At 70.7% G+C, this 50,843-nt stretch carries 45 protein-coding genes and 1 pseudogene; 15 read left to right on the top strand and 31 right to left on the bottom strand.

Going from position 1 to position 50,843, the window contains the following annotated elements; translation table 11 throughout:
* Positions 1 to 95: 95 nt before the first annotated feature.
* On the bottom strand, positions 96 to 2,342 hold the full coding sequence (locus tag ABT300_RS15310; protein ID WP_351675249.1) for a fibronectin type III domain-containing protein: 2,247 nt from the start codon (positions 2,340 to 2,342) through the stop codon (positions 96 to 98).
* Positions 2,343 to 2,759: 417 nt separating this feature from the next.
* On the opposite strand from ABT300_RS15310, the gene ABT300_RS15305 reads away from it, so the two are divergent.
* Entirely contained in the window at positions 2,760 to 3,347 is a 588-nt protein-coding gene (locus ABT300_RS15305; RefSeq protein WP_351675247.1) for a DinB family protein, read from the top strand.
* Between the two features lie 10 nt (positions 3,348 to 3,357).
* On the opposite strand, the gene ABT300_RS15300 is transcribed toward ABT300_RS15305, so the two are convergent.
* Positions 3,358 to 3,600, bottom strand: coding sequence for a hypothetical protein (locus ABT300_RS15300; protein WP_351675252.1), 243 nt, complete (start codon positions 3,598 to 3,600; stop codon positions 3,358 to 3,360).
* A gap of 87 nt (positions 3,601 to 3,687) precedes the next feature.
* On the opposite strand from ABT300_RS15300, the gene ABT300_RS44490 reads away from it, so the two are divergent.
* From ABT300_RS44490 to ABT300_RS15280, 4 genes are all read left to right on the top strand, one after another.
* Positions 3,688 to 3,852: a VOC family protein gene (locus ABT300_RS44490; protein ID WP_502977945.1), complete on the top strand. Its 165-nt coding sequence runs from the start codon at positions 3,688 to 3,690 to the stop codon at positions 3,850 to 3,852.
* 108 nt (positions 3,853 to 3,960) lie between these two features.
* Positions 3,961 to 4,392, top strand: a complete 432-nt coding sequence (locus ABT300_RS15290) for a cupin domain-containing protein (RefSeq protein ID WP_351675244.1) — start codon at positions 3,961 to 3,963, stop codon at positions 4,390 to 4,392.
* Positions 4,393 to 4,663: 271 nt separating this feature from the next.
* The gene (locus ABT300_RS15285) at positions 4,664 to 5,005 is read left to right on the top strand and encodes a sensor histidine kinase (RefSeq protein ID WP_351675242.1); all 342 of its coding nucleotides are present in this window, start codon (positions 4,664 to 4,666) and stop codon (positions 5,003 to 5,005) included.
* A 283-nt stretch (positions 5,006 to 5,288) separates the two neighbouring features.
* On the top strand, positions 5,289 to 6,113 hold the full coding sequence (locus ABT300_RS15280; RefSeq protein ID WP_351675240.1) for a maleylpyruvate isomerase family mycothiol-dependent enzyme: 825 nt from the start codon (positions 5,289 to 5,291) through the stop codon (positions 6,111 to 6,113).
* Between the two features lie 90 nt (positions 6,114 to 6,203).
* On the opposite strand, the gene ABT300_RS15275 is transcribed toward ABT300_RS15280, so the two are convergent.
* The 5 genes from ABT300_RS15275 to ABT300_RS15255 form a co-directional block, all read right to left on the bottom strand.
* Positions 6,204 to 7,649: an amidase gene (locus ABT300_RS15275; RefSeq protein WP_351675237.1), complete on the bottom strand. Its 1,446-nt coding sequence runs from the start codon at positions 7,647 to 7,649 to the stop codon at positions 6,204 to 6,206.
* On the bottom strand, positions 7,646 to 7,870 hold the full coding sequence (locus ABT300_RS15270; protein WP_351675234.1) for a hypothetical protein: 225 nt from the start codon (positions 7,868 to 7,870) through the stop codon (positions 7,646 to 7,648). Before ABT300_RS15270 ends, ABT300_RS15275 begins: the two co-directional genes overlap by 4 nt.
* A gap of 258 nt (positions 7,871 to 8,128) precedes the next feature.
* Positions 8,129 to 9,979 (bottom strand): asparagine synthase (glutamine-hydrolyzing), encoded by a 1,851-nt coding sequence (gene asnB, locus ABT300_RS15265; protein WP_351675231.1) that lies wholly within the window; start codon positions 9,977 to 9,979, stop codon positions 8,129 to 8,131.
* A gap of 116 nt (positions 9,980 to 10,095) precedes the next feature.
* Positions 10,096 to 11,322 (bottom strand): MFS transporter, encoded by a 1,227-nt coding sequence (locus ABT300_RS15260; RefSeq protein WP_351675228.1) that lies wholly within the window; start codon positions 11,320 to 11,322, stop codon positions 10,096 to 10,098.
* A 35-nt stretch (positions 11,323 to 11,357) separates the two neighbouring features.
* Complete coding sequence (locus ABT300_RS15255) at positions 11,358 to 11,651, bottom strand: hypothetical protein (RefSeq protein ID WP_351675225.1); 294 nt, start codon at positions 11,649 to 11,651, stop codon at positions 11,358 to 11,360.
* On the opposite strand from ABT300_RS15255, the gene ABT300_RS15250 reads away from it, so the two are divergent.
* On the top strand, positions 11,650 to 12,630 hold the full coding sequence (locus ABT300_RS15250) for a GlxA family transcriptional regulator (protein ID WP_351675222.1): 981 nt from the start codon (positions 11,650 to 11,652) through the stop codon (positions 12,628 to 12,630). The two genes, ABT300_RS15255 and ABT300_RS15250, sit on opposite strands and share 2 nt — an antisense overlap.
* 78 nt (positions 12,631 to 12,708) lie before the next feature.
* A complete protein-coding gene (locus tag ABT300_RS15245; RefSeq protein ID WP_351675219.1) occupies positions 12,709 to 13,518 on the top strand; it encodes a thioesterase family protein in 810 nt (269 codons plus the stop codon).
* Between the two features lie 103 nt (positions 13,519 to 13,621).
* On the opposite strand, the gene ABT300_RS15240 is transcribed toward ABT300_RS15245, so the two are convergent.
* Positions 13,622 to 14,686 carry a cytochrome P450 gene (locus ABT300_RS15240; protein ID WP_351675216.1) on the bottom strand — a complete coding sequence of 355 codons (1,065 nt, stop codon included), beginning with the start codon at positions 14,684 to 14,686 and terminating at the stop codon, positions 13,622 to 13,624.
* A 266-nt stretch (positions 14,687 to 14,952) separates the two neighbouring features.
* On the opposite strand from ABT300_RS15240, the gene ABT300_RS15235 reads away from it, so the two are divergent.
* Positions 14,953 to 15,960: a LysR family transcriptional regulator gene (locus ABT300_RS15235; protein ID WP_351675214.1), complete on the top strand. Its 1,008-nt coding sequence runs from the start codon at positions 14,953 to 14,955 to the stop codon at positions 15,958 to 15,960.
* On the top strand, positions 15,953 to 17,485 hold the full coding sequence (locus ABT300_RS15230) for an AlkA N-terminal domain-containing protein (protein WP_351675212.1): 1,533 nt from the start codon (positions 15,953 to 15,955) through the stop codon (positions 17,483 to 17,485). The genes ABT300_RS15235 and ABT300_RS15230 overlap by 8 nt, the downstream gene beginning before the upstream one ends.
* A gap of 165 nt (positions 17,486 to 17,650) precedes the next feature.
* Here the strand turns inward: ABT300_RS15230 and serA are convergent, their stop codons facing one another.
* The 12 genes and pseudogenes from serA to ABT300_RS15170 form a co-directional block, all read right to left on the bottom strand.
* Positions 17,651 to 19,249 (bottom strand): phosphoglycerate dehydrogenase, encoded by a 1,599-nt coding sequence (gene serA / locus ABT300_RS15225; RefSeq protein WP_351675210.1) that lies wholly within the window; start codon positions 19,247 to 19,249, stop codon positions 17,651 to 17,653.
* A gap of 36 nt (positions 19,250 to 19,285) precedes the next feature.
* Positions 19,286 to 19,612 carry a ferredoxin gene (gene fdxA, locus ABT300_RS15220; RefSeq protein ID WP_351675208.1) on the bottom strand — a complete coding sequence of 109 codons (327 nt, stop codon included), beginning with the start codon at positions 19,610 to 19,612 and terminating at the stop codon, positions 19,286 to 19,288.
* Positions 19,613 to 19,616: 4 nt separating this feature from the next.
* Positions 19,617 to 19,817: pseudogene (locus tag ABT300_RS15215) on the bottom strand (2-oxoacid:ferredoxin oxidoreductase subunit beta); the annotation flags it as partial.
* Between the two features lie 22 nt (positions 19,818 to 19,839).
* Entirely contained in the window at positions 19,840 to 20,712 is an 873-nt protein-coding gene (locus ABT300_RS15210; RefSeq protein ID WP_351675206.1) for a VOC family protein, read from the bottom strand.
* Between the two features lie 3 nt (positions 20,713 to 20,715).
* Positions 20,716 to 22,044, bottom strand: a complete 1,329-nt coding sequence (locus ABT300_RS15205) for a hypothetical protein (RefSeq protein ID WP_351675204.1) — start codon at positions 22,042 to 22,044, stop codon at positions 20,716 to 20,718.
* Complete coding sequence (locus ABT300_RS15200; protein WP_351675202.1) at positions 22,041 to 23,111, bottom strand: NAD(P)/FAD-dependent oxidoreductase; 1,071 nt, start codon at positions 23,109 to 23,111, stop codon at positions 22,041 to 22,043. The genes ABT300_RS15205 and ABT300_RS15200 overlap by 4 nt, the downstream gene beginning before the upstream one ends.
* On the bottom strand, positions 23,108 to 24,439 hold the full coding sequence (locus tag ABT300_RS15195) for a SidA/IucD/PvdA family monooxygenase (protein WP_351675200.1): 1,332 nt from the start codon (positions 24,437 to 24,439) through the stop codon (positions 23,108 to 23,110). The genes ABT300_RS15200 and ABT300_RS15195 overlap by 4 nt, the downstream gene beginning before the upstream one ends.
* A 215-nt stretch (positions 24,440 to 24,654) precedes the next feature.
* On the bottom strand, positions 24,655 to 25,032 hold the full coding sequence (gene panD, locus ABT300_RS15190; RefSeq protein WP_351675198.1) for an aspartate 1-decarboxylase: 378 nt from the start codon (positions 25,030 to 25,032) through the stop codon (positions 24,655 to 24,657).
* A 97-nt stretch (positions 25,033 to 25,129) separates the two neighbouring features.
* Complete coding sequence (locus tag ABT300_RS15185) at positions 25,130 to 26,701, bottom strand: class I tRNA ligase family protein (protein ID WP_351675196.1); 1,572 nt, start codon at positions 26,699 to 26,701, stop codon at positions 25,130 to 25,132.
* Positions 26,698 to 27,054 (bottom strand): cupin domain-containing protein, encoded by a 357-nt coding sequence (locus ABT300_RS15180; RefSeq protein ID WP_351675194.1) that lies wholly within the window; start codon positions 27,052 to 27,054, stop codon positions 26,698 to 26,700. Before ABT300_RS15180 ends, ABT300_RS15185 begins: the two co-directional genes overlap by 4 nt.
* Before the next feature lie 44 nt (positions 27,055 to 27,098).
* Positions 27,099 to 28,343, bottom strand: a complete 1,245-nt coding sequence (locus ABT300_RS15175) for an FAD-dependent oxidoreductase (RefSeq protein ID WP_351675192.1) — start codon at positions 28,341 to 28,343, stop codon at positions 27,099 to 27,101.
* A 356-nt stretch (positions 28,344 to 28,699) separates the two neighbouring features.
* Entirely contained in the window at positions 28,700 to 29,278 is a 579-nt protein-coding gene (locus ABT300_RS15170; RefSeq protein WP_351675190.1) for a TetR family transcriptional regulator, read from the bottom strand.
* 350 nt (positions 29,279 to 29,628) lie between these two features.
* On the opposite strand from ABT300_RS15170, the gene ABT300_RS15165 reads away from it, so the two are divergent.
* Positions 29,629 to 30,813 (top strand): IS701 family transposase, encoded by a 1,185-nt coding sequence (locus ABT300_RS15165; RefSeq protein ID WP_351675188.1) that lies wholly within the window; start codon positions 29,629 to 29,631, stop codon positions 30,811 to 30,813.
* A gap of 80 nt (positions 30,814 to 30,893) precedes the next feature.
* Here ABT300_RS15165 and ABT300_RS15160 read toward each other — a convergent pair whose 3' ends face one another.
* On the bottom strand, positions 30,894 to 31,643 hold the full coding sequence (locus ABT300_RS15160; RefSeq protein WP_351675186.1) for an SDR family NAD(P)-dependent oxidoreductase: 750 nt from the start codon (positions 31,641 to 31,643) through the stop codon (positions 30,894 to 30,896).
* Positions 31,644 to 31,827: 184 nt separating this feature from the next.
* On the bottom strand, positions 31,828 to 32,472 hold the full coding sequence (locus ABT300_RS15155) for a ScbR family autoregulator-binding transcription factor (protein WP_351675184.1): 645 nt from the start codon (positions 32,470 to 32,472) through the stop codon (positions 31,828 to 31,830).
* Positions 32,473 to 32,588: 116 nt separating this feature from the next.
* Between ABT300_RS15155 and ABT300_RS15150 the strand changes: the two genes are divergently transcribed.
* Both ABT300_RS15150 and ABT300_RS15145 read left to right on the top strand, forming a co-directional pair.
* The gene (locus ABT300_RS15150; RefSeq protein ID WP_351675182.1) at positions 32,589 to 33,542 is read left to right on the top strand and encodes a ScbA/BarX family gamma-butyrolactone biosynthesis protein; all 954 of its coding nucleotides are present in this window, start codon (positions 32,589 to 32,591) and stop codon (positions 33,540 to 33,542) included.
* An 88-nt stretch (positions 33,543 to 33,630) separates the two neighbouring features.
* Positions 33,631 to 34,248, top strand: coding sequence for a dihydrofolate reductase family protein (locus ABT300_RS15145; protein WP_351675180.1), 618 nt, complete (start codon positions 33,631 to 33,633; stop codon positions 34,246 to 34,248).
* Between the two features lie 90 nt (positions 34,249 to 34,338).
* Here the strand turns inward: ABT300_RS15145 and ABT300_RS15140 are convergent, their stop codons facing one another.
* Both ABT300_RS15140 and ABT300_RS15135 read right to left on the bottom strand, forming a co-directional pair.
* The gene (locus tag ABT300_RS15140) at positions 34,339 to 34,710 is read right to left on the bottom strand and encodes a S24/S26 family peptidase (RefSeq protein WP_351675178.1); all 372 of its coding nucleotides are present in this window, start codon (positions 34,708 to 34,710) and stop codon (positions 34,339 to 34,341) included.
* Positions 34,711 to 34,771: 61 nt separating this feature from the next.
* Positions 34,772 to 35,917, bottom strand: a complete 1,146-nt coding sequence (locus ABT300_RS15135) for a PucR family transcriptional regulator (protein ID WP_351675176.1) — start codon at positions 35,915 to 35,917, stop codon at positions 34,772 to 34,774.
* An 86-nt stretch (positions 35,918 to 36,003) separates the two neighbouring features.
* Here ABT300_RS15135 and ABT300_RS15130 point away from each other — a divergent pair, with 86 nt between their 5' ends.
* On the top strand, positions 36,004 to 37,065 hold the full coding sequence (locus ABT300_RS15130) for a ferredoxin reductase (protein ID WP_351675174.1): 1,062 nt from the start codon (positions 36,004 to 36,006) through the stop codon (positions 37,063 to 37,065).
* A 7-nt stretch (positions 37,066 to 37,072) separates the two neighbouring features.
* Complete coding sequence (locus tag ABT300_RS15125; RefSeq protein WP_351675172.1) at positions 37,073 to 38,194, top strand: fatty acid desaturase family protein; 1,122 nt, start codon at positions 37,073 to 37,075, stop codon at positions 38,192 to 38,194.
* A 356-nt stretch (positions 38,195 to 38,550) separates the two neighbouring features.
* Here the strand turns inward: ABT300_RS15125 and ABT300_RS15120 are convergent, their stop codons facing one another.
* From ABT300_RS15120 to ABT300_RS15110, 3 genes are all read right to left on the bottom strand, one after another.
* The gene (locus tag ABT300_RS15120) at positions 38,551 to 38,844 is read right to left on the bottom strand and encodes a hypothetical protein (protein ID WP_351675170.1); all 294 of its coding nucleotides are present in this window, start codon (positions 38,842 to 38,844) and stop codon (positions 38,551 to 38,553) included.
* 530 nt (positions 38,845 to 39,374) lie between these two features.
* Positions 39,375 to 41,606 carry a hypothetical protein gene (locus ABT300_RS15115; protein ID WP_351675168.1) on the bottom strand — a complete coding sequence of 744 codons (2,232 nt, stop codon included), beginning with the start codon at positions 41,604 to 41,606 and terminating at the stop codon, positions 39,375 to 39,377.
* A 183-nt stretch (positions 41,607 to 41,789) separates the two neighbouring features.
* Entirely contained in the window at positions 41,790 to 43,037 is a 1,248-nt protein-coding gene (locus ABT300_RS15110; protein WP_351675166.1) for an MFS transporter, read from the bottom strand.
* A 549-nt stretch (positions 43,038 to 43,586) separates the two neighbouring features.
* On the opposite strand from ABT300_RS15110, the gene ABT300_RS15105 reads away from it, so the two are divergent.
* Positions 43,587 to 46,115, top strand: coding sequence for a GH32 C-terminal domain-containing protein (locus tag ABT300_RS15105; RefSeq protein ID WP_351675164.1), 2,529 nt, complete (start codon positions 43,587 to 43,589; stop codon positions 46,113 to 46,115).
* A gap of 104 nt (positions 46,116 to 46,219) precedes the next feature.
* Here the strand turns inward: ABT300_RS15105 and ABT300_RS15100 are convergent, their stop codons facing one another.
* The 4 genes from ABT300_RS15100 to ABT300_RS15085 all read right to left on the bottom strand — a co-directional run bounded on the left by ABT300_RS15100 (position 46,220) and on the right by ABT300_RS15085 (position 50,582).
* Positions 46,220 to 46,990 (bottom strand): class I SAM-dependent methyltransferase, encoded by a 771-nt coding sequence (locus ABT300_RS15100; protein WP_351675162.1) that lies wholly within the window; start codon positions 46,988 to 46,990, stop codon positions 46,220 to 46,222.
* Positions 46,991 to 47,049: 59 nt separating this feature from the next.
* Positions 47,050 to 48,012 carry an SCO6745 family protein gene (locus ABT300_RS15095; RefSeq protein WP_351675160.1) on the bottom strand — a complete coding sequence of 321 codons (963 nt, stop codon included), beginning with the start codon at positions 48,010 to 48,012 and terminating at the stop codon, positions 47,050 to 47,052.
* A 183-nt stretch (positions 48,013 to 48,195) separates the two neighbouring features.
* Positions 48,196 to 48,987, bottom strand: a complete 792-nt coding sequence (locus tag ABT300_RS15090) for a maleylpyruvate isomerase family mycothiol-dependent enzyme (RefSeq protein WP_351675158.1) — start codon at positions 48,985 to 48,987, stop codon at positions 48,196 to 48,198.
* 320 nt (positions 48,988 to 49,307) lie between these two features.
* Positions 49,308 to 50,582, bottom strand: a complete 1,275-nt coding sequence (locus ABT300_RS15085) for a PAS domain-containing protein (protein WP_351675156.1) — start codon at positions 50,580 to 50,582, stop codon at positions 49,308 to 49,310.
* Positions 50,583 to 50,843 lie beyond the last annotated feature (261 nt).

The following is a 50,843-nucleotide window of genomic DNA, read 5'->3' as shown; positions in this document are numbered from 1 at the left end:
TCGATCCTGTTGAGCGCCCTCCGAAGGGAGGCCCCCCGCCGTCCGGAGGTGTGAAGGCTTCCGGGCGGCGGGGGCCTGCGGGTGGGAGCGGGGAGTCAGGGCGCTTGGGTCGAGATCTCGAACGGCTTGGACTGCGGGGGCGATTCGGCGCCGTCGGCGGCCACGGCGGTGACGACGTAGTAGTAATACGCCGGAGCCAGGCCGGTGTCCGTGTACGTCAGTGCCGTCACGCCCGAAACGATGCGGTGCTCAGGGGTGAAGACGTCCGAGGCGGACGTGGACCGGTAGACGTTGTACGCGACGGTGGCATCCTGGTCGCACGAGCCGACCTCCCAGTTGAGCTGGACGAAGTCCGCTCCCCTGCCGCCCCCGGTGATCCGGGGAGTGGCCGGTGCGGTCATGACCTGGCAGGGCACGGTGACCTCGGCCATCGGTGAGAAGTCGGACCACAGGCTGTGCGTGCTGACGGCGCGCACCACGTAGTGCCACGTCCTGCCGGCGGGCACGTTCTCGTTCGTGAACGTCGTGCCGGTGACGAGCGGGGAGACCGAGTAGGCCGACGCGGGGTCCGAAGCGGTCGTGCGGTAGACGTAGTAGCCGGCCACATCGGTCGACGTGCTCGCGGTCCACGCCACCGTGACGTTGCCGTTCTCGGCCGTCGCGGTCACCGAGGCGGGCGCGACCGGCTTCTCGTACACCGGCAGGCGCTTGCCGTAGACGGCGCCATAGCCGGGCTGGGGCATGGGCGAGGTGTTGCCGGCGGCGTCGACGGCGCGGACGGTGTAGCCGAACTGCACGTCGACCGGGACGTCGGCGTCGAGGTACTTGACGTCCCGCACCACGGCGATCTGCTCCCACGCACCGAACATCGACTTGCGCATGACGAGGTAGTGATCCGTGTCGTCGGTGTTGGCCGTCCAGACGAGGTGCACGCCGTCGGCGCCGTTCCACGAGCTCAGGCCGTACGGCATGTGCGGCGGGGTGACGTCTCCGCTGCGGGTGGCCGAGGCCGTCGTCGACGCGTTCGACTCCGTGCCGTGTGTCGTGACCGTCCTGACCTGGTAGTAACGCACCTGGCGGACGGGCGCCGTGAAGTCGTCGTAGGCGGAGCCACTGACCGGCGTTCCGGTCAGTCTGGTCCACGGGCCGGCAGCCGACTCGGCGGCGTAGACGTGGAACCGGTGGGACGCGTCACCGTCGTATCGCCAGCCGACGGTGTTGCGGTCGACCCAGCCGTTGGCGGAGACCTGCGTCGGCGGCAGAGGCTTGAGCTCGGTCGCGTCGAGCTGGATGGGGGCAGAGTACGGGGAGTTGTTGCCTGCGCTGTCTGCGGCTCGCACGCGGTAGTAGTAGGTCGTGCCCAGGGCGGCGTTGAGGTCGGTCAAAGCGGTGCTCTGCGTGGGCGTGGAGACGGAGGAGAACGGCCCCTCCGGTGCGAGGGACCGCTGCACCTCATAGGAGGTCGCCCCGCTCACCGCGGACCAGGAGAGCCGGGTGCCGAAGTCGTCGTGCGTGGCCGTGAGTCCGGTGGGGGCGGCTGGGGCTGTTCTGTCGGCGCTGACGATGCGCGTCAGGGAGGACAGCGGGGAGAGGTTGCCCGAGCGGTCGCCGGCACGGAGGGCGTACTCGTGGGTGGCGCCGGTGGCGGGCGGTGTGTCGGTGAAGGCGCTGCCGGTGATGGGGGTGCTGTTGAGCGGGCTCCAGACGCCGGTGCTCCCGGTGCGGCGGTAGAGGCGGTAACCGGCCAGGTCCAGCTCGTAGTTACGGGACCAGACCAGGGTCGTCTTCAGGGTGGCCGCCGAGTAGGCGGCCTTCAGGCCGACCGGGGCCAGGGGGGCGATCCTGTCGTAGGCGGCGCCGATGACGGGCTTGTAGGCGAAGGCGACGTTGGCAGTGCCGGTGAAGGCGGCGAAGTCCACGCGCAGGGTGTGTGTCCCGCGCGGGACGGTGAGGCGGAGGGTCTTCTTCTGAGTGGTGTTGACGTTGCGCCACAGATCGATCTTGCGGTTGCCGTCGAGGTAGACGCGGGCGCCGTCCTGGACGGCGACGGTGAGGTCGAAGGGGCCGCCGGAGCCGAAGTTGCGAGTGGTGCTCCAGCGGACGCCGAAGTCGTCCCGCGGCAGGGTGACGCCGACAGGGTCGCCGAGGCCGTAGTTCTCGGCGATGGAGGCATCGCAGACGGTGGCCTTCGGGGTGCCGGTGAGTGTGGTGTTGGCGTAGTACTGAGCCTTCCACACACCTGCCGAGCAGGTCACGGCCGCCTGCGCGGTTGTGGGGAAGGCGAGTCCGGTCAGGGTGGTCGCCAGAGAGAGCACGGCTGCGCTGGCCGTACGGCGCGTCACGTGTAGGGATGTGCGCATCTGCTGACGGCCACACTTTCGATCGGAAACAGGGAGAAGGCGCGTGCGCCGCCTCGATCGTGTCATTCGAAAGATCGCTCACGTAAGGGGGTTTGTGCGGAATCACGTCAACCACTTCCCGCTGCCGCGTGCCAGGCGGCAGACGGCGTGTCATGGAAGCTCAGGCATGACCGGACAACAGCCGGCAAGCCGGATGCGGCTCACTTCCAAAGGGTCGACGACCTGTTGCGCCCGCTCGCGCTGCTGGTCGTCGGCGTGCTCACCCGCCGCCACCGGGACTTCGCCCCGCCGAGTACGCCGTCCAGGAGGCGGCCTTGGCCATGTCTCGGCTCTGACGGTCGTTGTGGACCGCCTGTGGGATCTTGAGACCACGGGCAGCCCGTGGCAGGCTCATGCTGCATGATCGATGAATTCGCGAAGAACGACCTCCACGGGAGACTGCGGCGGGATCGCAAGGCGCTGCTCTGGAAACTTGACGGCCTGTCGGAATACGACGCCCGCCGACCTCTGACAGTGACCGGGACGAATCTCCTCGGCCTGGTCAAGCACGTGGCCAACGTCGAGGCCAGGTACTTCGGCGAGGTCTTCGACCGCCCTTCCCCCGAATCGCTGCCCCGGTGGCAGGACCACTCCGACGGCAGCGACATGTGGGCGACCGAGCACGAGACCCGCGAACAGATCATCGGGTTCTACTGGCGCACATGGGAACACTCGGACGCGACGATCAACGAGCTTCCCCTCGACGCCCCCGGCCACGTGCCGTGGTGGTCGGAGCCTTGTCCCAACACGAACCTGTTCGCCGTCATGGTCCACGTGCTCAGCGACTCCGTCCGGCATGCGGGGCATGCCGACATCCTGCGCGAGGGCCTCGACGGCCGGACCGGGTTGCGCGCCGAACACGAGCAGCAGATCGACGAGGAGGCCCGCGCAGCCTATTGCGCGAAGATCGAGCAGGCCGCCAGGGCAACCGCGTCGATCACTGCTTAGCCGTTGTGCGTCAGGACGTTGGTGACACCGCATAGTGGTGGGCGAGGTCGGCGGCGAGGTCGCTGAGGTGAGCCCTGGCTTCGGAGGGGCCGTGCACGGTAACGGCGCTGCCGAACGGCAGTAGTGCGCGCACGTCCTCCAGATGCAGGAAGCGGATCGTCACCTTGTGACCGGCGGCGGCTTCTTCATCGTCGTCCCGGGCGAGTCCTCGGGCGAACATGAGGCCGTCGTTCGAGACTCCGGGATACTTCACCTTCGACCTCGGGCCAGGCGCTGACCTCGCTCTGTGGTCCGGCCGGTTCGAGGACCTGTCACCGGACGTCCCGCGTACCGGTGAGGTGTGCCTGGCCATCGAGGTGGACCCGACGAGCTCAACGCGATCTTCAAGCGGTGGAAGTCCAAGGGGGTCGCGATCCTTCACGAACCTCATGATGAGGCGTTCGGGCTGACCTTCCTCGCAGCCGATCCTGACGGGAATCGTGTCCGAGTGGCGCCGCGGGACTGAAAGGCCGCAAGGCGGCGGGCGCGCACGACAGGTGTCGCGCCGGCCGCCGTCATTGGATCAGAGGGATGACGGCGCGGACACGGATCTTTGAGAGCAAAATGGCTGCACATGAATGAGATCTCCGAGCTGGTCGGTCATCTGGGGCTGGAGCCGCACGTCGAAGGCGGGTGGTTTCGGCAGACGTGGCGGACCGGGCCGAGCGCGGTTCCGGACGGGTACGCGGGGCCTCGCCCCTTCGCGACGGGCATCTACTTCCTCCTCCATCCCGGCGAGGTGTCCCGTTGGCACCGGGTGCGTTCGGACGAACTGTGGCTGTGGCACCGGGGCGGCCCGCTGACACTGCGGCTCGGGGGAGACGGAGCCGCTCCGCAGGAGGCGGCCGCCGCTTCGATGGGGCCGGACATCGAGCATGGGCAGCAGCCGCAGCTCCTTGTGCCTGCCGGCGTCTGGCAGACCGCCCAACCAGCCGGTGACGAGCCGGTCCTGATGTCCTGCATCGTCGCTCCGGGCTTCGAGTACGAGGACTTCGAGATGCTGTGAGCCGTACGAGCCCGGCTTGCCGAGAGCGGGTCCGAGAAGGGGTTGCGTCGAGCGCACATACGTTCCCTCCCGTTCACCGCGAGCGAGCCCGCACAGGAGGGAACGTGCCTGTACGGCAGGCTCCGTCACTCGATGGCGAAGGGGCGGCCGGCTTCCACCGCCGCGGGCTGCGGAGGAAGGTGCGGCTCGGGCCGGTGGGGCGCGGTGTGCAGCTGGGTGAGGCGTTCGCCTTCGACGTCCACCTCGGGCAGCAACCGCTGCAGAGCCCCGCATGCACGCCGCTCCCGACACCTTCTGCAGCGTCGAGCTCACGGCCGCTTCCAGCACGGTGACGCTCAGGGTCGAGGACCGGGGCCCCGGAATACCCGAGGAAGCGCAAGGTCGTGTCTTCGACCGCTTCTGCCGCGCGGACAAAGGCCGCAGTCGCGCGGCCGGCGGCACCGGCCTCGGGCTGTCCGTCGTCGCCGCCGTCGCCGAACTCCATCACGCCCACGTACACCTCGACAGCGCTCCCGGCCACGGCACCAGGATCGACGTCATCTTCCCGCTCGGCGAGGGAACTGCGTGGGGTGAAGGGGTTTCTGCGAGTTGGCCACCGCTGTCGAGTACGTAGCGCGACGGTCCAGGACGTGCCTTGAACTCGACGCCGGCCGCGACCTGTTGGTCACCACGAACGTGAACGGCCGGTCGTGGCGACGTCGGCTTCGACACGCTGGGAGGGCTTCCGGCCGTTGCGTCGTCGGCAGGTGGCTCGGCTCCGAGCGAACGGGGGAGGACATGGGGCGGCTCCGCGCACATGCGGGTGTCGTCCCCGCCCCTTGTCCCGGAGCGGTGGGTCTGGTTTTGTACGGCGCTACAAGTGCGTGATCGCGCAGACCCGAGGAGAAGCGAGCGGCGTGGACCGGGAGACACAGGCGAGGACCAGGGACTGCCTGCCGGAAGGGCTCGGTGAGGCGATACGGGAGACCGCCGGCGCCATCGCCGCGCTCTTGGACGGCGCGCCGGACATGACCGTGCCGGTACCGGGGTTGGAGTGGACCGTCGGCGAGACCGCCGCCCACCTGGCACTGGCCAACCGCCTGATGGCCGATCTCGCGTCCGGCCAGGAACGCGTCTACGGAGACGGCACGCCGCAGAGTCTCGCGGCGGCCAATGCACAGAGCCTCGTCGACTTCCCCGAGCGCGCGGCAGAACCGCTGGCCGCGATGATCGTGGAGCAGGCCGACGTGTTCCTGGACGGGGTGGACCGAGCCGTGGCGGACGGGACCGCGGGCCGGAAGCTCGCGACCCCGCTCGGCCCCATGGACCAGGACGTTCTCGCCTCGTACTTGCTGACCCACATGCTGGGCCACGGTTACGATCTCGCCCGCGGGCTGCGTCGGCCGCACATGATCGACGAGATGCGGGTCGGGTTGTGCCTGCCGTTCCTGAAGGCGGCGATGCCGCGCGTCGTTACCGCCTCCGCGCTGACGGCCCGTTACACCGTCCGCGTAAGGGGTGGCGCGGCATTCGGCGTCGCGTTCGCCGACGGCAGGGTCGAGGTGCTTCCTGATCCGCCGGAGCGTTCGGACTGCACCATCCTCACCGAGCCGGTCGCCTTCCTTCTCATCGCGCTGGGGCGTCTGGGCCCGTGGCAGGCCATGGCACGCGGGGCCGTGCTCGCCTGGGGCCGCAAGCCCTGGCTCGCCCCCCGCTTCCCGACCCTGTTCGACGCGCCGTGACCAGGGCGTTCCTTTGATCTTGGAATGGCGCCGGTGGCTGACCCGAGGAGGGTCAGTGGTCGTCGGCGTGCTGCCGGGCCCGGGGGCTGTTCACTCTCCCTGCGCCCGCTCCAGGGCGAACGCGCTCGACAGGGGTGACCGGCGTCGGAGGCCCGCGTCCGTGCCGTTGCCCAGGGCCTCTTCGTAGATCTCGCTCATGCGGAGCAGGTCGGGTTCGGCCAGTCGGTCGCCGATGAGCTGCATGCCGATGGGGAGGCCGGATGAGTCCTCTCCGATCGGCAGGGTCAGGGCAGGCAGTCCTGTGACGTTGGCAGGGGATGTCAGCCGCAGGAGGCCGTCGGTGACGTCCTCGGTGAATCCGTCGCTCCACCGGATTTCCGACTGGGAGCGGAGCAGTGCCGTGGTGGCGACCGTGGGTGTCGCGAGGACGTCGATCGTGGTGAACATCTCCCGCCATGCCCGGCGGATGAGGGTGCGGCAGCGCTGGGCTCTCAGGTAGTCGTCGGCGGCGATCATCCGGCCGGCCTCCAGGAGGGTCCGCAGGCCGTCGCTGAAGAGGTCGGGGCAACGGCGCAGGTGATCCTCGTGGGCCGCGGCCGCCTCGGGAGCCACGTGGCCCCACAGTGTGGGCACCAGGTACGCGGTGAGTGGGGAGGTCACCGTGATCGCGGTCGCGCCGAGTGCGACGAGTTGGTCCGTCGCCCGTCGGACTGCGTCCGTCACCTGCGGTGCCACGTGTTCGAAGAAGTAGTTGGCCGGGACGCCGATTCGCATGCCTCGCAGATCTCCGCAGCCCTGACCGGTCCGGTGCAGGTGAGGTGAGACGACGCTTGCCGGGTCCCGGGGATCTCGGCCGGCGATGACCTGGAGGACGAGGGCGGCGTCCCGGGCGCTCCGGGTGAGGGGGCCCACGTGGTCCATGGACCACGACAGGGGGGCAACTCCGTGGCGGGAGACGACGCCGTAGGTGGGCTTGAGACCCACGAGCCCGTTGAACGACGCGGGGACGCGGATGGAGCCGCCGGTGTCGGTGCCGAGGGCGAAGGCGGCCGATCCGACGGCGACGGCGGCCGCCGACCCTCCGCTCGAGCCGCCGACGACCCTGTCACTCGCCCATGGGTTGCGCGTCTGGGGCGTGATGAGCCCGTAGGCGAACTCGTGCATATGGGTCTTGCCGACCAGAACGGCGCCCGCGGCCGTGAGACGGTCCATGACCGCGCTGTCGTGGACGGGGACGCGATCGGCCCAGACCGAGGAGCTGGCTGTGGTCGGGACGCCGGACGCGTCGATGTTGTCCTTGAGCGCGAACGGAATGCCGTGCAGCGGTCCCCGGGAGCGCCCTGCCATCACCTCTCGCTCCGCCTCGATCGCTCGTGCTCGCGCCGCCTCGGGTGTGCGGGTCACGAAGGCGTTGAGGGCGCCTTCGGTCTCCGCCGCGCGTTGCAGGACGGACTCGGTCAGTTCGACCGGGGAGAGCTCTTTCGCTGCGATGGCGTCTGCCGCGGCGGCGACGGTGAGCTCGTAGGGCTGCGTCACAGCGGTCTCCCGGTCGCGCCGTGCTCGGTGAGGGTGAGGACCGGCGCCGGCGCGACGCCGGTGAGGTCGAGCTCCTCGAGGATGCGGATGGTCCGGGTGATGCGGTCCGCGAGTTCCACGGCCTCGCGGTGCCGTGAACTGCGGGCCGCTTCCTCGGGTCGGGCGTCCCCCGGCGTTTCGGCGGGCCTGTCGGAGTCGTGGTGTGAGGGCGGCGGCGGCATACTCGTGTCCTCTCAGGATCTTCGGCGCGAAGGATCGACGCCGGCGGGCGGTCGGCTGCCACAGGGCCGACGGACGCCCGACGGCCCTGCTGCCGGCGGACGCTCGACATCACTGCGGACGGCGGACGCCCGGCGTCTTCTGCGGCCAGGGGACGCCCGACGTCTCTGCTGCCGGGGGATGAACGCACAGAGACGCCGGGCGGTCTTGGGGGCTCGCCGAGCCGGGTTCGGCGCGGCTGCGGGGCCGTTCGTGAAGGGCTACAGGTCGAGGGTGACGTCGTACGACTCGAGCCAGGCGTTGAGCGACAGGGGCACTTCCAGGTCGATCCGGGTGATCTGCGTGCTCTCGGCGCTGACCGGCCGGGTCAGACGGTCCTGGACCCGGCTCAGATCGAGCAGCGGAAGGATGGGTGCGGTTCCGCTGGAGAGCACTTCGGCGAACCTGTCGCGCAGCTTCTTCTCGTAGCCGGAGTCCTGGGTGCTGGGGTAGGGCGCCTTGACGCGTTCCGCGATGGACTTCGGCAGGACGTCGCGGGCGGCGGCGCGCAACAGGCTCTTCTCCCGTCCGTCGAACTTCTTCATCGCCCAGGGGGCGTTGAAGACGTACTCCACGAGCCGGTGGTCGCAGAAGGGGACGCGCACCTCCAGGCCCACGGCCATGCTCATGCGGTCCTTGCGGTCCAGGAGGGTGTTCACGAAGCGAGTGAGGTTGAGGTAGCTGAGCTCCCTCATCCGCTTCTCCAGTCCGCTTTCGCCTGGGAGCACGGGGGTCTCGGCGATCGCGTCGTGGTAGCTGTCGCTGCGTCGGCCCGGCAGGTCGAGTCGGGTGAGCAGGTCACCGTCGAAGAGGGGGGTGCCGTCGTAGAACGGTCCGGGTGTGCTGGTGAGCCAGGGGAAGGTCTCGGCGGTGAGCACTTCGGGGTCGTGGAACCAGCTGTAGCCACCGAAGAGTTCGTCCGCCGACTCTCCCGAGAGGGCGACGGTCGAGCGCCGGCGTACGGCCTGGAAGAGGAGATAGAGGGACGGCCACAGGTCCCCGTACCAGACGGGCGGCAGGTCGGTGGCGGCCAGGACGGCGGCGCGCACGGCGGGGTCGCTGAGATCGTCGCTGTCGAGGAGGATTTCCTTGTGGTCCGCATCGACCAGTTCGGCCAGGTCCCGGACGAAGGGGGCGTCCGGGGTGCTGCGCAGCGGGTCGGGGACGAAGTTCTCGGCGGCGCCGACGAAATCGACGGAGAAGGACCGGACGGGGCCGGCGCCCTGGTCCTTGAGCGCCTTGGCGGCCAGGGCGGTGACGGCGGAGGAGTCCAGGCCGCCGGACAGCAGGCTGCACAGGGGGACGTCGGAGATGAGCTGCCGGGAGACGATGTCCTCGAGGAGTTCGCGCACGGTGCGGATCGTCCGGTCCAGGGAGTCGGTGTGCTCCTTGGCCTCCAGGGCCCAGTACCGGTGCTTGGTCAGCCCTTGGCGGCGCACGCGGATGAGATGGCCGGGACGGACTTCGAACATGCCGGTGAAGATGGCGTGTTCGGGTGTCTTGACCATGTCGAGGATCTCGCTGAGACCGTCGGCGTCGACGCGGCGCGGGATTTCGGGGTTGGCGAGAATGGCCTTGGGTTCGGAGCCGAACAGGACACCGTGGGGGGTGGGGAAGTAGTAGAGCGGCTTGACGCCCATGCGGTCGCGGACCAGGAGCAGTTCCTCGCTGCGAGTGTCCCAGATGGCGAAGGCGAACATGCCGTTCAGCCTGGTCACGAAGTCCGCGCCCCATTGCATGTAGGCGCGCAGGACGACTTCGGTGTCGCTCTTGGTGCGGAAGCGGTGGCCTCGGGAGACGAGCTCGGAGCGCAGCTCCCGGTAGTTGTAGATCTCTCCGCTGAAGGTCAGCACGGCCGGTGTGCGGCCGTCGTCCTCGGCGAGCATGGGCTGCTTGCCGCCTTCGAGGTCGATCACGGACAGCCGGCGGTGGCCGATGGCGGCGTGACGGTCGGTCCATAAGCCGCTTGCGTCCGGGCCGCGGCAGGCCATGGTGTCGGTCATGGCGTCTGCCGTTGCGCGTTCACGGGTCAGGTCGCGTTCGAAGTCCACCCATCCGGCGATTCCGCACATGTGGGTTGTCCTCTCCATGGTGTGTTGGGGACCGGAGATGCGAGTTCGGGCGCCCCGGCCGTAAGCGGTCGGGCCGGGCCCGGGGCGCCGGGCGGTGCACAAGCGGCCGTGTGGGATCAGGCGTTGTCGGGCCAGTTCAGGCGGCGGGCGTAGTGGGCCCATACGGCGATGACCATGAGTGCGGCTGTCATGCCGCCCAGGGTCATGACCGTTGACGGTGAGCTGGCGTCGACGACGAAGCCGCCGAGCAGGGCGCCGAGGGAGATCGTGGCTTGGAAGGAAGCCGTGAACATGACGGATGCGGCTTCGGGGGTGCTGGGGCTCGCCTTGGTGAACCAGGTCTGGGACGAGACGGGTACGGCCCCGTAGCCCACGCCCCACACGATGAGGAGGGCGACGGCTCCGGCTTTCCACTGCCCCAGCACGGGAAGGAGCAGCGTGGCGGCCGCGATCATGCCGGCGGCGGCGCCGAAGGTGGCGCGCGGGTGGCGCGCGACCAGTGAGCCGCCGAGGAAGTTACCGAGGATGCCCGCCGCGCCGTAGATGAGCAGGAAGACGGTGATCAGCCCGGAGCCGACGTCGGTGACCTGCTCGAGGAACGGTGTGACGTAGGTGTACGTTCCGAAGTGCGCCAGGACGACAAGAACGGTCAGCAGCAGGGCGAAGCGGGTGGCGACGCTGTTGAGCATGCCGCGCAGCACGGTCAGGCGGGTGGTCTGACGGGGCGGCAGCGGCGGCATGACGATCAGCAGCATGATCAGCACCGCGACGGTGAGGCCGCCCATGGCGACGAACGCGGTGCGCCATCCGGCCAGGTCGCCGATGAAGGTGCCGGCCGGCACGCCGAGTACGGAGCCGAGGGGTACGGCGGAGAAGATCACGGCTGTGGCCCGGCCGACGGATTCGGCGGGCACCAGGCGTTCGGCCAGGGAGGCGCCGATGGACCAGAAGCCGCCGATGACGATCCCGACGAGGACGCGGGAGAGCAGGACCATCCAGTAGGCGGGTGCTGCCGCGGCCATGAAGTTGGCTCCGGCGAGAAGGATCATGAAGACGCACAGCATCAGGCGGCGGTCGATCCGCGCGGTCGCCACCGTGACGACGGGCGCGGCGATCGCCGCGAGGAAGCCCGGCATGGTCATCATGAGACCGGCCATGCCGTCGGAGATGGTGAAGCTGGCGCCGATCTTGGTCAGAAGTCCGATCGGAAGGATTTCTGTGGTGACGATGGAGAAGATGCCCAGCATCACCGCGACGACGGCCAGCCATCCGATCACCGGGGAGCGCGGCGGTGAGGCGGCCCCGCCCAGGTCGTGCGTGGTGGCGGTGGTGGATGCAGCCATGGATTCCGTCCTGTGACGAGTGTGCTCTTGCGTGATCAGTTCAACAGGCGGAGCGGGGCAAAGGCTGGCAGATCTGCGACATCAACGCTGTGCGCGAGGGTGACGTCGCAAAGTCGCCATGTGTTTTGCGGTGGTTCTCGCAGGTCACGGGTTTGAGCGGGGATCTCGCGGCGAATTCCCGCAGCCGCGCAGGTCGTGCGCGACTTGGGCAAGTCCCTGGCCGACGCCCACGCATTACCGCACGGACGTCCGACATGGGCGTACTCGTGTGCGACTTCGGCAAGATGGCATTGACTGGGCGCGGACACCCGGATCACGGTGTCGTCCATGCCCATATCCGTGGCTCTGCTTTTCCCGTCAACCGTTCCTGGGCTGGACGTCTCGGCAGCTCGTGAGGTTTTCGGCGTCGACCGGTCGTATCTGGTCGACCCGTGGTACGAATTCGCAGGCTGGGCCCCGAACGGCGCCCAGAGCTGTGACGCCTGCCGTGCGGAGCGGTTGTGGAACACCGATCAGCTGGCGGATGCGCACACGATCGTGGTGCCGGCGTGGCCGGACGCGCACCAGGCGCCGCCTGCCGCCCTGGTGCGGGCGATCCAGGCAGCCCACGGCGCGGGGGCCCGGGTGATCGCCGCGTCGACCGGCGTCTTCGTGCTCGCGGCGGCCGGGCTGCTCGACGGCCGCCGGGCGAGTGTGCACTGGGCGCACGCCGACGCGCTGGCCGCCCGGTACCCGCGCGTCGAGCCGGACTCGGCAGCCAGGTACGTGGACGACGGCGACCTGCTCACCTCGGTGGGCGGCGCCGCCAGTCTCGACCTGTTCCTCCACGTGGTCAGCCTTGATCACGGGCCTGCCGTCGCCGAAGCGCTGGCGCGCCGCCTCGTGGCTCCGTTCGCCGAGCCGGCGTCCGACTCCCCCGCGCTCGCCGAGCCCGACACGGACGAGGTCCTCGCGCAGATCCTGCCGTGGGCCTCCGAGCGGCTCGAGTGCCCGCTGACCGTGGAGGACATGGCTCAGCAGGCCCGCGTGAGCCGGCGTACGCTGACGCGCCACTTCCGCTCGACCACCGGGATGGCGCCGCTGCAGTGGCTGCTGTCCCAGCGCGTGCACCGCGCTCAGCGGCTGCTGGAGACGACGGCGCTGAGCATCGAACAGATCGCCGCCCAGACGGGAATGGGGACCGGAGCGACCCTGCGCCGGCACTTCAGCCGGACCACGGGCCTGCCGCCCGACGCCTATCGTCGCTGGTTTCGGGCGCACGGCGCAGAACGGCACGTACAGACGGATCCGGCCGGCCCCGGGCCGTGAGCGGAGGCGTCGCGAGTGCCGCGCATCGCCGGCGGGCAGCGGCGTGCCGCCCGCCGTTCGCACAGAGGAAGGAAGCACATGACGGACCACCCGGTACCGGCCGACCTGCCGGAGGCCTTCTACCACGACCTGGGAGACGGCCGCTTCGAGAGCACCGCGGCCACGGCCGGCCCGTGGAGCCCCAAGTGGCAGCACGGCGGTCCGCCCTCGGCGCTGCTGGGCAGGGCGATGGAGGCGCACGAACCGCGTGCCGGCTTCCACATCGCCCGCGTGACGGTGGAACTGCCCCGCCCCGTACCCGTGGCGGAGCTGCAGGTGTCCGTGCGGACCGTGCACGCGAGTCGACGCGTCGAGCTGCTGGAAGGCGAGATCAGCTCGGACGGCGGTCCCGTGATGCTGGCCAGGGCCTGGCGGATGGCGGCCGGCCCGCTCGACACGCCCGCCCTGCGCGTCGGCCGTCCGGCGCCGCCCCTGCCCGGCCCCCAGGCGCCGCACACCATGGCGCGGGCGCACCTCGACGGGTACATCTCGGCCATGGAGTGGCGTTTCGAGGCGGGCGCGGGCTTTGACGTCCCGGGGCCGGGCGCGGCCTGGGCGCGTCAGCGGATCCCGCTGGTGGCAGGGGCGGCGGACACGGCCCTCACCCGCGCGCTGACGCTGGCGGACAGCAGCTGGGCCGTCGCCTTCGAGTTGGACCATCACCACCGGCTCGTCGTCAACACGGACGTGACGCTCGCGCTGCACCGACCGCCCGTCGGTGCGTGGCTGTGCATGCGGTCGGCCACGGCCGCGAGTCCCGGCGGATCCGGGCTGGCCGTCGGTCAGATGCACGACGAGACCGGCGAGTGCGGCCAGGTGATGCAGACCCTGCTGGTCAATGAACGCTGACCGGCGACCGGCCCGCACGGCGCGAGCGGCCCGCACGGCGCGAGCGGGTCGCCCTGCTCACCGCCGCCCCACTCACCCTCGCCCCGGCTCCGCGCCCGGTGTCCTAACCGGGCCAGTCGACCAGCAGCCTGCGCGGCCCGCGGAAGGAGACGTTGGCGGGGAAGTCGAAGTCCTGGTCCTCGACGACCCGCATCCCTGGGGCGCGCTGCGCCAGGAGATCGAGTGCGATCCGCGCTTCCATGCGCGCCAGGGCCGCGCCGATGCAGTAGTGGATTCCCTGGCCGAAGGCGAGGTGCTTGCGGGAATCCTCACGGTGGATGTCGAAGGCCTCGGGGTCCTCGAAGTGGGCGGGGTCGCGGTTGGCTGCGCCCAGCAGCAGAAGCACCTTGGCCTGGGCGGGGATCTCGACGCCTGCGACCGTCACCGCCTCGGTGGTGATGCGCCGCCAGGCGGGGATGCTGCTGTCGTAGCGCAGCACCTCTTCGACCGCCTTGGGGATGAGAGAGCGGTCGGCGCACAGCTCGTCCCACTGCGTGCGGTTGGCCAGCAGCCTGCGCACCGCGTTCCCGGTGAAGCTGGTGGTGGTCTCGTGGCCCGCGAAGCTGAGGCCGTAGGCGACGTTGGTGATGTCCGCGATCGAGAGGCTGTCGGGGTCCTCCCGATGGATCCGGACCAGGTCGCTGGTGAAGTCGTCGACGGGATCGGCCGCCCGCTTGGCGACGAACTCCTCGCAGTACCGCCAGTAGTTGACCATGTTGTCGGCGATGGCGCGCTGTTCGGCCGGAGTCGGCTTGCCCCAGCTGAAGGCGATGCGGTTGCCGCACCACGACTTCAACATGTCCATGTCCTCGTCGGGGAACCCGATGAAGGTGAAGATCATGTAGGCCGGCAGGGGGTACGTCAGCGCGGGGACGAGATCGACGACCCCGGGCCGGATCTCGTCGACCAGCTCGGTCGCCTTGGCCCACACCTTGGGTTCCAGGACCGAAATCCTGCGGGCCGAGAAGCCCTTCTGGTTGTGCCGGCGGATGCGGGTGTGACGAGGGGGATCGCAGTCCGACATGACCGGATAGGCATGGAAGCCGGCCTTGACGATCGACTGCGCCTCCTGAGTCAGGGGAAAGACCGGGCGCTGCCCGACCGCGGCAGAGAAGACTTTCGGGTTCATCAACGCGCTTTGGATGTCGGCGTATCCGGTTATCACCCACATGTCTATCGCCGGCGCATAGAAGGCGGGTCCTTCTTCGCGCACGGCCGACAATATCGGGTAAGGGTCGTCGACGTAGGCGTCACCCAGCGGATTGAAACGGTGGTTTACCGGGCATGCCGTCATGTCCGTCATAACGAAACTCCCAGGGCTCGGCGGCCCTCAGTCTCACCCGCCGCCGACCGTTTTGAAAACCAGAAAATTCTGGACATCAACCGGGGTTATTTATGTCTGAGCGAATAAGCCTGCGCCAGCTGGACTACTTCGTGACCGCCGCCGAAGCCGGAACGCTGACCGGGGCGGCAAGGCGACTGTACGTGTCGCCCTCGGCGGTGTCGGCCGGCATCGGGGAGCTCGAGCATCAGGTCGGGGTGCAGCTGCTCCTGCGCGCCAGGGCCAAGGGACTCACCCTGACGGCCGCCGGCCGCGTCTTCCTGCCTCAGGCCAAAGCACTGCTGACGAGCAGCGAGGAACTGCGGGAAAGCGTGCAGGAGGTGGGCCGCCGCCCCAGCGGGCGTCTGGTGATCGGCTGTTTCACGACGCTCGCCCCGTTTCTGGTGCCGTGGCTGATGGAGGAGTTCCCCCTCGCTCACCCCGCCGTCACGCTGGACTTCGTCGAGGGCTCGGTGACCACCCTGCAGCGCCTCCTGAGGGAGGGGCGCTGCGAGGTGACCCTGCTGTACGGAGTGGACGTGGAGGACGACATCACGTTCGACAGGCTGTACTCCGTCGAACCGCACGTCCTTCTGCCGCACCGGCATCCGCTGGCGGACCACGAGAGGGTGCGTCTGGCCGATCTGGCCGGCCACGACATGGTCATGCTGGACGTGCCGCCCAGCCGCCGCTATTTCAGCGACGTCCTCGCCACGGCGGGGATCGCTCCCGTGGTCCGCCACAGCACGCAGAGTTTCGAGGTCGTCCGCAGCCTGGTGGCGCGCGGCACGGGCTACTCCCTGCTCATCCAGCGCCCTGCCCTCGACATCAGCTACGAGGGACGAGCCGTGCACACACGCCGGATCGCCGACCGGGTCGACCCCCTCGACGTCGGGCTGGCGCGGCTGGCAGGCACGCAACCGACACGGCGGGCCGCGGCCTTCGCATCGTTCTGCCGCACCAACGTCACACGGCCGCCCCAGGCGGGCGCCGCAAGCCTTGCCGGGGGGACACCGGAAGGTTCACGTCGTGAAGCTGCCAGCTCCCACGAGGGAGAAGACGCAGGATGGGTCCATGCATGAGAATGCGGAACACTGCATTCGGGCAGTCCAGTCCAAGGACGCCCGGTTCGACGGCTGGTTCTTCACGGCGGTGCTGACCACGAAGATCTACTGCCGGCCCAGCTGCCCGGTCGTCCCGCCCAAACCGAAGAACATGACCTTCTATCCCAGCGCGGCGGCAGCCCAGCAGGCCGGCTTCCGCGCCTGCAAGCGTTGCCGTCCCGACGCCGCCCCCGGGTCCCCGGAGTGGAACGTGCGGGCCGGACTGGCCGCACGGGCGATGCGGCTGATCAAGGACGGCGTCGTGGACCGGGAGGGCGTGCCCGGACTCGCGGCACGCCTGGGCTACTCGACGCGTCAGGTCGAGCGTCAGCTCCAGGCGGAGGTGGGCGCCGGACCCGCCGCCCTGGCGCGCGCCCAGCGCGCCCAGGCCGCCCGTCTGCTCATCGAGACCAGCCGACTGCCGATGGCGGACGTGGCGTTCGCGTCCGGATTCGCGTCGATCCGCACGTTCAACGACACTGTGCAGAGCGTGTTCGGCATGTCCCCGTCCGAACTGCGCCGTCGCGGCCGTCCCTCTTCCGCAGCCGGCGCGGTGGCCCTGCGTCTGCCGTTCCGGACCCCGCTGTGCCCCGACAGTCTGTTCGGGCGTCTGACGGCCACGGCGGTGCCGGGAGTGGAGGAATGGCGCGACGGGGCGTACCGGCGCACCCTGCGGCTGCCGCACGGCCACGGCATCGCCGAACTGCGGCCGACGGGAGCGTCGTACGTCCGGTGCACGCTCACCCTGTCCGACCTGCGCGACCTGACGATCGCCATCAACCGGTGCCGGCGCCTGCTGGATCTCGACGCCGATCCGGTGGCCTACGACGACGCGCTGCAGGACGACCCCCTGCTCGCCCCGCTGGTGCGCAAGAATCCGGGCCGCCGCATCCCGCAGACCGTGGACGGCGCGGAGTTCGCCGTCCGCGCCGTGCTGGGGCAGCAGGCGTCCACGGCCGCCGTCCGCACGCACGCCGCGCGTCTGGTGCAGGCGCACGGCGAAGGCGTGGCGGACCCGACGGGAGGGCTCACGCACCTCTTCCCCTCCCCCACGGCCCTGGCCGGCCTGGATCCCGCGGCCCTCGCCCTGCCGCAGAAACGCAAGGACGCCGTGATCGCCGTGATCGGTGCGCTGGCGTCGGGCCGCCTCGATCTGGGCGCGGGCAGCGACTGGCAGGAGGCGCGCGCCGGGCTCGGCGACCTGCCCGGTGTCGGGGCCTGGGCGGTGGAGACGATCGCGCTGCGCGCACTGGGCGACCCCGACGCCTTCCCGGTCTCGGACCTCGGCGTCAGGCTGGCCGCCGCCGCCCTCGGCCTCCCGGGCACACCGGCCGCACTGGTACGCCACGCCCGTGCCTGGCAGCCCTGGCGCGGCTACGCCGTGCAGTACCTGTGGGCCGCTGGAGAGCACGCCGTCGACAAGGCCGCCCGCGATGATGTGGCCTCACCGCCGACGGCCTTCGTGTCGCCCGCTTCCCCCGTCTCCACCGAAGGCTCCTCATGACCGACAAGGCACTGCGCGCGCCCGTCCGGATCACTTCCGGCGAGATCCGCTCGGCGCTGCAGGACGTGCAGGACGTGCAGTTCGTGCGCGCCACATGTGCAGCGCTCCGCCCGTCAGGTCGTCATGCCGTCATGCCGTCAGCCGTCAGCCGTCAGCCGTCAGCCGTCAGCCGTCAGCCGTCAGGTCGACGAAGTGGGCCCAGGCGGGACGGACGACCTCGCCGATCGTCTGCAGCAGTCCGGGCGAGATGACGCTGTCGACCGTCAGGGCGACTGCGGCGTCGCCCCCTTCGGTGATCCGTGCCACCTGCATCACGGCGATGTTGACTCCGGCCTCGCCCAGGATCCGGCCGATGGTGCCGATCATGCCGGGCACGTCCTTGTACTGCAGGAACAGCATCCGGTCGGTGATCTCCAGGTCGATGTCGTAGTCGGCGATCCCGGTGAGCTTGCGGATGTTCCTGGGGCCGGACAGGGTTCCGGAGACGGCGATCGCGCGGCCGTCGGGCAGGGTGCCGCGCAGGATGATCTGGTCGGTGTGGGCGGCGCTCTCGGAGCTGGTGACGAAGCGGATCGCGTCGATGCGGTCCCGGGCGATCAGGGAAGCGTTCACCAAGGTGACACGTCGGCCGTCGGCGCCGGCGAGCATGCCGGTGAGCACGCCGCGCTCGAGCGCTGTGACATCGTGCCGGGTGATCGGGCCGTGCACCTCGACGTCGAGGTCCGCAGGAGGCTGCCCGCCGGCCAGGGCGGTGAAGACCCGGCCGAGATCGGCGGCGAGCGGGAGGAAGCGCGTCACTTCGGCGAGCGGCGCGCCCAGGTGCAGGTTGACGGCGTCCGGAACCAGTTCGCCGGCCAGCGCCCGCCGCACGGAGTGGGCGACCGTGGTGCCGGCCCGGTCCTGGGCCTCGACGGTGGAGGCGCCCAAGTGCGGTGTGCTCACGACGTTGTCCAGGGCGAACAGGGGGGAGTCCGTGCAGGGCTCGGTGGCGAACACGTCCAGGCCCGCTGCGGCGACGCGTCCCTCGATCAGTGCGGCGGCGAGGGCCTGCTCGTCGACGATGCCGCCGCGGGCCGCGTTGACGATGCGCACACCCGGCTTGACCCGTCGCAGTTCGTCGTGGCCGATGAGGCCCGTCGTCTCGGCAGTCCTGGGCAGGTGCACGGTGATGAAGTCGGACGTGGTGAGCAGTTCGTCCAGCGTCACCAGCCGCGCTCCCGTCTCGGCCGCCTGAGACGCGGTCAGGTACGGGTCGTGGGCGATGAGCTGCATGCCGAAGGCGCGCATGCGGTGGGCCACGAGTCTTCCGATGCGTCCCGCGCCGATGACGCCGAGGGTCTTGTCCGCCAGTTCCACGCCCGTGTAGCGGCTGCGCTGCCACTGCCCGCCCTTCAGCGACGCGTTCGCCTGCGGGATGTGGCGGGCCACCGAGATGATCAGTCCGCAGGCGAGTTCGGCCGCGGTGACGCTGTTGGACGCGGGTGCGTTGACGACGGTGACGCCGGCTCGGGTCGCGGCCTCCAGGTCCACGTTGTCCAGTCCGACGCCCGCCCGTCCGACGACCTTCAGACGGGGGGCGGCGGCGAGCACCTCGGCGTCCACTCGGGTGGCCGAGCGCACGAGGAGGGCGTCCGCGTCGCGCACGGCGGCCAGCAGCCGGGCGCGGTCGCTGCCGTCGCAGTGGCGGACGTCCGCCTGTGGGCCGAGTGCGTCGACGGTGGTCGGAGCGAGCGCTTCGGCCAGCAGCACGATGGGGGCTGTCATGGGACTCGATTCCGGTAGGAGAGCCGCGGCGGGTTCTCAGGAGGCGGGGGTCTGCTGCGGCTCATGCGCCACGACGGGGTGGTCCGTGTCGAGCGGCGGCTGGGCGGCGGCGCCGCCCGGGGCGCCGATGTCGGCGAAGAAGTCGCATTCGACGCTGGTGTACTCCCCCCAGTGGGAGGGCAGGTCGTCCTGGTAGAAGACGGCCTCCACCGGGCAGACCGGCTCGCACGCGCCGCAGTCCACGCATTCGTCGGGCTGGATGTACAGCTTTCGCGGGCCTTCGTAGATGCAGTCGACGGGGCATTCGTCGATGCAGGCCTTGTCCTTGACGTCGATGCACGGCTGGGCGATGACGTAGGTCATGCGATCACTCCTTGACGGTCCAGGCGTCGGCGCCGGCGAGCAGGGCCGCGAGGTCGCCCTTGCCGTCGCGTTCGACGGCTGCTTCGAGCTGGCCGGCCATCTGCGTGTCGTAGACGGGGCGTTCGGCCTGGCGCAGGACGCCGGTCGGCGTGCGGTGCAGGGTGGCGGGGTCGGCGAGCCGGGACAGGGCGAATGCGGTGGTCGGGTCGGGGCGTTCGGGTGCGTCGTCAGGCATGGGCGGCTCCCGGACGCGTCCGGTCCGCGGACGGCGGCGGGGCGCAGTCCGTCGTGACGGTCCCCCGCCAGACCTCCGCCGAGAGATCCCCGGCGAGAAGGACGGCCCCTGCGGTGGTGCCCACGGTGGTGCCGGAGGCGGACTCGGAGGCGGACTCGGAGGTGATCAGCGCCGTCCGCGGTTGGTCGGGGTCGACGGCCGCCGTGCCCGGCAGGCCGACGACGAGGAGGTTTCCCACGAGGGCGGTCCGCGCCATGGGGGGCCCTGTCAGGCTCGGGGTGCGTGCCGGGGTCCGCAGGAGCTTCTCGTAGAGCCGCACGGCGGCGGGGAAGTCGGCGTCGGTCACGGCGTGCCGAGGCAGCAGTCGTACGCCCGTCTCCGGCAGGTCGGCTCGGCGTCTTCCGGGCATGGCGGGCCGCGGCTGCTCTCCCCTCCAGGGCCGGTGTTCGACAAGTTCGGCAAGAATCGCGTCGGGGTAGCGGACCCGCGCCCGGGCGCCGGGAAGGATCGGCTCGGGCGGTTCCACCACAGTGGTACGGGTGGCGGCGAGCAGATCCAGCTCCTGCCGCAGGTCAGGCACGATGAGCGAGTAGCGCGTCTGTCGCTGGATCGGGGTGAAGGGGCGAATGCCGGCGATGAGGAGCACATGGCCGACCGCGGCGAGCTCCAGGCCTCCGAAGTCGGGGATGGGCATGCGCAGGTCGGCCGGGACGCCCAGGAGGTTCTCGTAGTGGCTGATGTGCTCGTCCAGGTCGTGCAGGGCGATCAGTGAACGGGCCAGCAGGCGCGGTCGGGTCAGCGTGGCGGAGTCGGGGCGGGTGCGGAACCAGCGCTCGGGGGCGGCAGGCTGCTGGGGAGCGGGCATCGGTCAGCCTTTCCGGACGGGGTGAGGAGTAGAGGTCCACCAGGACCGCACGGGCAGGCCCCAGGCCGCGAACTCCTCGCTCACGAGGTGTCGCAGGTGGGCGGAGTCTCCGAAGTGGTCGGGCATGCCCGTCACGGTCACCGTCATCTCCCGGCCGCTTTGCACCAGGCACAGGGACGCCCTCAGCCGTGCACGCTCCGGCACGAGCCCGGGCACGTTCATGGTGCGCAGCGCGAGGGACTCGGCGGTGCGTCCGGCGAAGCGGGTCACATCCTGCTCCGCGCGGCCGAAGTTGGAGGCGACGACGTCCGTCTGCTGTGCTCCGGGGGCTTTCAGGGCGGCGGCGGCGCGGGAGGGCAGCAGGTGCCACAGCGCCTCGGGGACGAGAGTGGCGCTGTGCGCTCCCGAGTGCTCGAGCAGTGTTCTGGTGGCGTGCCGGGTGGGTCGGAGGTCCTGGTGGTGCGCGGCGCCGCCGGGAAGCCTCAAAGGGACGACGACGAGTGCGTTGGCCTGCTCGTCCCCTGCGCAGCGGCGCAGGCTCATGGGGACGCCGACCTGGACGTCCTGTCGGTGTGCGCGGGGGACGTGGGTGCGCACGAGGTTGGCGGCGATCTCCAGCAGGAGGGTGTTGCCGGTGCCGTGGTGGCGGCGGGCGACGTCGTGCCAGGTGTCGGCCGGCACGGTGAGGACGGCGGTGCTGAAGTAGCGGGGCGTCGAGGCGGGTTGGGGCGCACGGCCGGACGCGGACAGCGTGGCCAGGGCTCGCAGGACGTCCTGCCGTCGGTGGCGCGGCTCGCGCAGCAGCCAGGACAGCGTGCGGGTCAGTGCCCGGGTCGTCTGGCCCAGCGCGTCGGTCACGTCGCTGTCGTGGGGCTGTCGTGCCGGGGTGCGGGCGGCGATCGCGTGGAGCAGGCCCATTCCGTCGCTGCGGAAGTGCGGGACGGTCAGGGAGACGAGGCATCCCTCCGCGTAGGGGGCGGCCGCCAGGCGCCACAGTCGGCTCGAGTCCGCCGGGAGCGGTGTGAGGGCTTGCGCGTCGGCCCAGGCGAGGGCGGTGTCGGGGGTCAGGGGCGTGCGGTCGATCGCCGGACGGTGGGTGTTCGACGCCGCGACCCACTTGCGGCGGGCGCCGGGAACCGCACTGCCGGCCGCGGTGCGGCTGAGCAGGCCGCGGTCGAGGCGCTGCCATTCTGCGTGCAGTTCCCTCTCGGGGAGGGGGCCCGGCAGGCGCCACAGGACCTGGACGATGCGGGACGAACCCAGTGCCGTGGCCGCTTGGTGCAGCATTTCGTCGGTGGGGTTCAGCCGCCAGCGTGTCGTGCGCGTCGTCATTTCAGCGCCTCCAGGAGATGGTCGGCGGCCCGGCGGCCGACGGCGGGGGCGAGCTTGAACCCGCCTCCGTTCCAGCCGGCCGCGGTCACCAGTCCGCGGGGGCGGGACCAGCTGGTCACCGCCGCGGGGCCGCCTGTCGTCGTCATGGCGTCGTAGGCCGTGACCCCGCCGACGGCCGGGGCTTCGGCGAGGTGCGGGAAGCGCTGGGCGACGACGGCGCGGATGCGGTCCTCCTCGGACGCGTCGACGCCGTCGCGGGTGCGGGCGGGCACGTCGGTGCGGGTGGAGGCGACGCCGGCCAGGACGGTGTGGCCCGTGCCCCATCGGCGCAGCCACGCGCCCGTGGTGCGGTCGACCATCGTGGGAAGGCCGGTGGCGTCCTCGGTGCGGAACAGGCAGTAGCTCACTGCTCTGGTGCGCAGGGACAGGTGCACGCCCGCGGTCTGCGCGAGGTGCGCGCTGCCCACGCCGGCGGCGAGGAGCACGGCGTCGGCGTGGACGTCCGCGTCGGAGGTGCGCACGCCGTCGATCCGGCGGGAGGAGTGCTTGAGGCTGAGCGCGCGGGCCTGGTGAAGGCGCAGGCCGGCGCCCGCGTCGCGGTGCATGGCCCGGACGACGTCGTCGGCCGGCAGCCATCCGGCCCTCGGCTCGAGCACGCCCAGGAGGTGGCCGGGGACGGTGAGGTGCGGACAGCGCCGGGCGACGTCGTCGGCGGTCAGGACCTCGATGGGGAGTCCGGCGCCGCGCACGGCGTCGATGCGGGGTTCGACCCGGGTGAGGTCCTGACGGTCGATCAAGGTGAGGCTGCCGTGCCCGTGGACGGCGGGCCAGGAGCCGTGCCAGCCGCGCTCCAGATAGCGGGCGTGGCTTTCCACGGGCCAGGCGCCGTATGTGCCGTCCGGGTCGAAGGCGCGGATCAGGCCGCCTGAGACGCGGGTGGCTCCCTGGGCGCGGCCGTCGTCGACGATGATCACGCTGATGCCGTGGGCGGTGAGCCGTTCGGCGCTGGCCAGGCCGATGACGCCCGCCCCCACGATGGCCACGTCCGCCGTCAGCGCTGCCGTCATCGCAGCGCCCGCTGCGGGTGGCGGCGGTGTGCGGGGGCGGGTGGCGCCAGAAGGGAGGCGGCTATGTCGGAGGCACGGGCGGACAGCATGGCCAGGGCGCCGGCGTCGCCCATGCCGTGGCTGGCTTCGCACAGGCCGTTGAGATAGATCCTCAGCGGGCGCGGCGCCGGGTCGGGGGCCTTGAGTTCGATGGCGTAGTCGCGGCCCACTTCGGGGATGCCCTCGTCGTCGAACGGGAGCCGGTGGGCCACCCCTTCGAGCAGGGGGTGGTAGCGCTCGTCGTCGGCGCTGACGCCGAAGTCCTTGAAGCCGGTGGCGAGGATGACGACGTCGGCGTCGAGGGTGCGGTGGGTGTGGTGGTTGGTCTCGCGGACGGTCAGGCGGTGGGGGCCGTGGCCGGTGAGGTCGTCGATCTCCGTGACCTCGGTGAAGGGGAGCAGGCGAAGCCGGTCGGAGCCGATGAGGTCGTACTCGCGCTGCACGGTGACCAGCCGGTCGATGACGTCCTGGTCGCAGGCGGCGTAGTTGATGGAGCGCAGGTCGGTGCGCAGGCGGCGCTTGACGGCTGCGGGCAGCGGGTGGAAGTAGTCGACGAACTCGGGCAGGAACACCTGGCGGCTGTAGGGGCTGGTGTCCTTCAGGCGGAAGCCGATGCTGCGGTGGATGGACGTCACCTGGCGGACGTTGGGCCGCTCCAGCAGGTTGAGCACGATCTCGATGGCGCTCTGGCTGGCTCCGACGACGGCGACGCGGATGTCGCGGTCGCTCAAGGCGTTGACGGACGACAGGTAGCGGGTGGAGTGGAAGACGGTGTCTCCCAGGCTGACCGGGAAGGGGTGCGGGATGCGCGGTGAGCGGCCGGTGCCCAGGACGAGCGTCTGCCCGAGGTGACGCTCGTTGTGCTGGGTCTCGACGCAGAACAGTTCGTTGCCGTCCTCGTCGTTGTGGAGGGTGAGCTGTGCGGCGCCGTGTCCGTAGTCGACGCGGTCGGCGAACGCGCGGGCGACCCAGGCGAGGTAGTCGCCGTATTCGCGGCGCAGGGGGAACTTGGCGTTGAGGTGGAGGTAGTCGGTCAGCGCTCCGCGGGAGGCCAGGTACTTGATGAAGGTGTGCGGGCTGTCCTGGTTGCGCTGCATGGCGAGGTCGCGGAAGGGGTTGTTCTGGATGTCCGCGCCGGACAGGAGCTGCTCGTCCTGCCATTGGAAGACCGGTGAGCGTTCGATGAAATGCGCGTCGCTGAGGTGTCCGAGCTCTTCGAGGATCACGGCCAGGGAGAGATTCGCCGGCCCGAATCCGATGCCCAGAACGGGGTGGACTTTCTGTTTCATCGCTGGTGGTCCCTCGGCTTGTCGTGCGTGCGAAGGCGGCGGCGGGCGCCTGCGGCGAGCTGCCGCAGGCGCCTGAACGGCCCTGCGCCGCCTGCAGGTCCTGCGCGTTGAGTGCGGTGCGAAGCAGCTGGGCGGGTCTCACGGCCAAAGGCTGCGCAGTCGTCCGGGCGGCCGGCGGTGAGTGATCGCACCCGGCCCGGAGGGCCGGCGGACGCCTAGGAGCTCAGCAGTGCCGTCTCGATGATCTCGTTCCCGTCGTTCACGTGGACGACGCGGGACTTGAAGCCGATCCGCTCCTCGTCGTCGAGCTGTGCGTAGCTGATGATGATGACCTTGTCGCCGGGCTGGACGAGTCGGGCCGCGGCGCCGTTGATGACGACGTGGCCCTTGGGCGCCTGAGGGGAGTCGTCCAGGATCGTGTAGGTCTCGAAGCGCGCGCCGTTGTTGATGTTGACGACGTGCACCAGTTCGTGGACGCCTATGCCGGCGGCCTCGAGGAGTTCGGGTGAGACGGTGATGGACCCGACGTAGTTGAGGTTGCTGTCGGTGACGGTCGCGCGGTGGATCTTCGAGTGCATGAATGTGCGCAGCATGCTGCGGCTCCTTCTACGGGGTGTGTGATGACGGTGGTGGGGAGGAGTGCGGGGCGTGCGGGGCGGCCCGCGGCCGGGGCCTTGTGGGGCGGGCCCGTTACGGGAGGCGGTCCGCCAGGCCGGCGAAGGCGCCGGGGGGCCTTTCGTCGAGGTCGGCGAGCAGCGGCGGGGCGGTTTCGCCGGTGGCGCCGAACGCGTCGTTGATCTGCCGGCACAGGTCCGGGGTGAGCGGCCAGGCGAGCGTGCGCAGGCTCCACAGGAACTGCAGGGCGCCGCTGACGTCGGCCGGATCGTCGGCGTCGAGGTTCTCGCAGCGCAGGGCGAGGACTTCGAGGTGCAGTGCCAGGGCTTCGGCGGCCTTGCGGATGGAGAACGACTCCAGTCGGTAGGCGTCCTCGAAGCGTTGTCTGGTGGCGGTCAGGGCGGTCTGCCACCACGGGGAGGGGTCGGTGTCGACGCGTCGGCCGGCAGCCGTCTCGGCGAGAGCATTGCCGATCTTCGCCAGCGGGGCGTCGAACCGGGTGGTGACGGTGAAGGCGGCCACGGGTTCGCTGAACTCGGACTGCTGGAGTTCGGGGCTGGTCAGGGACAGCACGAACCGGGTGCGGTCACGGCCGATGCTTTCCAGGTACTCCCCCGCCCAGCGGACGTCTCCCTTGCTGGTGGAGAACTTGCGGCCCTCCAGCAGGTAGTACTGGTTGGTGAGGGTGCGTGTCCTGGGCAGGTCCACGGGCAGGCCGTGGCGGGTGGCGAGCAGCGACAGCGCCACGTAGACGAAGGCGTTGTAGAAGCCGTTGTCGATGCCGATGAACTGGATCAGTTCGTCGGGGCTCTGCCCGCGACCGCCGCGGGCCTGCTGCAGCCAGTACACGTGGCCGACGTAGATCTCGGGCCAGGCGTTGATGGTCTGGCCGATGTGGCCGGGGCCGTCCCAGTCCACGCCGATGCCCCAGTTCAGGGGGTAGGTGATCGGGATGTACGGCAGGGGGCCTGCGAGGCTCTGCGCGACCACCCGGGCCAGGTCGGGCCGCAGCGGCACGTCGGAGTCGTCGTACCAGTCGGTGAGCAGGGACCGGTGGCGCTCCAGGTCCAGGACCCAGATGGAGACGGGCCTGCGCGGCAGGTCGTCGCCGGTTCCGCCGGCGGGCAGCAGGGCTCCGGGCAGGTTGTACAGGCCGCAGGCCTCGCACACGCCGGCTCGGGCGTGGGCGAGACAGGTCGGGCACCGCCCGGTGACGAACGCCTCGGCCTTGTACGTGCCGGTGGTCTCGTCGTAGGGAAGTTCCACTTCTCGCCGGTCGAACGCGCCGTTTCGCCACAGTCGGGTGAAGAAGTCGCGTACGAAGGCGGTGTAGGCGCTGTCGGGGCGTTCGAAGAGGTCGACGTCGACGGCCGCCAGGCCGAGGGTGCGGGTGATGCTGTCGAAGGCGTGCCGGATCAGCGACTCGGGGTCGGTGCCGAGGCGCTCGGCCGTGGTGACCACATAGGTCTGGTTGTCGTCGGTGCTGGTCCCGAAGGCGACGTCATGGCCGAGGATCTTCTGGGACCGGGCGCAGACGTCGCTGGCGAGCACCGGGCCGGCGAGGTGGCCGAGGTGGAGGTCGCCGTTGGGAGTGGGGGGCGAGAAGGTGACGTTGACGTGCCGTCGGCCGGTCGGGGCGTCGGTCATGAGGAGGCGCCCCTCTGGCCGGCGGGCTGGAGCCAGTAGATGGACACGAACGTCAGCGGCTCGCCCGAGCCGGTGTTCGTCACGATGTGTTCGGTTCCGTGCGGGATGTAGATCACGTCGCCGGGAACGACCTCGCGTTCTTCGTCCCCCACCCGGGCGCGCCCCCGGCCGCTGATGAAGATGAACGTCTCGTCGGTGGCATGCCCGTGCGGAGTGCTGGACTCCTCGGGTCGGATGGAGCACAGCGTGCTGTTCCACGGCGGGGTGACGACGCCTTCCCAGGGGTAGAGCTGGCGGATGTCACAGCCGTTCTTGCGGATCAGCTCGTCGCCTGCGGTGGTCTTGACGTGCATCGCGTTCCTCTCGTGTGACGTCGGGGCGGGGAAGGGCGGGCGCCTCACCCCAGGGAGAACAGGCGCTCGACGGTGTCGGGTGCGAACGATTCGGCGGGCACGTTGAACGGGCCCTGGAAGGTGGCCAGCCGGGATCCCGCCAGGACGGGGTCGGTCGGCCACACCTCGGCATAGGCCGTGCGCCGGGCCCTGCCCTGCTCGGTGAAGGTCATGTTCATCGTGGTGCGCACCGAGCCGGAGATCTTCAGACGGCGCATGCGCTCCCGGCGCTCCCGCGCGTAGGGCTCGAAGAGCTTCTCGTCCCGGGCGTCGGCGGAGCGCAGGCAGTCGCGGATCATGCGTGCGTCGCGCAGGGCGATCGACAGTCCCTGCCCGATCACCGGGTCGGACCAGCCGGCGGCGTCCCCGAGGAGCACGGCGCCGGGCACGGCGGGGGCGTCGGCCCATGCGTCGTTCATGGGGTAGAAGGCGCACACGGCCGTGGGGGTGGCCGCCGCGAACATCTCGCTGTGGGGGATGCAGTCGAGCCGGAAGGCGCGCAGGAACTCGGCGTGCCGGTTCGGTCCGGCGAAGCGGCCCTTCTGCGCGACGTCGTGCAGAAGGTAGAGGCGGGCGCGGCTTCCTTCGCGGGGGAAGACGAAGTAGAGCAGGTCGTTCTCGGTGCCGATGGACGTGACGTTGACGGGCCAGTCGTGCAGGTCTTCCACCAGCATCCCTCCGCCCAGCGAGTTCGGCGGGGTCTGCGTCAGGCCTATGCCCGACTGGCGGCGCACCGTGGACATCCTTCCGTCCGCGCCGGCGATCAGCCGGCACGACACCTGGTGCTCCATGTCGTTGAGCTCGTAGCGGACCGTCGGGTGGCTCCCCGTCTCCACCAGGACGTCGCCGATGCCCCGGACGACCGTGGCGCCGGCGTCCTCGGCGGCGGCGGAGAGCGCTTCGCAGGCCGCGGGGTGTCCCACGTCGAGAACTCCCCGAATTCCCGGCATCATCTCGTCCAGGTGCAAGGCCTTCGATCTCGCGGTTTCCGGATCGACGATCTCATCGAATCCGATGAACCGGTCGACGTACGTTCCCCCGGCTTTCAGGATGCATTCCTCGAGGCCCAGCTCGATGAGTTCTTCGACCCCCCAGCAGTTGATGACCTCGCCGCGTACCTTGTCGCGGTAGACGGTCTGTCGTTCGAGCAGCATTACCTCGTATCCGTCGCCTGCCAGGGCTGCTGCCAGTGCGGATCCGGCTATCCCACCGCCGACGACGACCACGTCGAAGCGCTCGGTCTCTGCCATCAATCCTCCTGTACACCGTTATGAGGGCATGCCTGACATGGCTGACGGGAAGTTCAGCCGAGGCTTTTCTGCGTGGTGACGGAGTTAATCCTTGCTATTGCCGCGAGTTCGCACGAGAGGTGTATGTGACATTCATCGTCCACTTTGGGTCAGCAGGAACATCTGGCGGCCGACCATCGCCGCCAGCATTTCTGACGCGCCGAAAGGCCCCGGGGCGAAGGACGCCCCGCCATGCCTGCCGTGCGCGTCGTCGTGCCGGCTGCGACTCCGGTCAGCCTGCCCCTGCCGGGCGGCGGCGACAACGCCGACTTGCTGAAGTGGGAGGGGTGCTGCATGAGCCGGGGACGACGTCCGGGTCACGGCAGGATGCCGTGCAGGGCGAGGTTCCACATCTGCTCCAGCTGCTTGACCGCGTCGGGTTCGCGGGCGGCCTGCAAGGAGGCGCGTACCCGCATCTCGCTGGCGACCAGAAGGTAGGCGGCCAGATGGGTCACGGCGGCGGGCTGGGTGCCGGGGCGCAGCTGACCCGTGCGCTGGGCCCGGCCCGCGAGCTCACCGACGGCGGGCATCCAGCAGGCCGCCCAGCCGAAGCCGCCGCCGGGGCGTTCTCGGGTCAGACGCGCCGCCGAGCGCACGGCCGTCTCGTCCTCCAGGAGCCGGGCCAGCGAGAGGGTGAGATCGACCAGTCTTTCGAGGGCGGGGCCCTGGGCTCCGGCGAAGTGCTCCACGACTCGCCGGATGGCCGTGCATCCGTCCGCCTGGACCGCGTCGGCCAGCTCGCCCTTGCTGCGGAAATGAAAGGTGAGCGCACCGGTGGTGATCCCGGCCGACTTGCACACCTGCACCAGGGATGTGCCGGCGTAGCCGTAGCGGTCGAACTCCGCGGCGGCTGCCCGCACCAACGCCTGCCGTGTCCGCGCTGCTCTTTCCTGCATGTGTGCTCCGGACGCTGTCTGGTGGGCTGGCAGCCGCCGCCTCACGCGAAGGGCCCGCCTCCGACCGCGCGAGGGCGAGTCTGCCGCTACGGGGACACGGGCTGCGGTCGAGCATCGCCGCGTCTCCCTGAACGATCTTGCGACGGGACCCCCAGGGTCGCGGTCACCTGGCTGTTGCCACAAGTCCAACTTTCCCTCACCTGAAGCGGAGTTGGCCTGTTCTGACGCGCGCCTGCCGCTGTGGCCTTCCGCTGCCAGGGGTTTGCCCCACGAGGCAATGTCCGATTCCCGACTCGTCAAAAACATAGTTGAACCAATTATTCTAGGTGGTCTCGACAGAAGGGATCGCCATGTCCTTGCTCCATCCGCCCCTGGTCGGCCCGCCCGGCGACGCCGGCCGTCTGGACGCGTTCACCGACACCGTCTTCGCCCACTTACAGCGCGCTGACCAACGACGATGGGGTCACGCCTACCTTCTCGGGCTGTTGACGGTCCCGGGCAAGAAGAGCGTCCGGCGCCTCGCCGCGGCCGCGATGGCGTCTCCGACGGCGTTCCAGTCGCTGCAGCAGTTCGTCAACGCCAGCCCCTGGGAGTGGGAGCCGGTCCGACGCGAGCTGGCTCGCTGGACCGAGGCCCGGCTGTCCCCGAGCGCATGGACCGTCGCCACGACCGTCGCCCCCAAGCGGGGGGAGCACTCGTGCGGCGTCCACCGGCGCTTCGTGCCCCGCCAGGGGCAGCATGTCAACGGCCAGATGGCGGTGGGGCTCTTCATGTCGGACGGCTCGACCGCGGTCCCCGTGGACTGGCGGCTGCACCTTCCCGAACGCTGGGTGCACCCCGACCAGCGTCGGCGGGCGCGCATTCCCGGCGACGCGCGGTCGCTGCCCCCGTGGGCCGACGCCTTCGAGATGGCGGACCGCCTCAGGCAGTGCCACGGCGTCACCCCGGCCCCGCTCGTGGCCGACCTGAGCGACAGCAGGCCGGCCGCCGACCTGGGGCGCGTACTGCTGCGCCAGCGCGGCGAGTTCGTGATCGCCGTGCCGCCCGCCCTGCCCGTCCTGCCCGTCGGCGCGTCGGATCGGGGCCCGATGCGACGGCCGTCCCCGGGCGGCGGCCGTACGGTGATGCTGTCGCCGTCGGCCGGCGCCGTGCTGGACGCCCGCAGAGGCCTGCTGCACGGACAGCGCGAGGGGCGCGCCCTCACCTGCCTGGCCCGTCTGCCCGCGGCGACGCCGGGCGCGTGGGGCCAGAACATGTTCCGCCTGTTCGCCGACCGGTGCCGACCCCAGCGGATCTACCTGACCAACATGGTTCACCGCCGGTTGAGCGACCTGTGCGCCCTCACCGAACACCTCGGCGTCACCGCGGCGTCCGTCCAGGAGCTGGAGGAGGACTTCGGGCTGCTGGACTTCGAGGGCCGTTCCTACCCTGGCTGGCACCACTACATGACGCTCATGTCAGCAGCTCACGCGTATCGCAGACTGGCCGCCACCGCGCCGCCCTCCCATCGGGCGCCGGACCGCGTGTCTGCCTGAGTGACCCGTTCGCGGGCCGGAGCGTCGCGACCCGGGCCGGACGCCCGCGCCGCACGGCGCGGGGCGCCGAGGGCGGGTCGTCAGATGGCGCCGACCCCGCCGTCCACGGCCATCGCGGCCCCCGTCACGAACGAAGCCCGGTCGCTGCACAGCCACGCGGCGGCCTCCGCCACCTCCTCCGGCAGGGCCAGTCGCCGCTGGATGGCCCGCGCATGGGCCGCCTCCTCCGGCATGACCCGCACCGCGGCCTCCATCAGGGGCGTTCTCGTGCCTCCCACGACCAGGGCGTTGACGCGTATCCCCCGGTCGCCGTAGTCCGCGGCCGCCGCCTTGGTCAGACCGAGCACCGCATGCTTGGCCGCGACATACGGCGCCACCGCGCCGGTGGCGAACTGCCCCGCGGTGGAGGAGGTGTTCACGATCGCGCCGCCGCCTCCCTGCTCCAGCATGACCGGTATCTGCTCGCGCAGACAGTTCCAGACGCCGCGGACGTTGACGTCCATGATCTGGTCGTACATCGCGTCGGAGACCTCATGGAGGGGGAGGCCCGCCGTGCCCCAGCCGGCGTTGTTGAACGCGGCGTCGAGACGGCCGAAGCATCTGACGGCTTCACTGACGGCATGCCGGACGTCGGCCGCCGACGTCACGTCCCCGGCGACCGCATGAGCACGGCCCCCGTCCTCGGTGAGTTCCTCGGCCAGCTGCCGCAGCGCCTCGGCTCGCCGCGCCATCAGCACAACCTGGGCGCCCCTCCGCGCGAAGAGGCGCGCGGCTGCAGCCCCGATGCCGCTGGAGGCCCCCGAAATCATGATCGTCTTACCTGTGAGCACACGACCCCCTGTGAAGTGGCGCGAATCGAGCAACAGGAACGTCACTTCGCAGACAGTGACACGACGTCGCCGCAGTTCTGATCCAAGACGGCTCGACTCGTCGTCTCGTCGTCGATCCGCGCAGGCCGGGGAGACTCGGGCCGCCACCGCGCCGGGCGGCCGCTCCTGGAGCAGACGCCGGGGGTCACCGGGACCCGTAGCGCTCCTCCCCCATTTCGATCTTGAGGGCGGCGGACGTCGTGGCGACGGCCGGCAACAGGCACCGCCACATGTCCCGCACCCGCTGGGGCAGGTCCTGCCGGTCCGTCTCCAGATGCGCATGCATCTGCGCCCCCGTGCAGGCGTTGACGATCAACCGCGCGAGCGCCTCGACGTCCGCGGCGGCGCGCACCTCACGCCGGCGCTGGGCCTCCGCGAGGCTGTCCATCAGCACCCCCGTCCACTGCTGATGCGAGTTCAGCTGCCCCCCGTTGAAGAACTCCTGGTCCATCACCAGGCGCGCGCCCGCCAGCAGGAACACGTCGTCCACCACCCGGTGCGCCCAGCTGAGGGTGACGTCGACGGCGAACTGCAGCCCCTGCGACTGGAGTTCGTCAAGGGTGGGACGCAGCCGCTCCGGCTGCGTCTGGACGATCTCCCGAGCGAGCTCCTCCTTGTTCCTGAAGTGGAAGTACATCGCGCCCAGCGTCACCCCGGCCCGGTCCGTGACCTTCGTCAACGTCGTCGCGAAGAAACCCTGTTCGGCGAAGACCTCGGCCCCCGCACGCAGAAGTTCAGCCCGCGTGCGCTGCGCCCTCGCCTGCTGCGGCGCCGACCTCTTGCCCGTCATCTGCTTCACGTCCTTCCGTCACCCCCTCGACAAGAAACATAACCGTACCTACTTTTATCTTTAAATGTTTCCCGGCGGAGACGCGGCTCGAACGATGACGTTCCGGAAAGGATCGCATGTCTCTCAGCAGCATGACTCCCCTACCGCCTGACCACCGCCGCTGCATCGGCAAGACGGACCCGAGCGAAGTGCTCGTCGACGCGGTGGCCGCGAAGACCGACGACACGCACGTCGTCGCAGTCCGCTGGCCCCGGACCCACCGCCACTACACCTCCGACTCGGGCAGCTACGCCCCTCACATCCTCACCGAAAGCATCAGGCAGGCCCTGGCCCTCATATCCAGGACGGCCTTCGAGGTCCCGTTGTCCAGCCGCATGGGCTGGCAGGCCTACAACTTATCGGCGACGGCAGACCAGTTGTATACGGAAGCGCAGGACGCGGAGGTGCTCCTGACGGTCACACACACCCGCGTCACAGGACGCAAGAGGGGATCCGTCCGCCTCACGGCGGCCGTCGAGGCGACCCGCGACGGACGCCACCTCGGCTCGGCCCAGATCACCTACAGCGCGCACGCCCCGGCCATATACGAGCGGCTGCGCGGCCCCTACGCCGACCCTCTGGCGGCGACGGCTCGCGCGCTGCCCGCGTCGGCCCCCGTCGCCTGCGTCCTCACGGGAACTCGCCGTGCCCACGACGTCGTCCTCACCGCCTCCTCGACGCCTCGCACCTGGACGCTGCGGGTCGACCCGGATCACCCCGTGCTCTTCGACCACCCCCACGACCACGTGCCCGGCATGGTGCTGCTCGAGGCGTGCGGCCAGGCCGCCACGGCCACCGTCCACCCACTGCGCGCGCTGCCCACCGGATTCGACACCACGTTCTTGCGCTACGTGGAGCTCGACCAGCCCTGCCGCATCACCACGACCTACCTCACGTGCGCGCCCGGCGGCCCCCGGACCATCGGCGTCCGCGGCACGCAGAACGGCCAGACGGCGTTCACCTCCAGAGTCACCGTCCACCCCCTGCCTGCCGGCTGTCGCAGGACCGACGGTGCGCAGCGCCGGCCCTGAACCGGTGGGGCCCGCAGACGCGCCGGCCCGACGCTCGGAGGAGCCCGCAGACCGATGAGTCCGGGCGGCGGATCGGGTCTGCCCTGACATGACACGCATCATCGCTGACATCTCGGTCTCTCTCGACGGCTTCGTCACCGGGCCCGACCCCGGCCCGGACAACGGTCTGGGCACCGGCGGCGAGGCCCTGCACACGTGGGCGTTCTCCGACGACCCCGACGACCGCCGGTTTCTGCGCGAGGGGACCGCCCGCTCCGGCGCCGTCGTCCTCGGCCGCCGCCTCTTCGACGTGGTGGACGGGCCGAAGGGCTGGGACGACACGACCGGCTACGGCGCCGGCGAAGTCGGCAAGCCCGCCTTCGTCGTCGTGACGAGCACGCCGCCGGAGTCGGTGCGGACGACCGACCTCGACTGGACGTTCGTCACCACAGGTCTGCCCGACGCCGTGGACGCGGCGCGCAGGCGAGCGGAGGCGGCGGCGGCGGACAGGGGCAAGGACCTCGACGTCGTCCTCATGGGCGGCGCCGCGACAATCCGCTCGGCCCTCGACGCCGGGCTGCTCGACGCGCTGACGCTGCACCTCTCCCCCGTCGTCCTGGGCGCGGGGACACCCTTGTTCACCGGCGGAACGCCGCGCAAGCTGGTGCAGCGGAGCGTCACCCCGACATCGACCGCGACGCACCTGAGCTACGACGTCTCCCGGTGATCCGGCGACCACTGCCGACGCCCATGAGAACGCCCTGGGCGTCGAGTCGTCCGGGGACGACGACGCGCCGCTCGTCCTGCCGCCGGAGCGTCAGGTTCCGCGGGAGTCGTCGGAGGCAGCCGCGAGCGTCTTGCCTGCGATTCCCGACCGCTTGACGCCGTCGACCGCCAGGCAGATGCCGAAGACGCGGGCGTGGCTGGTCCAGCCGTTGACGCGGCCATGGTTGTTGCTGATCTGCACCCGCTTCCGGGCGAGGTCCACGGACGACACCAGGTGCAGGTAGACCGTCCCGGCGACACGGGCGAGCACGATGTCCCCGACCTCCAGCTTCGACGGGTCGACCGGGGCGACGACCACCTGCTGCCGACTGCGGATCAGAGGCGCCATCGAGGAGCCGCGGGGTCGGAACGTCACGGTGGACCCGCCGGCGATCCTGTCTGCCACTGCGTCCAATGCACCCATCGGACGATGGTGGCAGAAGCCCCCTGCGTCACCCCACCGAATTACTCCTTCGTACACCGCATCACTTCTTTGCATCCCGTGGACCGAGCGCCAGCGTCAGTTCGAGGATCCGCTGCGGCGACCCGAGATCCGGAAACAGCTCCCGCAGCTGCGACATCCGGTACCGGACGGTCTGAGGATGGACGAACAACGCCGCCGCCACCTCGTCCCGCCTGCCATGGTGCAGCAGCCACGCCCGCAGCGTCTCCTCCAGCCGCCGCGCGGTCGCGACCGGCAGGGTCCGCAACGGTGCGAGGGCTCGGGCACGCAGGTCCGCGAACGCGTCCATGTCGGCGCTCAGCACCAGCTCGGGCAGGTGTGCCTCGGTGTCGCGAACGTTGGAGGAGAGGGAGCGTGCGCGTACGGCTCGCGCATACGAGGCGGACGCCCGGGTCCATGGGCGGGCGGGGCCGACGACGGCCGTGCGGTCGGTCAGCTGCCTCAGGAGATGCGGTCGGTCGGCGTCGGGGACGAGCAGCACGCCCAGGCCGTCCGGCAGATCGTCGAGGACGAGGGTGCTCGGATCGAGCGTGCGGTAGGCGGGCCGGGCCTGGGCGGCGGGCAGCAGGACCGCGGTCAGCGACACCGGAGGCTGCCACCCGGCCCGCTGGGCGGAGGCCAGCAGCACGTCCGGGCTCGCGTCGGCCAGGAGGTCGCGGACCAGCTGTTCCAGGTGGCGCTCGTGAGCCCGGCCCCGGGCTGCCAGTTCGTCGGCGTGGCCTGCGGCGCTCGCGGCGGAGAGCTCGTCGATGTAGGCGAAGGTCAGCTCGGCGAACTTGGCGACCTCGGCGGCGGGCAGACCCGCGGGTACGGCGCCCGCCGCCAGACATCGCCAGGCCACGCGGGCGCCGACACGGTAGGCGCTGAGCAGGGCGTCCATCGAACGGCCGTCGCGCACCTCGCCGCGGCCCAGCTCGTAGGCCGCGTCGCCGGCGTCGCCGCCCGTGGCGTTCCCGCTCGCGACGTCCAGGTAGTGCCCCAGGGCGGTGCGGACCGCTCGGCGGATGGTGCCGCCCATGCGGCCCGACAGAGCGTTGGCGTAGGGAGGGACCTCGTCGATGATCGCCTGGACGACCTCGTCGGCGGTGGTCCGCAGCGCGGCCCGGAGTGCGGTGACCGTCGTCTCATCCAGGGCCGGTTCGGTGGCCCTCCGGATTACATGTCCCATGTTTTGTTCCCTGCGAACAATTCTGCCGACCAGATTTACGTCCTACGGACAGGACTTTACGCCCTGAGGCGCATCAAGCTGGAGTCATGACGAGTGCAGCCCTCCGCAGTAGGGCGTGGAAACTGCTGGAGATGGTCACGACGCCGCTGCTGCCGTCCGACTACCTCGACCTGGTCAGCCCGCTGCGTGCGGGCGCCGACCTGCGTGGGCGCATCGAGGCGGTGCGTCCCGAGACGGGTGACGCCGCGACCATCGTGATCAGACCGGGACGCGGCTGGCGCGGCCACACGGCCGGTCAGTACGTGCGGATCGGGGTCGACGTCGACGGGGTGCGCCTGTGGCGCGCCTACTCGGTCACCTCGCCGACGAACCGCGCGGACGGCCGCTTCACGATCACCGTGAAGGCGATCCCGGACGGCAAGGTCAGCAATCACCTGGTCCGCAGGACGGAGCCGGGCACGCTGATCCAGCTGGACCAGGCGACCGGTGACTTCGTGCTGCCGGAGGCCAAGCCCGCCAAGGTGCTCTACCTGACGGCCGGCAGCGGCATCACGCCGGTGATGGGCATGCTGCGCGACACCGAGCTGGACGACGTCGTCATGGTCCACTCCGCGCCACAGCCGCAGGACGTGATCTTCCGTGACGACCTGCACGGCCTGGTCGCGGACGACAAGCTGCGTCTCACCGAGCTGCACACCGACACGGACGGCATGCTCGACATCGCCCGTCTCGACGAACTCGTGCCCGACTGGGCCGAGCGCGAGACCTGGGCGTGCGGGCCCGCGGGCCTGCTCGACGCCGCCGAGAAGCACTGGGCCGAGCACGGCGTCCCGGAGCGCCTGCACACCGAACGCTTCCGCGCCGGCGTCGTCGTCACCGGGGACGGTGGCGGCGGCGAGGTCACGTTCAGCACGACCGGCACGACCGTCGAGGCGGACGGCGCCACGCCGTTGCTGGACGTCGGCGAGGCGGCCGGCGTGCTCATGCCGTCCGGGTGCCGCATGGGCATCTGCTTCGGCTGCGTCACGCCGCTCAAGGCGGGCGCCGTCCGCGACCTGCGCACCGGCGAGATCACCGAGGCCGAGCCGGGCGTCCTCATCCAGACCTGTGTGTCCGCCGCGGCGGGCCCCTGCGACATCGAACGGTAGGACCATCTTGACCGCCATCGACCCCACCGCCCACCTGACCGCGGAGCAGATCGAAGAGCTCGGCCGCGAGCTGGACGCGATCCGCGACGAGGTGATCGCCAGCCGTGGCGAGAAGGACGCCGCCTACATCCGCAAGGTCATCTCGGCGCAGCGCAAGCTCGAGCTGGCCAGCAGGGGCGTGCTGCTGTTCTCGATCTTCCCGCCCGCGTGGGTGATCGGCACCGCAGGTCTGTCCGTGGCGAAGATCATGGACAACATGGAGATCGGCCACAACATCCTGCACGGCCAGTGGGACTGGATGCGGGACCCGAAGATCCACTCCACCACCTGGGAATGGGATCACGTCTCGCCGGCCGACCAGTGGAAGCACTCGCACAACGAACTGCACCACACGTACACCAACGTGATCGGCAAGGACAACGACCTCGGCTACGGCATCATGCGCGTCGACGAGGACCAGAAGTGGCACCCCTTCCACCTCGGCCAGCCGCTGTGGAACTTCATCAACGCCTGTTTCTTCGAGTACGGCATCGCCGCGTACGACCTGGAGCTCGGCAAGAACCTGCACAAGCGCCGCCGTAAGAACCCGGAGTTCCGCGCCCGGGCCAGGGCCGTGGGCCGCAAGATCCGCAAGCAGGTGCTGAAGGACTACGTGATCCACCCGCTGCTGTCGGGCCCGTCGTTCCTCCCCACGCTCGCGGCCACGTTCACCGCGAACCTGGTCCGCAACATCTGGTCCCACTCGGTGATCATGTGCGGGCACTTCCCCGAGGGCGTGCAGGTCTTCGAGCGCCGGTCGATCAGGGGCGAGACGCGCGGCCAGTGGTACCTGCGCCAGATGATGGGCTCGGCGAACATCAGCGGCAGCAAGGCCATGCACTTCATGACCGGCAACCTGTCGCACCAGATCGAGCACCACCTGTTCCCGGACCTGCCGAGCAACCGGTACGCCGAGGTCGCGGTGAAGGTGCGCGCGCTGTTCGAGAAGTACGAGCTGGAGTACGTCAGCGGACCGCTGCCCAAGCAGGTGTTCTCCGCGTGGCGCAAGGTCGTCCGTCTCTCGCTGCCGAACAAGAAGCAGCCCGCGGTCAAGACGCCGGACCGCGAGCAGGAGCTCGTTGCGGCCTGATCCCGGCAGGGACCTCACACGGTGGACGACCGCTGCCCCGGACCCCACGCCATGGGGTCCGGGGCAGCGCGGTGTCCGACTGCGCTGCCATCCGGCCGTGCGCCCGGAGCGTGACGGCGATGGGTTACGGGCCCACCGCGCCTTGCACGATTCGCCGAACGGCTGCCGGTCGGTGTCGCCCAGCGCTGTCCAGCGCAGCTGAGCCCCGTCCGTCATCGACACGAGGCCCTGCGTCTCCATCGAGGTCACCGCTGGGAACCTACGGGTCCCGCTTCGGCTCCGCCGAAGGGTTGAGCAGCAAGCTGGGTGGCGCCGCCCCTGCCGACTGGGGAGTACTGCTCCACAGGTGACCGAGCTCAGTCGGCGTCCGACGGCTCTGCCGGCGCCGGTGCGCCGCGGCCGACGGTCATCGACCAGTGAACAGCTGAGGACGCCTCGACGGACACGGCTCCGGCGCGCTCCGCCCCGGACACCGCGACCTGGTTCGAGAACGTGGCGACCTGGGAAGCAGCGCATGTGACGGGGAAGGAGACGTGCACGGGCCGCACCACCACGGTGATCTTCCCCTCGCCCTGGCAACTCACCGCGATGGTGAGCGCGTCGCCCTTCTTGCCGCTGCGGTACGGAACATCGACGTCTCCGGTGGTCACCTCCTGGCGGCCGGCGAGTGAGGTGTCGGGCTCCAACTCCGGCGGCTTCCGCAGGGAAGGCTCTGCGGCGCCGGGCCCAGTGGTGGCCGCCGCCCCGCTCGGCGTCACGGGGCCCCGGGACGGCGTGGATCGTCCGGCCTCTTCCGCCTGATCCGCCGTGCACGCGGCGAGGGAGAGCAGAGCCGCGGCACACGCGGTGCTCGGTATGCTCCGTACCGCACGAGTTCGCCAAGACATGTCGATTCTCCGGGATGGCCAGCCGACGTGACGCGGCATGTGGATGATGACGTCGCGTCACTTTCCCCCGCGACTGCCGTGATCTTGCCAAGGCTCCTGACGGGCCGCCAGCCTTCGACGCCGTTCCTGAGCGAAATCTGAGCCGGGCCCGGTCGGCGAGCGTGGTGCGACGCCTGCGACCCAGCCGGGGGGACGGGGATCGCCGATGCTGGGGCACAACGCCTGCTGAAACCGGACCGGCGGCCGCCAGCCGAGTCGAGCAGACGGCGGCACGGCGGCCGACGGGATAGGGCTCACTGGACCAGTTCGATGTGCGGATGGTCGGGGGACGCCGGGCAGACGTGGAGCTGCAGATCGTAGCCTCGGGCGAGGTCGAGCATGGTGGGGTTCCACGGTGCCGGTTCGGTGGTCGACGAGGAGAGGGCTCGGTCCTCGATGGGAGTCCAGTCCGTGTCACCGGTGTTCCATTCGGCCGAGGCGATGGTCAGCAGCGGATCCATGTCGGCGCCGCATGAGGGGCAGAGCCGGGGCTCGGGATCGGTGAGGTCCCATCGGGTCCATCCCCCGACCTTCCAGCCGGGAGCGACGGACAGCCTGTCCCTGTACAGCCCGCTGTAGAAATCCTTCGAGCAGGGCGTGTCCGAGCGGTCCAGAGGGGTGTCGGCCGCCTGCCACCTGCGCCACTCCTCCAGCTGGTGCCGGAGTTCCTTGTCCAGTTCCCTGAAGTCGGGGTATTCGGTGATCTGCTCCGGCGCGAGGAGGCACGGCTCCGGCAGGTAGCCGGGGTACTGGATCGCGGGCGGCTCGGGAGGTGTGTCGAGGATGTCGGTGACCGCGGCGGCGGAGCGCCAGAACAGCGCGGTCTCGGGCTGCGCGGGGTGGTCGAAGGGGCACCACAGCACTTGGAGCAGATCTGCCCCGGTATGCCCGGGCGGGCGCAGCGTGGGGACGTCGCGTACGTACAGCTGGGCCACGGGCAGCAGGGCGATCGGGCCCTTGGGCCACGGGCGGCCGGCCTTGATCCGTTCGTCGATCGCGGACTCCTCGGGCGTGTACCGGCTTCCCTGCGGGTCGCCGCCCGGCCGGTTCGCCGCCGCCGCCCGGACGCGGCGCTGCCGTCGTACGTCCTGCGGCGAGAGGACCTCGTTCACCTGGTCCCACTCGTGCGGTTTGTCGCAGTACGGCCACGGCTCGTCGGCGGGCCACAGCAGCGGTCCGCCGACGGAGCTGTCGTACGGCGTGGGCGACCCGGGGCGGGGATGCAGCCGGGTCGCCGTCCGTGCCAGGGGGGCCAGGCGCGGGGCGACCGCGGTGACGTCGACCAGCCGCGCCGGGGTGGTTCGGATGCGGAGCGCGGCGGCGATGCTTCCCACCCGCTCGGTGCACGCCGACCGTATCTCGGCCAGCAGTCGGGGGTAGTGCTCGCCGTGCGTGTGCAGCGCATGACACACCGCGTCCAGTGCCGCGACGAGCGGGGCGGGCCCGGCGGCGGCGAGCACGGCGGGAAGAGCGAAGTGCGGCTGTGAGATCAGCCCTGGGGTGTACGGCGTGACGTCAGGGTGCACCAGGGCGACCGCGTGCGCCGTGTCCGTGGTCGGCGGGAGGTAGGGCGGTCGCTCGGGAGGTGTCGCTTCCCGTACCGACGTGTCCGGTACGCGAGGGTCGGAGCGCAGGGTCTCCCGCAACAGGGCCGGGTCGTCGAACGGCGGCGGCAGGGGGCGTCCTTCTGTCAACGCGGAGAGCGCGTGGGCGACCCACGGCACATCGGTCAGGCCCGCAGCATCGCAGGCCCGCCGCGCGGCCAGCAATGCCACCGCGCGCTGGACCTCGGGGCCCACGACGTCGAGGGCGTGCACCAGGTCGCTGTCGAAGCGGAGCAGACCGAGGACGTTGCTCTCGCGAGCGGCCTGCAGCCTCTCGCTCGGCAGTCGCCCGCCCCACTCCCACTGCCGGTAGTGCAGTCGGCGCTCCTCGGCGGCCCGTTCGGCCCGCTCCGCTGCTGCCTGTTGGAACAGCTCGCGAGTGTGGCGTTCGGCCTCGGCGAGCTGCTCGGGCGTACGCGCCGTCGCGCGTGCGTACCCGTGCAGGTGGCCGGCCGTCCGCGAGGTGTGCCGGACGACACGGTCGGGGCTCGGTGGGGCGGGCCAGAACTGCAGGAGGTAGCTGTCCGCCTCGGGCTCCCCCGTCACCCTGGTGGGGAGTTCCTGTGCCTCGTCCATTCCCCGGGCGCAGTACCGGACCCGGTAGTCGGTCCGGACGAGGCCCAGGTCCCACGCCTCCTCGCCGTCCCACTGGACCAGACGTGTGCGCTCCGACGCCGGCCGGAAGGACGCCTCCATCACGTCCTCCCAGAGCGGGTCCAGCGCGGGGGCTTCGTCGTGGACTTCCGCGACGAAGCCGACGGCGCCCGCGTACAGCCCGGTGGACAGGAGGATCGCGCCCGGCACCGCAGCCCCGCACAGCCCGCCGGTCTGGCCTGCCAACGCCTTGGCGAGGTCCGGTCTGGGACCGTCCGGGTCGCTCACGACGTGGATCTGACGGTCGTGAACCCGCACCTCGCCTGCGACCGACCTGCGCACAGCACTCCCCCGTGTCGAGGACGGCCCCGGCGCCCCTGTCGGCCAGGCCGTCACATGCCTCGCATCATGCCGCAGAGCACTGACAACCCGTCGTGTCGGCCGGCGCGGGATCGCTCGTCGGGGTCGCGCTCAGCCAGGGACCGGATCTTCCGAGGCGCGCAGCGGTTCCGCGGTCCTCGGGGCCAGCGCGCGAACGGACGGGGTGGCGACCATGGCGAGGGTGGCGAGGAGGATGAGCGCGGCGGCGGCGTGGAGCGTGGTGCGGAGGCCGAGGAGGAGCACGGCGGGCCCTGCGGCGAACTGCGCGAACGGGAGCGCGAGGTAGGAGCCGAGGTCGTCGTATGCGTAGACGCGGGCGAGGCGGTCCTCGGGAATCTGCTCGTTGAGGGTCGAGTACCAGGCGACACCGGCCTGTTCGGCGCCCACGCCGGCCACGAAGTTGGCCACGACCAGCAGCCAGGTGTACGGGGCCAGCGCGAGCAGCAGCGGGATCGTCGCCGTCAGGCCCATCAGCGCGCAGCCGACCAGGATCGCGCGCCGGGGCCGCCAGCGCAGCGACAGAACGCCGCCGGCGACCGCGCCGAGCGAGCCGGCGGCAAGGGCCAGGCCCCAGCCGCTGCGGCCGATGCCAGAGGCGTCGGCGACGGCCGGGCCGAGGACGGTGAACGATGCGGTGAGACCGGCGTTGAGGAAGCAGAAGGCCACCACGATCACCCACACCCAGGTGCGGGAGGTGAACTCCCGCCAGCCCAAGCGCAGTTCGTACACCACGCCGGGACTGGGCCCGGACGGCGCGACCTGGACGCGGACGAGTGCGAAGGACGCGGCGGCGAGCGCGAAGCTGAGCGCGTCGACGGCCAGGCCCAGGCCGGGACCGACCGTGGCGACCAACACGCCGCCCAGCGAGGCCCCCACGATCATCGCGCTGCTGCCCGCGATCCGGGAGAGCGCGAGGGCGGCGCGGCGGGACTCGGCCGGCACGGTCTGGGGCAGCAGGGCCTGGGCTGCGGGCTGATAGCAGGAACCGGACGCCCCGTTGACCGCGGCGAGCGCCATCAGCAGGGGTATCGCGGCGTTGTGGGTGAGGACCAGGGCGGCGACCACCGCCTGGCTCGCGGCGCTGACGGCGCTGCTCGCGACCAGCAGCCGGCCGCGTGGCAGCCGGTCCGCCAGCACCCCGCCGAAGAGCAGGAAGAGGGCGCCCGTGAGGGAGTGGGCGCCGACCACCAACCCGAGCGAGCCGACCGAGCCCGTGGCGTCCAGCACGGCGAAGGCCAGGGCGATCGGCGCCACCCCGTTGCCGAGCAGGTTGGCCGTCGTGCCGATGAAGAGGTGCCGGAACGGGCGGTGGCTCCAGGGCGTCAGGGCGTCAGGCATGCGCCTGATCGTCGAGACCCGGCGGCGAACCGTCAACGCGTTTTCCGCTCGCCCGGCGCTGGCAGGGCGACCATCACGACGACATGTCCCCTTCGTCCTCACCCATCATGTGGACGAAGGGGAGTGCCGCCCGGCCACGCGCGGTTCGCCACGAGGAAGCCGAGTTGGGGACCGCGGACTTCTGAACGTCCGCCCACCGGTCCGAGCGCCTCGAGGCGGTGGCGCAAAGCTGCCGGTTCGCCGCTCGGACAGCTGCTCCGACCTGCGCGGACTCCGGCTCCGACCCGCCGTGACACGACAGTTGGCACAGCTCGCGACAGCCGATCGCAGCAGACCGGCGGACGGGCCGGGCCGGGCAATCACGTCCGAACCGTTGACGCGTTGGCCGGATGACGCTCATCATCAGGCCACCCGATGTCAGCGTTGACACAAGTCAACGATGACATCCTCCGGCCGGCGGTGTGGACGACATCGCGGGCCGGGGAGTCACATTTTCGGGCCGCTCGCCGCAGGCTGTGCTGCGTGAACGGCCGCAGCACAGGAGGCACCATGAGCTTTGGACGTGTATCCCGGCATGCCCGCGTACGGACGACCGCCGCGGCGGTGGTCGTCTGCGCCCTGTCCGCCGCCGTACTCGCTCCTCAGCCCGCCGCGGCCGACGCCCCGCTCTACTCAGAGACCTACCGTCCCCAGTTCCACTTCACTCCGGAGAAGAACTGGATGAACGATCCCAACGGCCTTGTGTACTACAAGGGCGAGTACCACCTCTTCTACCAGTACAACCCGAGCGGCAACTCATGGGGCGACATGTCCTGGGGCCACGCGGTGAGCACGGACCTCGTCCACTGGCAGCAGCTGCCGCTCGCCCTGCCGCACGACGACAAGGAGATGATCTTCTCCGGCAGCGCCGTCGTCGACGAGAGCAACACCACCGGTTTCGGCACCAAGAAGAACCCGCCCATGGTGGCGATCTACACCAGCAACGACAACAGCACCGGCATCCAGTCGCAGGCCCTCGCCTACAGCACCGACCGCGGCCGCACCTGGACCAAGTACCAGGGCAATCCCGTCATCGACATCGGCTCACGAGACTTCCGCGACCCCAAGGTCCAGTGGTACGCGCCGACCAAGAGCTGGTTGATGACGGTGTCGCTGTCCGCCGAACACAAGGTGCGGTTCTACTCCTCCAAGAACCTCAAGGACTGGACGCAGCTCAGCGAGTTCGGGCCGGCCGGAGCGACGGGCGGTGTGTGGGAGTGCCCCGACCTGTTCCCCCTGGCCGTCGACGGGGACACGAACAACGTCAAGTGGGTCCTGGTCGTCAACATCAACCCCGGTGGCATAGCGGGCGGTTCGGCAGCCCAGTACTTCATCGGCGACTTCGACGGCACGAAGTTCACCGCCGACGACAACGGCGCCTACACCCCGCCCTCCGGAGCGGTCATGCAGGACTTCGAGGGCGCCGGCTTCGGTTCGTGGACGGCCACGGGCGCCGCGTTCGGCCCGGGACCGGCTGCAGGGACGCTCGACGGCCAGCAGACCGTCTCCGGCTTCGACGGCAAGGGCCTCGCCAACAGCTTCCACTCCGGGGACGCCGCCACCGGCACCCTCGCCTCGCCCTCCTTCACCGTGAACAGCCCCTACCTGAACTTCAAGGTCGGCGGCGGCCGGCACCCGCACCGGCCCGGGAAGCTCCTCGCCGACTTCGACGGCGGCACTTACGGCGACTGGACGACGACCGGTGACGCCTTCGGCCCGGCGCCGGTCACCGGCGCCCTCCCCGGCCAGCAGCCGGTCTCCGGCTTCCAGGGCAGCGGCCTGGTCAACACCTTCCGCGACGGCGATGCCACCACCGGCACGCTCACCTCGCCCGAGTTCACCCTCGACAAGCGCTACGTCAACTTCCTCATCGGCGGCGGCAACCACCCGGCCGGCTCCGCCGACCCCACTGCACTCGAACTCCTCGTCGACGGCCAGGTCGTGCGCAGCGCCACCGGAAAGGACGCCGAGGCACTCGAGACGGCTTCCTGGGACGTCCGCGACCTCGCCGGAAAGAAGGCTCGGATCAGGGTGGTCGACGGCAACACGGGCGGCTGGGGCCACATCAACGCCGACCAGATCGCGCTGTCCGACACCCAGGCCCAGCCCGGCGCCCAGGAGACCGCCGTCAATCTCGTCGTCGACGGCCAGGTCGTCCGCAGCGCGACCGGCTCCGACGCCGAGACCCTGGACTGGGCCTCCTTCGACACCCGTGCCTACGTCGGCAAGAAGGCGCAGATCCAGCTCGTCGACATGAACACCGGCGGCTGGGGACACATCCTCGCCGACCAGTTCACCGCAGCCGACTCCCCCGCACTGTCCGTCCTGCGACGCGCCGGCTGGGCCGACTACGGCAAGGACTACTACGCGGCCGTCTCCTGGGAGAACGCCCCCGGCGGCAAGCGGTACATGATCGGCTGGATGAGCAACTGGGACTACGCGGGCGCCGTCCCCACCTCGCCCTGGCGTGGAGCGCAGAGCATCCCCCGGCAGATGGCGCTGCGCACCGTCGACGGCCGCGTCCGGCTGACCAGCGAGCCGGTGAGCAACGTGAAGTCCCTGCGGCAGGCCTCCCCGGCGACCGCGACCGCGGGCGTCGTGACGAACACGTCGAAGCCGCTGGCCGGTCCCGCCGCAGAGGGCAAGGCGCTCGACATCGAGGCTGTCTTCTCCCTCAAGAACGCCGAACGCTTCGGGCTCAAGGTACGCACCGGCGCCGCGGGCGAGGAGACCGTCATCGGCTACGACGCCACGACACAGGAGTTGTACGTCGACCGGACCCGGTCCGGCGCAGTGGACTTCAACGGCACCTTCCCCGGCGTCCAGACCGCGCCCCTGAAAGCGGCGAACGGCAAGATCAAGCTGCGGATCCTGGTCGACTGGTCGTCCGTCGAGGTGTTCGGCGGCAGCGGGGAAGCCGTGATCACCGACCAGATCTTTCCCGACCCCGCCAGCCAGGGAGTCCAGGTCTTCGCCGAGAACGGCTCGGTGAAGCTGGACAAGGCCACCGTCTGGCACCTCGACGCCACCCACGACTGACGCAACGGCCGCCCGCCGCAAGGGACATGGCGCAACGGACATGGCGCAAGGGCAGGGCCGCGTGACGTGGCCCTGCTCCCGGGCCCGAGAGCCGGAGTCGGCGCCTAATCACCGGCGCGGGCCATGAGCAGCGGCTGGAAGAAGCCCGTCTGCTGCGGCATCCGCCACTCGGCGTCGACGAACCCGGCCTCGGCTGCGAGGCCGGTCAGTCGCGCCCGGCCCAGTGCCCAGTAAGTGGTACGGCGGACCTGGACGCGCCATTCTCCGCCTGCCGGGAGGAGCTGGAAGTGCTCCAGGTCGTAGTGCTCGCCGTCGTCGTGCCAGTGCCAGAGTTGGAAGGTGACGGTTCGCTCCTCGCCGTCGGCGCGGTCGGCGGTCCCGTGGACTTGTGGAGGCGCGGAAGCCGGGCGGTCGCGCAGCAGGTCGTCGTAGGGGCGTGTGCTGACCAGCAGCAGGCCGCCGGGCCGCAGCACTCGGCGCATCTCGGTCAGGGCAGCGTGCACGTCCTGCTCGGTCAGCAGGTGGGGAAGCGAGTTGTCGGCGCAGACGACCGTGTCGAACCGGCCGTCGGGAAACGGCAGGCGTCGCATGTCGGCAGCGGCCGTGCGCAGGCTCAGGTTCCGGCGGGCGGCCTCATGGGCTGCGCGGGCGGCGGCGCGGCGACTGAGGTCGGTTCCCGTGACCCGGTGCCCGCGCAGCGCCAGACCGATGGCCTGCGTGCCGATGCCGCAGGAACAGTCGAGGACCGACGCGCGGTCTCGTCCGATCAGGGCGTCGAGCGCGTCACCCTGCCGACGGACGCTCGCGTCCCAGTCCGCATAGATCAGGTGGTAGTCGTCAGCCAGTTCGTCGTAGAAACGCGAGCACCGTCCCACGTTACCGCGCCTGTTTCCTCTCGGACCTGTCTCTTGGTTTTCTCGACCTGTGGCGGGAGTCAGGCGCCATCGGGCGTTCCCGGCCTCGGCGCCCTCTCTCCCGCGCTCTCGTCGTTCAGGCGGCCGACTGCCCAGGGCAGGAGTTCCTTCGCCAGAGCGAGGCTGAACGGCCTGACCAGTGAGCGCAGTTCGACACAGGCCGTGGGACCGAGCGTGAGGTACGGGAGGGCGGCCAGCCTGTCGGTGGCGTGCTCGATCTCCGCCCTGCGCCGCGCACCGTCCTCGGTCAGCGCCAGGTCCGGTCCGTCGTCGAGCCATCCACGCGCACGGAGACTCTGCACGGCCTCGGCCCACTGCTGCGGCGTCCACGCCCGCGAGTCGCGCAGGACCCCCGCATCGACGTCGCCTGCGGCGGCATGCGTGACGAGAGCTTCGATCCCGCTCAGTCCGGCGGTCAGCAGCGCCCCCACATGGCCGTCGCCACGGAACTCCCGCAGCAGGGTCTGCGCGTGCCAGAGCACGAGGTGGGGCTCGCTCGGCCACGGCAGTGCGGCGTGCGCGGCGAAAAGAGGGCGGCCCTGCGGGTGATGCACAGTCACTTCCGCTGCGGCGCGGGCCAGTTCCGCCGCGCGGGCCATCGCCGGTGAGGAGACCTCCGCGCCGAGGATGCGGCGGAGCGTGGCGTCGATCCCCGCGAGCCGGGCAGCGGTGAACTGCTGCGGCGCAGCGGCCTCCCATGCGGCGGGTATGGCCCGGCGCACCAGTTGTGGATTGAAGTTGTAGAACGTGGCGATGACCACCTCCGCCGAAGCCGCGCCCAGCACGGCCGAACGGGACGCGAAGTACCCGGTCCTGGCGTCCACGCCCAACTCGCCGTACAGGCCTGCCGCTTCGGGTGAGAAGTAGACCGCCCCGTGGTAGGGCTCGAGGGTTCTCCAGGTCTCGCGCGCGTAGGCGAGGCTGTCGCGGGTCGGGTCCTGCGCCTTAGCCTGCGTCGGGTCCTGCGCCTGCGCGTGCGTCATGAGCGGCTCTCCGTCCTGTTGCGGATGAAACGTCGGCGTTCATCGAGCACATGAAGGCGGGTGGGACGCCTCGCGAAGCGTACCGCCTGGTCGGTACGCTACCGGAACGCAGCTCCGGCGACTACTGCCCTGCTGCCGGTTCCCCGCGCCGGTCCACGATGACCAGGACGACGTAAACCCGCCCTAGAAAGCGGAGTTGGCGAACCAGTGAGTCAGCAGGTCGTCGTCTCCGTCATGTGCGAGGGCCGCCGCGTCTCGGTGCAGCCGGCCGTAGACGAGCAGCAACAGATCGGCGGCGGTTCCCTGAACGGTCGCGTCGGCGGGTTCGGCGGCACCGGGGTTCGCGTCGAGCCCGAAGCCGTCGGGCCGCAGGCGGACCAGCCAGTCTTCCTCGCCGTCGGTCGCCTGGAAGCAGAGGGTCTTGTCCGGACCGCGCAGGTCGGCGACGCGGGGCGCGAAGGATGCGGCGAAGGGCAGATTGACGAGGAACTCGTCGACGCCGTCCACGGCCGACGGGCGGTCGATGATGGGCCGACGGCCGAGGGCCAGTTCGGCGTCGACCCGGTGCACCAGGGTCTCGAAGAGCATCCGGCGTGCCCAGAAGCGGGCGTGCTGGTCGACGCCCCATGCCCACATGGGCAGGTCCGGGTCGGTGGCCGCGAAGGCTTGAGCGGCCACGGTCGCGCTGTCGGCCAGCCAGTCCGGGTACTCCTCCGGCCGCTCCGGGAGCCGCAGGTCCACGTCCCGCGCACGCGGGGGCTCCTGGATGCGCGCGTGCAGAAGACTCGAGAACCAACGCTGGACGCCACCGGTGTGCTTGACCAGGTCTGCCAGCGTCCAACCGGGACAGCTCGGCACGGCGGTCGTCAGGTCGGCAGTCCTGACGGCTGCGACGAGTCGGGCGGTCTCCACCGCGATCTCGGCGCGGTGGTCGACCGCAGCGGGTCCGTGTGCGGGGAGGTCCGACGAGTTCATCGCGGGAGCCTTTCTCTGGGTGACGGCTTGGGGTGACCGCTTGGGGTGACGGATTGGAGTGATCCGGGGTCCGCCGCCGGCGACGGGAGGCGGCGCGCCGGAGGCGGCAGAACCTGCCGCGCTGCAGTCGCTGAGCGGCGGGCGCCGGCCGCCTCCGGCTTCACGACCCTCCCGATGGTCGCACCCGCCCTCCCACCTCACCCACGCGGGGACCCCTCACGTGCGACCCACTGCCCACGGGAGGCCCGCACCGGCACGCCGCTCGCCGCCGGCCGGCACCCGGCGACCGGAGCCGGCACGCGTGTGCCCGTCCGCGGAGGTCACGCGGTGCTGAGGGGATGGGCCGCCGTGGCCGAGCGTGGAGGCCAGGCATGGGGGGCGAGGATGCCGAGGACATAGGCGCGGGCCACGAGGGCCGGACGGGTCGCGGCGCCCAGCAGACGCCGCAGGCGGCTGAGGTGGTAGTCGAGGGTCTGCCGCGACAGTTTCAGCGAGGCGGCTATGTCGCTGTTGCTGTTGCCCTGCGCCAGCAGCGACAGGATGCGGATCTGCGCGGCGGTCAGCGGCGGATGCGCCTCGTGGGCGAGGCACTGATGGGTGATCACGGCCCAGACATGCCGTGCCCGGCTGGCGGAATGGCCGATAGTCGTCAGGTGAAGCTCCGCCCGCCGCTGCAGTCCATGGGCGTCGACGAGCACGGCGGTGGTCTCGACCCGGCGGGTGCGGCGGGCTATCAGACTGTTCCAGCGGCGGTGCAACCGGGCGAGATCGGGTTCCGGTTCGGGGGCCAGCAGCGTGTGGGCACGGCGGCCCACGAGGTCGGCCAGGCCGAGGTGGAAGAGTTCGGCGGCCGCCACGCTCGCCTCGATCACCCGCCCGTTCGCCGACAGCAGGGCGCAGGGCAGCCCGCTGTGGTCGCGCAGGGCGCTGAGGTTCTCCTCGGCCTCCTGTCGCCGCTCCGTGGCCCGCAGGTGGTCGGTGATGTCGACATAGATGCCGGCGACGCAGGTGCGGGACGGTTCCCGCACCGGGAAGCGATGACCGACCGCGCGGCCCGTGGTGCCGTCCTGGCGCAGATAGCGAAGGGTGTGCCGGACGGGCGTGCCCCGGGTGAGTATCTGCTGGTCCAGGGCCCGGAACCGGTCGGCTTCGGCCGGGGCGTCGAAGTCCTCGATGTATCTGCCGACCAGTTGCTGCGGCACGGTGCCGTAGAGGTGCGCGTAGGCGTGGTTGGCCCACAGGTAGCGCCCGTCGCGATCCCGGATGAAGGCGGCCGCCGGAGCGAGGTCGACGAGGTCCGCGAAGGCGGCGTAGCCGCAGGCTGACCAGCCGGACGCCCAGGGGCACTCGCAGGCCGTCACCCGGGCAAGCTCTGCGGAGACCGCCGGTTCGGGCCCTGCGAGCCGTGCCCCCCGCTGCCGCCGGTCCGGGGCGCGTCGTGAGCCGCCCGGGTCGATGAGGCCGCCGGAGTCGCCCGACTCGTCTGTCTGCAACGGCCCGTCGGCATTCGCCTCCCCCGCCTGCCACGGCTCGTCGACTTCCCTCCAGAACACGGGGAGCTTCTCGAGCAGTGTCTTGAGGCATGGGTCGTCCACAACGGTCTCCGTCCGTATACGACTGGCTGACGCACAGTCACCCGACGTTGGACATCCCGCCCGGTACGGCACAAGCACCATTCCCGGCCGAGTTGCCGGAAGTCGACTGCGGCCCCGCCGCTCACCGCTCGATCGGGCCATGGGCGCGAAAGTCCGTGGATCGCCCCGGCGACCCAGCGCACCGGGGGGGTCGCCGGGGGCGGGCGGGGCGGGTTTGTCGGGTTGAGCCTCGGCCCCCGGTGTGGGGGGGGGGCGCCCCGG

It is taken from the genome of Streptomyces sp. NPDC001027, assembly GCF_040299045.1.
Classification (GTDB): Bacteria; Actinomycetota; Actinomycetes; order Streptomycetales; family Streptomycetaceae; genus Streptomyces.
The sequence above is the reverse complement of the archived record's forward strand: the minus strand, read 5'-3'. Positions and strand labels throughout refer to the sequence as shown.

Coding starts and splice junctions, on each gene's coding strand:
- ABT300_RS15180 (WP_351675194.1), bottom strand. CDS start 27,054: ATGCACGTCAAGACCACCGCAGGCGACGAGCTGATCCGCAAGAACGGC.
- ABT300_RS15090 (WP_351675158.1), bottom strand. CDS start 48,987: ATGAACTCGTCGGACCTCCCCGCACACGGACCCGCTGCGGTCGACCAC.
- ABT300_RS15210 (WP_351675206.1), bottom strand. CDS start 20,712: ATGCCCGCTCCCCAGCAGCCTGCCGCCCCCGAGCGCTGGTTCCGCACC.
- ABT300_RS15290 (WP_351675244.1), top strand. CDS start 3,961: ATGAATGAGATCTCCGAGCTGGTCGGTCATCTGGGGCTGGAGCCGCAC.
- ABT300_RS15150 (WP_351675182.1), top strand. CDS start 32,589: ATGTCTCTCAGCAGCATGACTCCCCTACCGCCTGACCACCGCCGCTGC.
- panD (WP_351675198.1), bottom strand. CDS start 25,032: ATGCTGCGCACATTCATGCACTCGAAGATCCACCGCGCGACCGTCACC.
- ABT300_RS15285 (WP_351675242.1), top strand. CDS start 4,664: ATGCACGCCGCTCCCGACACCTTCTGCAGCGTCGAGCTCACGGCCGCT.
- ABT300_RS15135 (WP_351675176.1), bottom strand. CDS start 35,917: ATGGGACATGTAATCCGGAGGGCCACCGAACCGGCCCTGGATGAGACG.
- ABT300_RS15095 (WP_351675160.1), bottom strand. CDS start 48,012: ATGACGCACGCGCAGGCGCAGGACCCGACGCAGGCTAAGGCGCAGGAC.
- ABT300_RS15270 (WP_351675234.1), bottom strand. CDS start 7,870: ATGCCGCCGCCGCCCTCACACCACGACTCCGACAGGCCCGCCGAAACG.
- ABT300_RS15255 (WP_351675225.1), bottom strand. CDS start 11,651: ATGGACGACACCGTGATCCGGGTGTCCGCGCCCAGTCAATGCCATCTT.
- ABT300_RS15130 (WP_351675174.1), top strand. CDS start 36,004: ATGACGAGTGCAGCCCTCCGCAGTAGGGCGTGGAAACTGCTGGAGATG.
- ABT300_RS15230 (WP_351675212.1), top strand. CDS start 15,953: ATGCATGAGAATGCGGAACACTGCATTCGGGCAGTCCAGTCCAAGGAC.
- ABT300_RS15175 (WP_351675192.1), bottom strand. CDS start 28,343: ATGGCAGAGACCGAGCGCTTCGACGTGGTCGTCGTCGGCGGTGGGATA.
- ABT300_RS15140 (WP_351675178.1), bottom strand. CDS start 34,710: ATGGGTGCATTGGACGCAGTGGCAGACAGGATCGCCGGCGGGTCCACC.
- ABT300_RS15205 (WP_351675204.1), bottom strand. CDS start 22,044: ATGACGACGCGCACGACACGCTGGCGGCTGAACCCCACCGACGAAATG.
- ABT300_RS15260 (WP_351675228.1), bottom strand. CDS start 11,322: ATGGCTGCATCCACCACCGCCACCACGCACGACCTGGGCGGGGCCGCC.
- asnB (WP_351675231.1), bottom strand. CDS start 9,979: ATGTGCGGAATCGCCGGATGGGTGGACTTCGAACGCGACCTGACCCGT.
- ABT300_RS15305 (WP_351675247.1), top strand. CDS start 2,760: ATGATCGATGAATTCGCGAAGAACGACCTCCACGGGAGACTGCGGCGG.
- ABT300_RS15235 (WP_351675214.1), top strand. CDS start 14,953: ATGTCTGAGCGAATAAGCCTGCGCCAGCTGGACTACTTCGTGACCGCC.
- ABT300_RS15240 (WP_351675216.1), bottom strand. CDS start 14,686: ATGAACCCGAAAGTCTTCTCTGCCGCGGTCGGGCAGCGCCCGGTCTTT.
- ABT300_RS15245 (WP_351675219.1), top strand. CDS start 12,709: ATGACGGACCACCCGGTACCGGCCGACCTGCCGGAGGCCTTCTACCAC.
- serA (WP_351675210.1), bottom strand. CDS start 19,249: ATGACAGCCCCCATCGTGCTGCTGGCCGAAGCGCTCGCTCCGACCACC.
- ABT300_RS15170 (WP_351675190.1), bottom strand. CDS start 29,278: ATGCAGGAAAGAGCAGCGCGGACACGGCAGGCGTTGGTGCGGGCAGCC.
- ABT300_RS15155 (WP_351675184.1), bottom strand. CDS start 32,472: ATGACGGGCAAGAGGTCGGCGCCGCAGCAGGCGAGGGCGCAGCGCACG.
- ABT300_RS15110 (WP_351675166.1), bottom strand. CDS start 43,037: ATGCCTGACGCCCTGACGCCCTGGAGCCACCGCCCGTTCCGGCACCTC.
- ABT300_RS15145 (WP_351675180.1), top strand. CDS start 33,631: ATGACACGCATCATCGCTGACATCTCGGTCTCTCTCGACGGCTTCGTC.
- ABT300_RS15105 (WP_351675164.1), top strand. CDS start 43,587: ATGAGCTTTGGACGTGTATCCCGGCATGCCCGCGTACGGACGACCGCC.
- ABT300_RS15195 (WP_351675200.1), bottom strand. CDS start 24,439: ATGAAACAGAAAGTCCACCCCGTTCTGGGCATCGGATTCGGGCCGGCG.
- ABT300_RS15250 (WP_351675222.1), top strand. CDS start 11,650: ATGCCCATATCCGTGGCTCTGCTTTTCCCGTCAACCGTTCCTGGGCTG.
- ABT300_RS15200 (WP_351675202.1), bottom strand. CDS start 23,111: ATGACGGCAGCGCTGACGGCGGACGTGGCCATCGTGGGGGCGGGCGTC.
- ABT300_RS15185 (WP_351675196.1), bottom strand. CDS start 26,701: ATGACCGACGCCCCGACCGGCCGACGGCACGTCAACGTCACCTTCTCG.
- fdxA (WP_351675208.1), bottom strand. CDS start 19,612: ATGACCTACGTCATCGCCCAGCCGTGCATCGACGTCAAGGACAAGGCC.
- ABT300_RS15165 (WP_351675188.1), top strand. CDS start 29,629: ATGTCCTTGCTCCATCCGCCCCTGGTCGGCCCGCCCGGCGACGCCGGC.